Raw genomic sequence first — 57671 nt, 5'->3', positions numbered from 1 at the left:
TCTGAATATGGGGGGACCATCCTCCAAGGCTAAATACTCCTGACTGACCGATAGTGAACCAGTACCGTGAGGGAAAGGCGAAAAGAACCCCGGCGAGGGGAGTGAAACAGAACCTGAAACCGTGTACGTACAAGCAGTGGGAGCCTACCTGTTAGGTGACTGCGTACCTTTTGTATAATGGGTCAGCGACTTATATTCTGTAGCAAGGTTAACCGCATAGGGGAGCCGAAGGGAAACCGAGTCTTAACGGGGCGTTAAGTTGCAGGGTATAGACCCGAAACCCGGTGATCTAGCCATGGGCAGGTTGAAGGTTGGGTAACACTAACTGGAGGACCGAACCGACTAATGTTGAAAAATTAGCGGATGACTTGTGGCTGGGGGTGAAAGGCCAATCAAACCGGGAGATAGCTGGTTCTCCCCGAAAGCTATTTAGGTAGCGCCTCGTGAACTCATCTCCGGGGGTAGAGCACTGTTTCGGCTAGGGGGCCATCCCGGCTTACCAACCCGATGCAAACTGCGAATACCGGAGAATGTTATCACGGGAGACACACGGCGGGTGCTAACGTCCGTCGTGAAGAGGGAAACAACCCAGACCGCCAGCTAAGGTCCCAAAGTCATGGTTAAGTGGGAAACGATGTGGGAAGGCACAGACAGCCAGGATGTTGGCTTAGAAGCAGCCATCATTTAAAGAAAGCGTAATAGCTCACTGGTCGAGTCGGCCTGCGCGGAAGATGTAACGGGGCTAAACCATGCACCGAAGCTGCGGCAGCGACACTATGTGTTGTTGGGTAGGGGAGCGTTCTGTAAGCCGCTGAAGGTGTGCTGTGAGGCATGCTGGAGGTATCAGAAGTGCGAATGCTGACATAAGTAACGATAAAGCGGGTGAAAAGCCCGCTCGCCGGAAGACCAAGGGTTCCTGTCCAACGTTAATCGGGGCAGGGTGAGTCGACCCCTAAGGCGAGGCTGAAAAGCGTAGTCGATGGGAAACAGGTTAATATTCCTGTACTTGGTGTTACTGCGAAGGGGGGACGGAGAAGGCTAGGTTATCCGGGCGACGGTTGTCCCGGTTTAAGCGTGCAGGTGTGAAGACCAGGCAAATCCGGTCTTCTTTAACACTGAGGCGTGATGACGAGCCGCCACGGCGGTGAAGTAACTGATGCCCTGCTTCCAGGAAAAGCCTCTAAGCTCCAGGTAACACGAAATCGTACCCCAAACCGACACAGGTGGTCAGGTAGAGAATACCAAGGCGCTTGAGAGAACTCGGGTGAAGGAACTAGGCAAAATGGTGCCGTAACTTCGGGAGAAGGCACGCTGGCGCGTAGGTGAGGGGACTTGCTCCCGGAGCCGAGGCCAGTCGAAGATACCAGCTGGCTGCAACTGTTTATTAAAAACACAGCACTGTGCAAACACGAAAGTGGACGTATACGGTGTGACGCCTGCCCGGTGCCGGAAGGTTAATTGATGGGGTTATCCGCAAGGAGAAGCTCTTGATCGAAGCCCCGGTAAACGGCGGCCGTAACTATAACGGTCCTAAGGTAGCGAAATTCCTTGTCGGGTAAGTTCCGACCTGCACGAATGGCGTAATGATGGCCAGGCTGTCTCCACCCGAGACTCAGTGAAATTGAAATCGCTGTGAAGATGCAGTGTACCCGCGGCAAGACGGAAAGACCCCGTGAACCTTTACTATAGCTTGACACTGAACATTGAGCCTTGATGTGTAGGATAGGTGGGAGGCTTTGAAGCGCGGACGCCAGTCTGCGTGGAGCCATCCTTGAAATACCACCCTTTAATGTTTGATGTTCTAACGTAGGCCCGTGATCCGGGCTGCGGACAGTGTCTGGTGGGTAGTTTGACTGGGGCGGTCTCCTCCCAAAGCGTAACGGAGGAGCACGAAGGTTGGCTAATCCTGGTCGGACATCAGGAGGTTAGTGCAATGGCATAAGCCAGCTTGACTGCGAGAGTGACGGCTCGAGCAGGTGCGAAAGCAGGTCATAGTGATCCGGTGGTTCTGAATGGAAGGGCCATCGCTCAACGGATAAAAGGTACTCCGGGGATAACAGGCTGATACCGCCCAAGAGTTCATATCGACGGCGGTGTTTGGCACCTCGATGTCGGCTCATCACATCCTGGGGCTGAAGTAGGTCCCAAGGGTACGGCTGTTCGCCGTTTAAAGTGGTACGCGAGCTGGGTTTAGAACGTCGTGAGACAGTTCGGTCCCTATCTGCCGTGGGCGCTGGAGAATTGAGGGGGGTTGCTCCTAGTACGAGAGGACCGGAGTGAACGCACCGCTGGTGTTCGGGTTGTCATGCCAATGGCACTGCCCGGTAGCTAAGTGCGGAAGAGATAAGTGCTGAAAGCATCTAAGCACGAAACTTGCCCCGAGATGAGTTCTCCCTGACCCTTTAAGGGTCCTGAAGGGACGTTGAAGACGACGACGTTGATAGGCCGGGTGTGTAAGCGCAGCGATGCGTTGAGCTAACCGGTACTAATGACCCGTGAGGCTTAACCTTACAACGCCAGAGGCGTTTTGGTCTGAGAGACCGAAAGAATTTTCAGCTTGTGACGGAAAAATTAGCGGAAACGAAAGATTTTGCGCTGAGGCGAGGCGGCAAGCGAAGGAAAGGAAGGAGCATACAGAAGTATGTGACTGACTTTGCGAGGGCGGCCAACGCGGCATCAGTGAAAAAGATTCGTTTCGTGCACCAGAATTTGCCTGGCGGCAACAGCGCGGTGGTCCCACCTGACCCCATGCCGAACTCAGAAGTGAAACGCCGTAGCGCCGATGGTAGTGTGGGGCCTCCCCATGCGAGAGTAGGGAACTGCCAGGCATCAAATAAGTAAAAAAGCCCCGGACGAGAGTCCGGGGCTTTTTTACGTCCGTACTTCGGCAAATTTCCCGCCGAACACCGTGTGATTAACGGTTTTTTAGCCATTGAACAATATACTCTGCAACCTGCTCAGGCTGATTGATATCCAGCACCGGTACCTGAAGCGCTAACGCTTCATCCGTCGCTACGGCAATCACCCAGTCGTCCAGCAATTCATCAATTTCCCCCTTAACGCCGCGCCGCCATAGCACCATCCTGGGTACGGGTTCCTGTTTAAACCCCTCGACCAGCACCAGATCCAGCGATGTAGCGTCCATACGGCCTGCCAGCTCCGCTAAACTAAGCGGCTGCTGCGGCGTTTCGCACATTAACGCCCAGCGTTGTTCGCTGGCGACGATCACCTGATCGGCTCCCGCTTTGCGCAGCAGATAACTGTCTTTTCCCGGCGTATCGATGTCCATCTGATGATGGGTATGCTTGATCAGCCCGGGGCGAATGCCCTGCGCTCTCAGTAGCGGAATCACCTGTTGTAACAGGGTGGTTTTGCCGGTGCCACTCCAGCCCACCACCGCCAGTAACGGCACACTCATCACGCACTTTCCTCATTAACCAAATCGTCAGGCGTATTGATATTGCGGAAGGCGGCTTCATCATCATCAAACAGTACGCCGTGTCCGCCATGTTCTCGCATGAACTGCATCAGACGACGTTCTCCGCGCAGCAGCCACGCTTCCAGATCATCGGCCAGCGCACGATGCACCAGGGCCAGCGCCGGATGATCACGCTGACCCGATGTCACCCACACGGCGGCGGCTGCACCACGCTGCTGCCACAGCCGTGCAACAAAATCCTGCGGTAGCCACGGCGTATCGCAGGCGCAAAACGCCACCCATTCGGTCTGGCTGTGCCGCAGGCCGCTGAGCATGCCTGCCAGCGGACCGGGATAATCAGGCAGCGAATCACGAATCACCTGACAGCCACTTGCCTGATAACGATCAATGTTACGGTTGGCGCTAATCAACACAATATTGACCTGCGGCTGTAAACGCTGCAGAACGTGCTGATAAAGCGGTTTGCCCTGTAATGGCAGCAAGCCCTTATCCTGACCTCCCATACGGCTGCCTTGCCCGCCTGCGAGGATCACACCGGTAAATGCGGTCATCTTCGTCTCCCTGTTTATTCTGGACGATACTTAACTCGCGGTAGCGAACCACCTGCGCAAAGGAATCAATGATGAAATATCACCGACTCAATGAACTGCTCGAACTGCTGCAGCCTGCCTGGCAGCAAGAACCCGATCTCAACCTGCTGGCATTTTTACAAAAACTGGCGCAGGAATCAGGTTTCAGTGGCCCATTAAGTGAATTAAGCGATGACGTATTGATTTACCATCTCAAAATGCGTGATGCCGGTAGTCAGGCTGTGATTCCGGGTCTGAAGAAAGATTATGAAGTGGACTTCAAAAGCGCGCTATTACGTGCGCGCGGTGTGATCAAGGATGATGAGTAGTGTTATCCTTGCGCGTTCAACGCACAGGTAACACACAGGCACAATGATGAGCGAAGCCGCTTTTAATTTTCAGACGCTGAATCCCGACGTCATCCTCGATGCGCTCTGGGATGCCGGTCTGCGGGTCGAGTCCGGCTTAACCGCCCTGAACAGCTACGAAAACCGCGTCTATCAGTTCAGCGATGAGGATAAGCGACGCTATGTCGCTAAGTTCTATCGTCCGCAACGCTGGAGCGCCGCGCAGATCGCTGAAGAGCATCGCTTTGCTCAGGATCTGCTGGACGATGAAGTGCCGGTTGCCGCGCCGCTGGCGCTGCAGGGCAATACGCTCAATCAGCACGCTGGCTTTATGTTCGCGGTGTTTCCCAGCCTCGGTGGCCGGCAGTATGAAACTGACAATGAAGAGCAGATGGAATGGGTGGGACGTTTCCTTGGCCGTATCCATCAAACCGGACGCCACAGCCCGTTCCGCCAGCGGCCCACTCTGGGCCTGCAGGAGTATGTGGTTGAGCCACGTCTGCAGCTGGAACAGAGCGCGCTGGTGCCCGCCTCGCTGAAGGATGCGCTACTGAATGCGTTAGATAAACTCAGCGCCACGCTGCAGCAGAGCTGGCACAGCCAGTGGCAACCGCTCCGGCTGCACGGTGACTGCCATCCCGGCAATATTCTGTGGTGCGATGGGCCGATGTTTGTCGATCTCGATGACGCGCGCACCGGTCCGGCTGTGCAGGATTTGTGGATGCTGGTGAACGGCAGCCGTCAGGAGCAATTGATCCAGTGGGATATTTTGCTGGAAGCGTATAACGAATTCGGTGATTTCGATTTACACGAATTGACACTGATTGAGTCTTTACGCGCCATGCGCATGGTTTATTATCTGGCCTGGGTGGTACGCCGCTGGCAGGATCCCGCTTTTCCGCGCGCCTTCCCCTGGATGACCGATGAGGACTTCTGGCGCCGGCAGATTGCACTATTTATCGAGCAGGAAAGGCTGTTACACGAACCGCCGTTACAGCTTAGCCCGCAATTTTAATGAAGTACTCAGGAGATGTTCTCACGATGAAAAAGATTTGGTTTGCGCTGGTAGGTTTGATGCTGGCATTTAGCGCCTCAGCGGCACAGTTCAACGACGGCAAACAGTACGTTACGCTGCCAAAACCGGTCGCCGGTGAGCCGCAGGTTATGGAATTCTTCTCCTTCTTCTGCCCGCACTGCTACCAGTTTGAACGCATTTACCACGTCAGCGATGCGGTGAGAAAGAATCTGCCAGCGGATACCAAAGTGACCAAATATCACGTTGATTTCCTCGGCGGCGACTTCGGTCCGGTGGTCACGCATGCGTGGGCAGTGGCAATGGCGCTGGGTGTGGAAGATAAAGTGACCGCACCGATTTTCGATGGCATCCAGAAGACCCAGACCATTACCGACGCAGCCAGCCTGAAAGAAACCTTTATTAAAGCAGCGGGTATTACCTCTGAAGATTACGATGCAGCGTGGAACAGCTTCGCCGTGAAGGCGCTGGTTGCACAGCAGCAGAAAGCGGCTTCGGATGTTAATCTGCAGGGCGTACCGGCGATTTTCGTTGACGGCAAATACATGGTTAACAACGGCGGCCTGGACACCAGCTCAATGGATAACTTCGTGGCGGATTATGCCAACGTCGTGAAATTCCTGGTTGAGAAAAAGTAATTAAGCGCTGAAAACGCGATGGCTTATGCTGTAGCGGCGCGGTTATCACCCGCCGCTACAGTGAAACCAACCCACACCACATCCTTAATTCACGAAGCCATACATCCCTTACCGCCAGCGTTTTTTGATTACCCTTTCGCTTAATATCCACATAGACGATCGCCTTTTTAAAAAGGTGTTTCGTATCACGGCAAGATTATAACTGACTGATTGTAAAAACATTTTAATCGTAAAATGATTGCAATTAACGTAAATAACAATACGTTATGAATTTTACGCACAAAGTTATCCACAAGATGATCCTTGCGATCCGCGCCGCGTAACCGCGAAAAAGATCCTCACTTTCTGCTGTTACTTCAACATTGTTCGCTGGTTGTGGCATCCTTATAACCCTGATTATCGCAACGAAGAAAATACAAACCTATGGCGCAAATTGCAGAAAATCCCCTGATTCTGGTAGATGGCTCTTCCTACCTCTACCGTGCATATCATGCCTTTCCGCCGCTGACCAACAGTGCGGGTGAGCCAACCGGCGCCATGTATGGTGTGCTCAACATGCTGAAAAGCCTGCTGATGCAGTATCAACCCAGCCATGTGGCTGTGGTCTTCGATGCCAAAGGCAAAACGTTCCGCGATGAGCTGTTTGAAAATTACAAATCGCATCGTCCACCGATGCCGGACGATTTACGCGCGCAAATCGCGCCGCTGCATGAGATGGTAAAAGCCATGGGGCTGCCGCTGCTGGCGGTGTCCGGCGTGGAAGCCGATGACGTGATTGGCACGCTGGCGCTGGAAGCGGAAAAGCAGGGGCGTGCGGTGCTGATCAGCACCGGCGATAAAGATATGGCGCAGCTGGTGACGCCGGGCATTACCCTGATTAACACCATGACTAACACCGTGCTCGGTCCGGAAGAAGTCGAGCAGAAATACGGTGTGCCGCCTTCGCTGATTATCGATTTCCTCGCCATGATGGGCGACAGCTCGGACAACATCCCGGGCGTTCCGGGCGTGGGCGAGAAAACCGCACAGGCGCTGCTGCAGGGGCTGGGCGGCATGCAATCCATCTACGACAACCTTGATAAAGTGGCCGGGCTCTCCTTCCGTGGAGCAAAAACCATGGCGGCGAAGCTGGAGCAGAATCGCGATGTGGCGTTTCTCTCCTACCAGCTGGCGACCATCAAAACCGATGTGGAACTGGAGCTGGCCTGCGAGCAACTGACGGTTAACGAGCCTGATGTTGAAGCATTGCAGACGCTGTTCAGCCGCTATGAGTTCAAACGCTGGCTAGCCGATCTGCAGGAAGGAAAATGGCTGCAGGGTAAAAAGAGTAATAGCCAGGCGCAGAAATCGCTGCCGGATGAACCCGTCGTGGCCGCAGCGGAAACGGTCAGCGTGCTGTCATCCGACGGCTATGTCACCATCCTCGACGAGGCGACCTTTGCCGACTGGCTGAAAAAACTGCAAAGCGCCGACGTGTTTGCTTTTGACCTGGAAACCGATTCGCTGGATACCCTGAGCGCCAATATTGTCGGCATTGCCTTCGCCGTGGCACCGGGCGAGGCCGCTTACCTGCCGGTGGCGCATGACTATCTTGACGCGCCACCGCAGCTGGATCGCGCCGCGGTGCTGAAGCAGCTGAAACCGCTGCTGGAGGACAGTAAAGCAGCGAAGGTCGGGCAGAACCTGAAGTACGATCGTGGCGTACTGAAAAATTACGATATTGAGCTGAACGGCATCAAATTCGACACCATGCTGGAGTCTTACTGCCTGAACAGCGTCGGCGGCAAGCATGACATGGACAGCCTGGCGGCCCGCTGGCTTAACCACAAAACCGTCACTTTCGAAGAAATCGCCGGTAAAGGTAAAAATCAGCTCACCTTCAATCAGATCGCGCTTGAGCAGGCGGCGCACTATGCGGCAGAAGACGCTGACGTCACGCTGCAGCTGCACCTGCAAATGTGGCCGAAGCTGGAGCAGGAAGCTGGTCCAAAGCAGGTATTCGAGGCGATTGAGATGCCGCTGGTGACGGTCATTTCCCGCGTAGAGCGCAACGGTGTGCTGATCGATCAGAACATCCTCGCGAAACATTCGCAGGAGCTGACCACGCGTCTGGCCGAGCTGGAGCAGAAGGCGCATGAGCTGGCCGGCGAGCCTTTCAACCTCTCTTCCACCAAACAGCTGCAAACCATTCTGTTTGAGAAGCAGGGGATTAAGCCGACGAAGAAAACGCCGGGCGGCGCGCCATCGACCAGTGAAGAAGTGCTGGCTGAGCTGGCGCTCGACTATCCGCTGCCGAAAGTGATTCTTGAGCATCGCGGCCTGTCGAAGCTGAAATCCACTTACACCGATAAGCTGCCGCAGATGATCAATCCGATCACCGGCCGGGTACACACCTCTTATCACCAGGCGGTGACGGCCACCGGACGACTCTCCTCGACCGACCCGAACCTGCAAAACATTCCGGTGCGCAACGAAGAAGGACGGCGCATCCGTCAGGCGTTTATTGCGGGCGCGGATAAGCGCATCGTGGCTGCCGACTATTCGCAGATTGAGCTGCGAATTATGGCGCACCTGTCGCAGGACAAAGGCCTGCTGGATGCGTTTGCGCAGGGTGAGGATATCCACCGCGCCACGGCGTCCGAAGTGTTTGGTGTGGCGCTGAGCAAGGTTTCCGGTGAGCAGCGCCGCAGTGCGAAAGCGATTAACTTCGGACTGATTTATGGCATGAGCGCATTTGGTTTGTCGCGTCAGCTGAACATTGGTGCCGGCGAAGCGAAGAAGTACATGGATCTCTACTTTGAGCGCTATCCGGGCGTGCTGCGTTATATGGAAGCGACGCGCGCGCAAGCCGCGGATAAGGGATACGTCGAGACGCTGGATGGTCGTCGTCTGTGGCTGCCGGACATCAACTCCAGCAATGCTATTCGCCGTAAAGCCGCCGAACGAGCAGCGATCAACGCACCGATGCAGGGCACCGCGGCGGACATCATCAAACGTGCCATGATCGCCGTTGACGGCTGGCTGCTGCAGCAGAACAGTGACGAGGTGAAAATGATCATGCAGGTACACGATGAACTGGTATTTGAGATCCACAAAGATGCCGTCGCAGGTGCCAGCCAGACGATCCGCGAACTGATGGAGAACAGCATGAAGCTGGATGTACCGCTGCAGGTTGAAGTGGGAACGGGTGATAACTGGGATCAGGCGCACTAAGGGCCCGCTGCCCGCCGCAGATGCAGGCGGCGGGTAACGTCATAAGAAAAAAGTTTACTTAATCGGTTCAGCCGGTCATCAAAACTGCCGGTAAAATACAGGTTAAGTAACTGCTTATCGGCTAAGCATTTTTTTGGTAATTAAACTACATGCCCTGCGCGAAAATGTGACGAAGCTGGTAAAAAAGATGTCGAATTCTGAAACTTAACAACAAAAAACCCTTTGTTGGTCAGAAAAAATCGGGTAAAGTTCATCGCGTAGGGTACAGAGGTAAGATGTTCTATCTTTCAGACCTTTTACTTCACGTAATCGGATTTGGCTGAATATTAGCCGCCCCAGTCATTTATGACTGGGGCGTTTTTTATTGGGCTTTTTCTGAAAAAAAGCGGACGCAAAGGTCCGCTCAGGCGCTACTCTGACAGCGCTTCACCGTCGCCTTCCTGCGCCGGAGTCAGCTCGCTAAACCAGGTATCAAGTTTCTGACGCAGCTTATCGACGCCCAGTTTTTTCAGCGATGAGAACATCTCGACCTGGACATCGCCCATAAATGCCAGCGATGCCTCACGCACCATGTTCAGCTGCGCTTTACGGGCACCGGAAGCCAGCTTGTCGGCTTTAGTCAGCAGAATCATAACCGGGATACCGCTCTGCACCGCCCACTCAACCATTTGCTGATCGAGATCTTTAAGCGGATGGCGGATATCCATCAGTACCACCAGTCCTTTCAGGGCCTGACGTTTCTGCAAATATTCACCCAGCGCGCGCTGCCATTTACGCTTCATCTCTTCCGGGACTTCCGCATAACCGTAACCCGGTAAATCCACCAGGCGTTTGCCTTCCACCACTTCAAACAGGTTAATCAGCTGCGTGCGGCCTGGTGTTTTACTGGTACGCGCCAGGCTTTTCTGGTTGGTCAGGGTATTCAGCGCGCTGGATTTGCCTGCATTTGAGCGCCCGGCAAAGGCAACTTCAATGCCCGTATCCGCCGGTAGATGACGAATATCCGGCGCGCTGAGCATGAAATGGGTGACGTGATAGTTCAAAGCAGACAATGTAAAACTCCAGCAGAATGATCGGGCAATGGCGCTGATTATACCTGTTATGGCGCAAAAGTGCCCGACAGGCGTCTTAACGCGCCATTTTGTAAGAGATCGCCGCTAACTGCTACCAGTGATGACGGATTCATGCAACATTCATTCTTTATAATATTGTTTATTTTCAATGTATTATGTTAAGCATGAAAAAGACCGCTCTAAATTAGAGACAAGTCTCACTTGTTCAATTTACTGTTTGGTCTACATTTGTTGTCAGTGCACGGCAGCACCCATCAGGATGATGAGCTCAGGAGCGTCGGGGATGACCGCGAGCATGGCAGGAGAGCGATTCAGGCAGGAATCGGACAGGGACAGGGATTACTCGCAGGAGCGATGTGGCGATGGAGCAACCGGGACGTTGTGAGCCGTAAAGGATTTGACGCGTGTTTCCTTCGTATGAAGGTGCGAAATAAGGCGATAGCACAGGCTATCGCCTTTTTTCTTTGTCATCTTTCTGCTAGATTTCGCCGCAATTCTATACTGAACTCACCAGGCATCGCCGAGACCGAATACATGAAGCAACCTGCACCAGCCCAGCGTGGCAAACCTGCTGCTAAAGCGAAACGCAAATCGCGTGAAGAACTGAACCAGGAAGCCCGCGATCGCAAGCGCGATAAAAAGCACAGCGGCCACAAATCCGGCAGCCGCGCCAACCCGGAAACGCAAAGCGCCGGTAAAGGGCACAGCAAAAAGAGCGCCGATCCGCGCGTGGGCAGCAAAAAGCCAGTCGCGCTGGTGGCGGACGGCAAAACCCTGCCCGAAAAGAAAGTGGCGAAGCCAAAACCCAAAGCCGAAAAAGTGCGCCTGACGCCGCAGGAAGAGCTGGCCAAGCTGGAGAACGATGAGCGTCTCGACACGCTGCTCGATCGCCTTGAGAGCGGCGAAACCCTGAGCGCAGAAGATCAGGCGTGGCTGGATGAGACGCTGGATCGCATTGACGAGCTGATGGAAACGCTGGGCATTGCGCTGGACGACGACGCAGAAGACGAGCAGGCAGAAGAGGATATGATGCGCCTGCTTAAGGGCCACTAACCGCCATTTTTGATCGGCATGCGGCTTTGCGCATGCCGCGCTAAACAGGTATTCACCTATGTTTTGGCCTGGATCAATTTTAGCGCTGCTGCTGACATGTTATCTGCTGTGGTTATTGTTTAAACTACGCCGCCTGTCGCGGCTGAAATCGCGCTTACGGCGGCGTTCCGCCCAGCGCTTCGTCTCCTCTTCTGCCACGCGACCCGCCTTCAGACGACGTCACCGTAAGGAGTGAGCATGTCATCGCAGCAGATTGAGTGGGATCAGCGGCTCATCGAAAAATACAATTACGCCGGTCCGCGTTACACTTCCTATCCCACCGCGCTGGAATTCAGTGAAAGCTTTGGCGCGAGCGATTTTCAGCGCGCGGTTGAGCGCTATCCCGAGCGCGCGCTGTCGCTGTATGTGCATATCCCGTTCTGCCATCGTCTGTGTTACTTCTGCGGCTGCAATAAAATCGTGACGCGCCAGCTGCACAAGGCCGATCGCTATCTGGAGGTACTGGCGCAGGAAATTCGTCAACGCGCTCCGCTGTTTGCCGGCCGTCGCGTTACGCAGCTGCACTGGGGCGGCGGCACGCCCACCTTCCTTAATCAGCAGCAGGTCAGCCGGCTGGTGGCGCTGCTGCGCAGCCATTTCGACATCGCTGACGATGTGGAGATGTCGATCGAAGTCGATCCGCGTGAAATTGAGCTGGAGATGATCGATCATCTGCGCGCAGAGGGCTTCAATCGCCTGAGTATGGGCGTGCAGGATTTCAACAAGGCGGTGCAGGAGCGGGTCAACCGCGTTCAGGATGAAGAGACCATTTTCGCCCTGGTGCAGCGTGCCCGCGCGCAGGGGTTCCGCTCAGTCAGTCTGGATTTAATCTACGGCCTGCCGCTGCAGACGCCAGAGAGCTTTGCCTTTACGCTGCAGCGGGTGATTGCGCTCAATCCGGATCGCCTCAGCGTCTTCAACTATGCGCACATGCCTGCGCTGTTTGCCGCTCAGCGCAAAATCAAAGATGAGGAGCTGCCGACGGCGGCGCAGAAGCTGCAAATCCTGCAGCAAACCATCGCGACGCTGACCGATGCGGGATACCAGTTTATTGGCATGGACCATTTTGCCAAACCGGATGATGAACTGGCGGTGGCGCAGCGCGCCGGCGTACTGCATCGCAATTTCCAGGGTTATACCACGCAGGGCGAAACCGAACTGCTCGGACTGGGGGTTTCGGCCATCAGCATGCTGGGCGACAGCTATGCGCAGAATCAGAAAGAGTTAAAAGCCTGGTATGCCAGCGTTGAGCCGCAGGGCCATGCGCTGTGGCGCGGTTTAACCCTGAGCGAGGATGATTGTCTGCGGCGGGATGTGATTAAAGCGCTGATCTGTAACTTTGCGCTGGATTTTGCCGACATCGAAGCCCGGTGGCCAGTGGTGTTTGAACGCTATTTTGCTGAGGATTTAGCGCTGCTGGCGCCGCTGGTGGCCGACGGCTTGCTTGAGATCGGTGAGCGCCGGCTGCAGGTCACCGGCATTGGCCGTCTGCTGATTCGCAACATCTGCATGTGCTTTGACCGCTATCTGCGGCAGAAAGCGCGCATGCAGCAATTTTCGCGGGTAATTTAAGCATAAAGGGAGCCAGCGCTCCCTTTATGTTAACTGAACAGACTGACGCTGATGGCGCAGACCACGGCGGCCAGCGCGGTTTGCGGTGAGTGAGTCACAGCATTACCGATTGCCGCCACGTTATGCGCGATCAGCTGGATGACAGATTGCAACATGTTAGCCTCTCCCGATTGCCGCCCGTATGATACTGAACGGCACCGGTCTGTACAGATGTTACGCGCAGAAAGTGTGCAATAAATAACCCTTTTACACTTTTCCGCGTTATTCCATGCCCAGTTCTTTCAGTTTACGCGTGAGCGTATTGCGGCCCCAGCCCAGTAAACGTGCCGCTTCCTGCTTGTGGCCCTGCGTATGACGCAGCGCAGTGGTCAGCAGCGTACGCTCCATCTCCGGCTGTGCTTCTGACAGCAGGTTTTGATGACCGGAACGCAGCGCGCGGTCTGCCCACTGCGCCAGCAGCGTTGCCCAGCTGTCCGGCAGCGACTGCACCGGATTTTCCGGCGTACTCGACTCAAACAGCTCCGGCGGCAGATCCTGAATCAGCACTTCCTGGCCCGCGGCCATCACCGTCAGCCAGCGGCAGGTGTTCTCCAGCTGGCGCACGTTACCCGACCAGTGCAGTCGCGTCAGCGCGGCTTCAGTCTCCGGATGCAGAATTTTCGCTTCTACGCCCAGCTCACGCGCTGCGACCTGCAGGAAGTACCGCGCCAGACGCGGAATATCCTCGCGACGTTCACGCAGCGGCGGCAGATGCACGCGAATCACGTTGAGGCGATGGAACAGGTCCTCACGGAACTTGCCCTCCTGCACGCGCAGCTCCAGATTCTGGTGGGTAGCGGCGATGATGCGCACATCCACTTTGACCGGCGCATAGCCACCAACACGATAGAACTGGCCATCAGCCAGCACGCGCAGCAGGCGCGTCTGTACATCAAGCGGCATATCGCCGATTTCGTCGAGAAACAGCGTGCCGCCGTCGGCCTGCTCAAAGCGGCCCTGACGAATCTGGTTCGCGCCGGTAAACGCGCCTTTCTCGTGGCCAAACAGCTCCGATTCGATCAAATCCTTCGGGATCGCCGCCATATTCAGCGCGATAAACGGGGATTTGGCGCGCGGGCTGTGGCGATGCAGCGCATGCGCGACCAGCTCTTTACCGGTACCGGACTCGCCGTTGATCAGCACGCTGATCGACGAACGCGACAGGCGCCCGATGATGCGGAAGACATCCTGCATCGCCGGCGCTTCGCCGATGATGTCGGTGGTCGGGCCGCTTACCGGCTGATTGCGCGGCTGCTGCTGCTCCTGATAGTGACTGATGGCACGCTCTACCAGCGCGACCGCTTCATCAATATCAAACGGCTTAGGCAGGTAATCAAACGCGCCCTGCTGATAAGCGCTGACCGCCGCGTCGAGGTCCGAATGCGCGGTCATAATGATGACCGGCAGCATCGGATGACGCTGTTTGATCTGCTTCAGCAGCGCCAGACCATCCATGCCTGGCATACGAATATCCGACAATAATACGTCCGGGGTTTTGGTCGAGAGCGCATCCAGCACCTCGTTGCCGCTGTCAAAGGTGGCGCAGCTTAAACCGGCTCCAGTGAGCGCACGTTCAAGCACCCAGCGGATGGAGCTATCGTCATCGACGATCCAGACTATCCCTCGTTGCATAGAAACCTCACTGGCGAATAGGCAGGTAAACCGAGAATTCGGTGTGGCCTGGCCAACTGTTAAATTCAATTTTTCCCGAATGCTGATCGATCAGGCTGCGGGCGATAGAGAGACCTAAACCGGTGCCGCCTTCGCGTCCGCTGACCATCGGATAGAACAGCGTATCCTGCAGCTGGGCCGGAATGCCCGGGCCATCATCTTCAATGTCGATACGCGCCACCAGCCGGTAACGCGTGCCGTGTAACGTCAGCTGAAACGCGGTACGGGTACGGATGACAATGGTGCCGCCCGCTTCGCCCAGCGCCTGCAGCGCGTTACGCACCACGTTGAGCAGCACCTGCTCAATCTGGTCCGGGTCGTGCGGCAGCTCCGGCAGGCTGGGGTCATAATCACGCACCAGCGAGACGTTTTCCGGCAGCTCCATCGACACCAGGTTAACCACACGTTCAGCCACCTGATGGATGCTCTGGGTCACGTGCAGTCCGGGCTGCTGCGGACCCAGCAGGCGGTCGACCAGGTTACGCAGCCGGTCGGCCTGCTCAATAATCACTTTGGTATATTCATTCAGCGCCGGATCGGGCAGGGCGCGCGATAACAGCTGTGCCGCGCCGCGCAATCCGCCGAGCGGGTTTTTAATTTCGTGCGCCAGGCCGCGTACCAGATCGCGCGCGGCAACCTGCTGGGCGTGCTGAATTTGCTCCTGGCTGAGACGACGCTGATTATCCATCGGCGCCATTTCCAGCAGAATAAATCCGTCGGGTAGACGCTGTGCCGTGAGCGACATAATGTGCGCGCGGCCATCCACCACTAACGTGACTTCGCTATCGGTAAAGCCCTGGCCTGCCCCTAAACTCTCGCTCATTACCTCAATGTTCAGCGAAAAATAGCCGGTAAGTTCCGGTAAGGGCGTGCCGAACAATTTTCGTGAGCTTTGCGCCAGTAATTGCTGGGCCGCCGGGTTGGCGTAGTGGATAACCAGATCGTTATCGACCAGCAAAATACTGTTGATCAGGGAGTTGAGAATCTGCCCCGCGTCGGGCAGCGTGCCAGTTGCCATACAGCGTTCCTCTGCACTAAATTAGTGCATTATAGCCTTTGGGGACGCAAATCTATTCGTCGAACGATGAATTCGCGGTGAAAAAAGCCCATCCGGAGATGGGCTAAAGTTTCCACGGCAACAAAAAATCTTCAGCGCCAGGATTAGCACCGTCGCGGCGTTGGCGGCTACGGTGCATCTGCGCGAATCTTTTAAGGATTAAACGCTGTAGTACAGTTCGAACTCAACCGGGTGCGGCGTCATGCGAACGCGGTCGTTGTCGGCTTTACGCAGTTCGATGTAAGCATCGATAGCGTCGTCGGTGAACACGCCGCCACGGGTCAGGAACTCGCGGTCTTCATTCAGTGCATTCAGCGCTTCTTCCAGCGAACCGGCCACTTTTGGAATCTCAGCTTCTTCTTCCGGCGGCAGGTCGTACAGGTTTTTGTCCATCGCATCGCCAGGGTGGATCTTGTTGATCACGCCGTCGAGGCCGGCCATCAGCAGTGCGGTGAACGCCAGGTATGGGTTAGCCGCTGGATCCGGGAAGCGCGCTTCGATACGACGTGCTTTCGGGCTGGCCACTACCGGAATACGGATAGACGCAGAACGGTTACGCGCTGAGTAAGCCAGCATTACCGGTGCTTCGTAGCCTGGGACCAGACGCTTGTATGAGTTGGTGGTCGGGTTAGCCAGGGCGTTGATGGCTTTTGCGTGCTTGATGATACCGCCGATGTAGAACAGGGCAGTTTCAGACAGGCCGCCGTATTTGTCGCCAGAGAACAGGTTTACGCCGCCTTTAGACAGTGACATGTGGCAGTGCATACCGGAACCGTTGTCGCCAAACATTGGCTTCGGCATAAAGGTAGCCGTTTTGCCGTAGGCGTGCGCGACGTTGTGCACGACATATTTGTAGATCTGAATTTCGTCAGCTTTCTTGGTCATGGTGTTGAAGCGGGTAGCCACTTCGTTCTGACCAGCAGTAGCCACTTCGTGGTGATGCGCTTCTACCACCAGACCCATCTGCTCCATGGTCAGACACATGGCAGAACGGATGTCCTGTGATGAGTCAACCGGTGGCACCGGGAAGTAGCCGCCTTTCAGACCTGGACGGTGACCTTTGTTACCGCCTTCGTACTCTTTACCGGTGTTCCAGGCTGCTTCGATGTCGTCGATAGCCACGTGTGAGCCGGAAGTTGAAGAGCCGAAACGGATGTCGTCAAACAGGAAGAACTCTGGCTCAGGTCCGAACAGTACGGTGTCGGCGATGCCGGAAGAACGCAGGAACTCTTCTGCGCGCTTGGCAATGGAGCGCGGGTCGCGATCGTAGCCCTGCAGCGTGCCTGGCTCGAGAATGTCACAGCGGATGATGAGCGTCGGATCTTCGAAGAACGGATCCATTACGGCAGTTGTTGCATCCGGCATCAGCACCATGTCTGATTCGTTAATGCCTTTCCAGCCGCCGATGGAAGAGCCATCGAACATTTTGCCTTCTTCGAAGAAGTCAGCGTTAACCTGGTGAGCAGGGATAGTAACGTGCTGTTCTTTACCTTTGGTATCGGTAAAACGCAGGTCAACAAACTTAACTTCGTGCTCGTTCATCATCGAGAGAACGTGTTCAGCGGACATACTCAACTCTCCTGGAAATGGTCATTTTGTCGTCGTGGTGAGAGAACTTCTGTTGCCGGGAATGTGTCACGACTACTGACCACCCCTGACCAAGATCTCGGCAAGCTCTTCAACCGTTGTGCAACTGTCGTTTTCGCTTAAAAGATATAAAGCGAATTCTGTGCCAACTTTATTACAATGGTGAAAATGGCGCTGTAATGCGCCCTGCGGTGAGACGACGGCTGCACCAGCGTGGATGGAATGCACCAAAATAGTGCCGTCAGTTTAGGGGTAAGCACTTAAATGGTGCAAAGCGCCATCAAAGTGCAGCTTAATGCACCGTAATTGGTGCTAAAAACGCGCACTGCGAGAATCTTTCGGCGAAAACTGTGATCATGTTCAGTCTTTCGCTTAATCCGTGTACAATACCGCGTTATTTCTATAATGCCTGAGGCAAAGCTGTGATCGAAAATTTGCGTAACATCGCCATCATCGCGCACGTTGACCATGGTAAGACCACCCTGGTTGACAAACTGCTGCAACAGTCCGGTACTTTTGATGCCCGTACCGAAGCGACTGAGCGCGTGATGGACTCCAACGATTTGGAGAAAGAGCGTGGGATTACCATCCTCGCGAAAAACACCGCCATCAAATGGAACGACTACCGTATCAACATCGTTGATACCCCGGGACACGCCGACTTCGGTGGTGAAGTTGAGCGCGTCATGTCCATGGTGGATTCGGTGCTGCTGGTTGTAGACGCGATGGATGGCCCTATGCCGCAAACCCGCTTCGTAACCAAGAAAGCCTTTGCCCACGGTTTGAAGCCGATTGTAGTCATCAACAAAGTTGACCGTCCTGGTGCGCGTCCGGACTGGGTTGTGGACCAGGTATTTGACCTGTTCGTTAACCTCGACGCGACTGACGAGCAGCTCGATTTCCCGATCATTTATGCGTCTGCGCTGAATGGTATCGCCGGTCTGGATCACACCGACATGGCTGACGACATGACCCCGCTGTATCAGGCCATCGTCGACCACGTTTCTCCACCGCAGGTTGAAGTTGAAGCCCCACTGCAGATGCAGATCTCGCAGCTGGACTACAACAACTACCTCGGCGTAATCGGTATCGGCCGCATCAAGCGCGGTAAAGTGAAGCCAAACCAGCAGGTTACTGTAATCGACAGCGAAGGGAAAACCCGTAACGCGAAAGTCGGTAAAGTGCTGGGCCATCTGGGTCTGGAGCGTATTGAATCCGATCTGGCTGAAGCGGGCGACATCATCGCTATTACTGGTCTGGGCGAGCTGAACATCTCCGACACCATCTGCGACACGCAGAATGTGGAAGCGCTGCCAGCGCTGAGCGTGGATGAGCCAACCGTAACCATGTTCTTCAACGTCAACACCTCACCGTTCTGTGGTAAAGAAGGTAAGTTTGTGACGTCGCGTCAGATCCTTGAGCGTCTGAACAAAGAGCTGGTGCACAACGTAGCGCTGCGCGTAGAAGAAACCGAAGATGCTGATGCATTCCGCGTATCCGGTCGTGGTGAGCTGCACCTGTCAGTTCTGATCGAGAACATGCGTCGTGAAGGCTACGAGCTGGCGGTATCCCGTCCGAAAGTTATCTACCGTGAATTCGAAGGCCGCAAGCAGGAGCCATTCGAAAACGTTACCCTCGACATCGAAGAGACCCACCAGGGTTCAGTGATGCAGGCGATGGGTGAGCGTAAAGGCGACCTGAAAAACATGGATCCGGATGGTAAAGGCCGCGTACGTCTCGACTACGTGATCCCAAGCCGTGGTCTGATCGGCTTCCGTAACGAATTCATGACTATGACTTCCGGTACCGGTCTGCTGTACTCCACCTTCAGCCACTACGACGACGTGCGTCCGGGCGAAGTGGGCCAGCGTCAGAACGGCGTGCTGATCTCCAACGGTCAGGGTAAAGCGGTTGCCTTCGCCCTGTTCGGCCTGCAGGATCGCGGTAAGCTGTTCCTCGGTCACGGTGCGGAAGTGTATGAAGGCCAGATCATCGGTATTCACAGCCGTTCTAACGACCTGACCGTAAACTGCCTGACCGGTAAGAAACTGACCAACATGCGTGCGTCAGGTACTGACGAAGCGACCACCCTGGTACCACCGCAGAAAATGACGCTGGAGCAGGCTATCGAGTTCATCGATGATGACGAACTGGTAGAAGTGACGCCGCAGTCAGTACGTATTCGTAAACGCCACCTGACCGAGAACGATCGCAAACGCGCGTCTCGCGGCAGCAAAGAGTAAGCGAAATCGTCTGATAATAAGCCTCGCACCCGCGGGGCTTTTTTTTGCCTGCCGTCTGAGGCAGCGCGACCCGCACGAAATCAGACCCCGCTTGCGGAATGCGGATTTCCCCTAAGCGTACCTGTTCAGGCTTGCCTTTTACCGCTAGAGTGAATGATCCAGGGAACGTAGAGGAGAGGTGTCATGCTGTACATCTTTGATTTAGGCAATGTGATTGTTGATATCGATTTCAATCGGGTACTCGGCGTCTGGAGCGATCTGGGACGCGTGCCGCTTGCCACGCTGCAGAGCCGTTTTCGCATGGACGAGACCTTCGAGCAGCACGAGCGGGGCGAAATCAGCGACCCCGAGTTTGCCGCGCGGCTGTGTGACCAGCTCGATATTGCCCTGAGCTATCCGCAGTTCACCGCTGGCTGGCAGGCGGTGTTTGTCGGCGTGCGTCCGGAAACGCTGGCGATCATGAACCAGCTGCGCGCCAGCGGCGAGCGCGTGGTGATTCTGTCTAACACCAACCAGCTGCATTTCGAGTTCTGGCCAACGCAGTATCCGGAAGTGCAGCAGGCTGCCGACCACATCTATATGTCGCAGGATATCGGCATGCGCAAACCGGAAGCGCGCATCTGGCACTACGTACTGGAGCATGAAGGCTTCACCGCCGATCAGGCGGTATTCTTTGATGACAACCAGGCCAATGTTGATGCGGCGCGCGCGCTGGGCATTGAGAGCGTGCTGGTCGAAGATGCGAAAACCGTGCCTGACTGGTTTGCGAGCCGTCGCTGAGTGACCATGCGAACTCATCTGCGCCACTCGGCGCATGCGTTTTTCCTGTGGATTAAACTGCTGTGGCGCCGCATCGATGAAGACAACATGACTACGCAGGCCGGTAACCTCGCCTACGTGTCACTGCTGGCGCTGGTGCCGCTGATTGCCGTGGTATTCGCGCTGTTTGCCGCCTTCCCGGTGTTCTCGGACATCAGCGTGCAGCTGAAGAACTTCATCTTCACTAACTTCATGCCGGCCGCCGGGGATGTGATTCAGCGCTATCTCGATCAGTTTGTCGCCAACGTTAACAAAATGACGGCAGTGGGGGCGGTCGGGCTGATAGTCACTGCGCTGCTGCTGATGCACTCGGTCGACAGCGCGCTCAACGCCATCTGGCGCAGCGACAAGCCGCGCCCGATGGTCTACTCCTTTGCGGTCTACTGGATGATCCTGACGCTGGGACCGCTGCTGGCCGGTGCCAGTCTGGCTATCAGCTCTTATCTGCTGTCGCTGCGCTGGGTGAACGTGACCGGCGTCACCAGCCTGATCGATCAGGCGCTGCGCATCTTCCCGCTGGTTTTGTCGATTCTCGCCTTCTGGCTGCTGTACAGCATTGTGCCGACGCGGCGCGTGCCGGGACGCGATGCGTTGATAGGTGCGGTGGTCGCGGGTCTGCTGTTCGAGCTGGGCAAAAAAGGCTTCGCGCTCTATGTTACGATGTTTCCTTCGTATCAGTTAATTTACGGCGTGCTGGCGGTGATCCCCATCCTGTTTCTGTGGGTTTACTGGACCTGGTGTATTGTGTTGTTAGGCGCGGAAGTGACCGTCACGCTGGATGACTATCGCCAGTTAAAACAGCAGGAACGCGATAAAGAACGAGAGGAAACATGATTGCTTTGATTCAGCGTGTGACGCGCGCCAGCGTCAGCGTGGATAACGCCACGGTGGGCGAAATTGGTGCCGGTCTGCTGGTGCTGCTGGGGGTAGAAAAGGGCGATGACGAGCAGAAATCACAGCGCCTGGCGGAGAAAGTGCTGGGCTACCGCATTTTTGGCGATGAGAACGACAAAATGAATCTCAGCGTACAGCAGACAGGCGGTAGCGTGCTGGTGGTTTCGCAATTCACCCTGGCGGCCGACACGCAAAAAGGCATGCGTCCCTCTTTCTCTGGCGGCGCGCATCCGGCGGAAGCCGAGCGTCTCTATCACGACTTCAGCGATCGCTGCCGGGCGCTGGGCGTCACCACCGCCAACGGGCGCTTCGCCGCCAATATGCAGGTTTCGCTGATTAACGATGGTCCGGTGACCTTCTGGTTACAGGTGTGAGATTTTTAGCCGAGCGGCAAGGGATCAGCCACGCAAGCTCCGAACGAGAGAATCACTTTATGTATCATCTTCGCGTACCGCAAACGGCGGAAGAGCTGGATATGTATTACCAGTTCCGCTGGGAAATGTTACGGAAGCCGCTGCGCCAGCCGCAGGGCTCAGAACGTGATGCCTGGGATGCGCTGGCGCATCACCAGATGGTGGTGGATGAGCACGGCAAACCGGTAGCGGTAGGCCGGCTGTATATCAATGCGGAAAATGAAGCGGCGATCCGCTTTCTGGCGGTGCACCCGTCGGTGCAGGGCAAAGGGCTGGGTACGCTGGTGGCGATGACGCTGGAGTCGGTGGCGCGCCAGGAAGGGGCCAAACGCGTCACCTGTAGCGCGCGCGAGGATGCGGTGGAGTTCTTTGCCAAGCTGGGCTTTGTTAATCAGGGCGAAATTACCGCACCGCAAACCACGCCGGTGCGTCACTTCCTGATGATTAAACCGGTGGTGACGCTGGATGATATTCTGCATCGCGCCGACTGGTGTGGACAGCTGCAGCAGGCGTGGTACGAACACATCCCGCTGAGCGAAAAGATGGGCGTGCGCATTCTGCAGTATACCGGGCAGAAGTTTGTTACCACCATGCCGGAAGCCGGCAACCAGAACCCGCACCACACGCTGTTTGCCGGCAGCCTGTTTTCACTCGCCACGCTTACCGGCTGGGGATTGATCTGGCTGCTGCTGCGCGAACGCCATCTCGGCGGCACCATCATTCTGGCCGATGCACATATTCGCTATAGCAAACCCATCAGCGGACGGCCCGGCGCCATCGCCGATCTCGGCTCGCTGAGCGGCGATCTCGACCGGCTGGCGCGCGGACGAAAAGCACGCGTACAGATGGAGGTGGAGCTGTTTGGGGATGATGAGCTGGGCGCGGTGTTTGAAGGTGTTTACATCGTGTTACCCGCCGATCCCGACGGACCGCTGGAAGAGGGCGGTTCAGGCGCGCGTATTAATTAACCACGCAGCGCGCAGCCACAAAATTAATCCGATCACCCCGGTGCGCATGAATGCGCACCCTGGAAAAACGGTGCATTGATTTTGTAGGGTCGCCATTAATGGCGACCAAAAAAGCGCAACTGACCCGCATCGCGCTTTTCAGCGCGATCGGTCATGCAATCATCACTGCACCTGTCCGCCACGCATCGTCTGCTGCAGCGACTGCGTATCCGTCGTCACCGACAAACTGCCTTCTGCGCTGGTACGCAACGGGGCGCCCGCGCTAAGCGAGCCCTTCAGCTGCAGCTGCAAATTACTGCTGCCGCTCAGCGGCAGCGCAGGCCAGCCCCAGTTTTGCAGCACGTTTGCCGGTACCGCCTGGCCTTTCAGGTTCAGTGTAAACGGACGCTGTGCTTCCTGTCCTGCGGTTGCCGTGCCTTCCAGTAATCCGCTACCGTTGAAGGCGCTCATCTCGCTGACCTCAATCTGCCGATCGCTGGCGTTCAGGCTAATCGACGGATGGCGCAAATCGGTGCGGTTAAAGGTGGCTTCCGCCGCGTTAAAGCTGGCTTTGCCCGCCCAGATGCCCCATTGATGCTGGCGCGCCAGCAGCAGATTCTCTGCATTACCGTCGAGCGCGGTCATCTGGAACGGGAAGGCCGGATTGATATCAATCACCAGGTTACGGTTAGCGGTCGCACGCTTCACCAGCACGCTATCCAGCCAGCCCGGCAGCGTCTGCTGCCAGCGATCGCGCCAGTTTTGCGGCAGCGTGTATTCCAGGCCGGCAATGGCTAAATCGTCAAGCGTCAGGCGCTTATCGCTGCGCGTCCAGCTGCCGCTGGCGCGAATCACGCCGTTGACCCAGCGGGAGCTGAACTGCGTCAGCTGAATGCCCTGCGGTGAGAATTCGGCGTTGACGATCGGATCGTTGAGTTCAAAGCTGCCGTTAATAAAGTTGCCGGCGTTCATGGCCAGCGAACCGTCGTCGCTCTGCCAGTCATCGCCGCGCAGCGTAATGTTCTTCAGGGTCAGATCGAGATCGGTCACCGCCCAGTCCGGGCCCTGCAGGCGCGCATCGGTCATATCCAGCCGGTTGATGCTCACCGAAGGCACGTCACGCAGCGGACTGAGGAACTCGCTCAGGCTCTGTTGGGTTTGCAGACGAATATCGTTAAGACGCAGCTGGTTGATTTGCCAGTTACCCTGCGCGTCGCGCTCGGCCCGTCCGGTCATTGAGCCGCGCGCCAGATCGGCGCCGATATTGCTCAGCACCAGCCGGCGTTTGGCGATATTGCCCTGCAGCAGCACGTTGTTACCGGCGACGCCGTCCAGCGTCATGGCACCTGCGCTCATCTGGAACTGCGCATCGCTGCCCAGCATATCGTCAGGCGTGGGCTTCCACGGCACAATGCCGCCGTTGACCCGCTGCGCCGCCAGCGGCAGGGCGCTGTGCGGGCTTTCGATCTGCACGTTATTGAGCTGCAGCCGGTTGGCCTGAATCGGCAGCGTGGTTTGTGGTGACTGGTTAGCGAGGTTGATGTCGCCGTCGCGCACTTCAATGCTGTCGAAATGCAGCGGATCGCTGAACTGCACCAGTGCCAGTCCGAGATCGACGCGCTTCGCCACCAGTACCGCCGGCTGGCCGTCGTGGCCGAAGCTGAAGTCATCCAGGATGATGTGGGAAGGCGAGGAGAAGTTGTGCTCAATCTTACTCAGCGACAAATGCCAGGCGGTTTTATCGCTTACCCAACGGCTAAACCAGCCTGCGCCCCACTGGGTTTGCAGCAGCACATAGAGAACCACCAGCGCCAGCAGAATCAGCAGTAACAAGGTAAGGAAAAACTTGCCTAAAAATTTCATCGCATCCATCCATCCCGATATTTATCCGGTGAGTGGTTGTTATGCCTGAATTACCGTTACAGCTCAACAGCCTGGATGAAAAAGCGGATAAATAACAGGCAGGCCGTAGCCTGCCAGCAGCATTACTTTTCCTGCGGAAAGACGAGGTTAAGCACGATAGCGGTGATACCCCCGGCGGCGATGCCGGATGACAGCAGGGTTTTCAGCCAGTCCGGGGCAAATTGCAGAATCAGCGGCTGTTGCGATACGCCAAGGCCCACCGCCAGCGACAGCGCGATGATCATAATGGCGCGGCGATTGAGTGGTTCGCGCGACACGATGCGCACGCCAGAAGCGGCAATGGTACCAAACATCACGATGGTGGCACCGCCCAGTACCGGTTCCGGAATATGCTGCACAAAGCCGCTCACCGCCGGGAACAGGCCGAGTACGATCAGCATCAGCGCCACCACAAAGCCCACGTAGCGGCTGGCCACGCCGGTCAGCTGAATCACCCCGTTGTTCTGACCAAAGCAGGAGTTAGGGAAGGTGTTGAACAGCGCCGACACAAACGAGTTGAGACCATTGGCCAGCACGCCGCCTTTCAGGCGCTTCATATACAGCGGACCGCTGACCGGCTGTTCGGAGACATCGGAGGTGGCGGTAATATCGCCGATGGTTTCCAGCGAGGTCACCATAAACACCAGCATCAGCGGGATCAGCAGATTCCAGTCAAAACCCAGGCCGTAATAGAGCGGCGACGGCACGGCCAGCAGCCCCTGGTTGGTTGGTGCTGAGGTAGCGGGCAGCATATCCAGCGCCCAGGCCAGCGCATAACCCACTGCCATGGCGATCACCAGCGACGCGACGCGCAGATAAGGGTTGCGCTGGCGGTTGAGCAGGATGATGACCAGCAGCACGGCACCGGCCAGCAGCAGATTTTTCGGCGCCCCAAAGCTGTGATCGTTCATGGCGGCGAAGCCACCGCCAATCGAGGTCAGGCCGACCTGAATCAGCGACAGACCGATAATCATCACCACAATGCCGGACACCAGCGGCGTGATGATGCGCCGTGCGAGGTGCAGCACGCGTGACAGCAACATCTCGGTACAGGAGGCCACCATCAGGGTACCAAACAGCGCTGCCATCATGGTCGGCACATCGGCGCCGCCGTTTTTCAGCGCCATACCGCCCATGATCAGCGGCGTGACAAAGTTAAAGCTGGTGCCCTGAATCGACAGCAGGCCAGAACCCACCGGTCCCCAGGTTTTAATTTGCAGAATGGACGCCACGCCCGAAGCAAACAGCGACATGCTAATGATGTGCTGCGTGTCCTGCGCCGGTAAGCCGAGCGCCTGGCAGATCAGCAGTGCCGGGGTAATCACCGCCACAAACATCGCCAGCAGATGCTGGCAGGCAGCAAACAGCGTTTGCGGCAGCGGCGGACGATCTTCAAGACGGTAAATCAGTTCACTTTTGCTCTCGCCTGGCGCAGTGGCAGGCTGGCGGGATTCAGCAGTATTGACGGACATGGTGGCTTCTCAATAACAACAAAGGGGCGATTTTAAACGGTTGCGTTGTGAAAGCAATCGTTTGCAATGCCCCTTTTAGTTGCGATTGATCTAGAGCGTAAACACCGTGCGGCAGCGGCTGTCATCCTGCTGCCACGCCTGCTCTACCTCACTCAGCGGACGCTGCTGAAAAGCAATGGAGAAGTCACTTTCAGCGGCGGCGTTCAGCATCTCACCAATACAGGCGATCAGTTCGCTGTCAGAGACGCTGCCCAGTCCGCTGCCCATCAGCGTCAGCCCGGATGAGCGCAGCAGTTTACTGTGCAGTGCGATCTCCTGCCCGCTGAGCGACCCAATCTGCACGAAGCGCACCGTTTTCTCACCGCCGGCCACGGCCGCATGCATGATGTCGAGCGCACTCTGGCCCCACAGATAATCCAGCACCACATCAATGCCCTGCTGCATCAGCGCTGGCAGCGCGCCGGGCAGTTCATCCAGCGTCAGGATGATATCCGCGCCCTGCGTGCGCAGCTGCTCCAGCACCGCGCGGTTACGGCCGGTGGCGATGATTTTCCCGGCACCGAGGTGACGCGCAATGCGCACCGCCAGCCCGCCGGAGGTGCCGGTTGCGCCGTTGATCAGCACGGTTTCACCTGCCTGAAACTGCGCGCGACGCGTCAGTGCGGCCCACGAGGACATGCCGGGATTGGCGATTGCCGCAGCCAGCAGCGGATCAAGCGTCGGCGGCAGCGCAACCACCGCTGCAGCCGGCACCCGGGTCTGCTGCGCCATACTGCCCCACGGTGCGCTAAAGGCGAGAAAATAGACCGGATCGCCGTTGCTCAGCGTGCCGGTGCCATCAATACCGGCGATAAACGGATAGTGGCTACCGGCGCTGTAATGGGCGCCGGCGGCCCGCGCTTTCGCCAGCTGGCTGATGGCGGCGGCCTTCACCGTCACCACCACATGCTGTTCATCGGCCTGCGGTGGCGGGAAATCGCCCCATACCGGTTTCTCACCTGCGGCACTGACAATAGCTGCTTTCATGTTTCACCTTCAGTTCATCGGATAATATGTGTAATATGCACACATTAGGCCTGCTCTGGGATGACGTCAATGAAAAGCGTGCAAAATACACATAATAATACCGGCTTCGATGATTTGCACAACGCGCTGCTGATGATCGTCGGCACCTTTAATCGTCCGCAACGTGATGAATTACTGATAAAAGAGTCCGGTATCCAGCTGGATCGCGCCCTGTTTCCGCTGCTGATCCAGATTGGCCGCTTTGGTCCCCTCGGCGTGGTCGAGCTGGCCGATCGCGCCGGGCGCGATTACACCACCGTCAGCCGTCAGGTGGCGAAGCTGGAAGAGCTGGGGCTGGCGCAGCGGCAGAAAAATGCCAGAGACAAGCGGATCAATGAGGCGGTGATCACGGCGGCGGGAAAAGCGATGACGGATAAAATCGACGCGGCGCGCACCCAGATCTATCAGCAACTTTTCGCTGGCTGGCCAGCTGAAGAGCGTGCTGAGTTAACGCGCCTGTTACAGCGCTTTGTCGGGGATTTTATGGCAGTGGATCGACAGTCGCAGCTGGATTAAGCGTGGCTGTAGCGCTCGGTTTCCGGCAGCCAGCGCTCGATCAGCGCCTGAGCCTGTTCGGGATAATGCTGGTGGATATGGCGCGCCACGCGCTGAACTTCCGGAATCATGCTTTGATCGCGCAGTAAATCGGCAACTTTAAACTCGGCGTTGCCGGTCTGGCGCGTGCCGAGCAATTCACCCGGACCGCGAATCTCCAGATCGTGCTGGGCGATGACAAACCCGTCGTTGCTGTCGCGCAGCACCTGCAGGCGTTTCTGCGCGGTTTTACTCAGCGGCGCTTTATACAGCAGCACGCAGTGTGAGGCGACGGCACCGCGGCCAACGCGTCCGCGCAGCTGATGCAGCTGCGCCAGACCAAGCCGTTCCGGGTTTTCGATGATCATCAGGCTGGCGTTGGGCACATCCACGCCAACCTCAATCACCGTGGTGGCCACCAGCAGCTGGATTTCGTTGGCCTTGAACGCCGCCATCACCGCCTGCTTCTCCGCGGGCTTCATGCGCCCGTGTACCAGACCAACCTGCAGGTCCGGCAGCGCCACTTTCAGCTCCTGCCAGGTGGCTTCCGCCGCCTGCGCTTCCAGCACGTCGGATTCATCGATCAGCGTACACACCCAATAGGCCTGACGGCCCTCGTGGCAGGCGCTTTGCACCCGGCTGATGATGTCGCTGCGGCGGGTATCGGGAATTGCCACCGTGGTCACCGGCGTACGGCCCGGCGGCAGCTCGTCAATGGTTGAGGTATCGAGATCGGCGTAGGCCGTCATCGCCAGGGTGCGCGGAATCGGGGTGGCGGTCATGATCAGCTGATGCGGATGGAAACCCTGCTCTTCGCCTTTTTCCCACAGCGCCAGCCGCTGATGCACGCCGAAACGGTGCTGCTCATCAATGATCACCAGCGCCATGCCGTTGAACTTCACCTGTTCCTGGAACAGCGCATGCGTGCCCACCACCATCGCCACCTGACCGCTGGCAATCGCCTCCTGCTGCGCTTCGCGCGCTTTGCCTTTCTGCTTTCCGGCCAGCCAGCCAACCTCTACGCCAAGCGGCGCAAACCACTGGCGGAAATTACTGGCGTGCTGTTCAGCCAGCAGTTCGGTCGGCGCCATCAGCGCCACCTGTTTGCCGTGGGCGATCACATTCAGCGCCGCCAGCGCAGCCACCAGCGTTTTACCGGAGCCGACATCCCCCTGCACCAGGCGCATCATCGGGAAGTCGTGCGCCAGATCGCGCTCAATCTCTGCGACCACGCGCCGCTGCGCCGCGGTGGGCGAGAATGGCAGCGCGGCCAGCAGTTTATCCACCAGTTGGTGGCGTGCCGGCATGGGCAGGGCGTGATGGCGCTGCGCGCCGGCGCGTACCGCCAGCATGCTGAGATTGTGCGCCAGCAGCTCTTCGAGAATCAGACGCTTCTGCGCCGGATGACGGCCGGTTTCCAGCTCGCTCAGGCGCAGGTCCGGCGGCGGCCGGTGCAGGGTGCGCAGCGCCTCCGGCAGGCTGATCAAACCGCCGCTCAATTCCGGCGGCAGCAGCTCGGCAATCGGGCAGCTCTCCAGCAGCGTCAGCGCCTGATCGGTGAGATTGCGCAGCGTGGCCTGGCGAATCCCTTCGGTGGTGGGATAGACCGGCGTCAGGGTTTCCTGCAGCTCAACGCCACCCAGCTCGCCCTGGACGCGATACTCCGGATGAATGATTTCAGCGCCGCGCTGGCCGCGTTTGATCTCGCCATAAGCGGTAACGCGACGGCCCGGTGCCAGGCTGTTTTTCATGCCGGCGTTGAAGTTGAAGAAGCGCATCGTCAGCACGCCGCTGCCGTCGGTGATCTGGCATACCAGCATGCGACGGCGGCCAAAGGTGATTTCGCTGTGCAGCACTTCACCTTCCACCGTCGCCCAGATGCCGGGCAGCAGATCGTTAATTTTGTACAGCTGGGTGCGGTCTTCGTAGCGCAGCGGCAGGTGCAGCAGCAGATCCTGAATAGTAAACAGGCCGAGTTTCGCCAGTTTACCCGCCTGGCTGGCGCCGACGCCGGTCAGGGTACTGAGCGGAATGGCATCCAGCAGACGGCCTTTCATTTTTTACCCGTCGCTTGCATGGTGGACCACCAGGCGGCATCGGCTTCGACTTCGCCCTGCGCGTTGATGTGCGGATAGGGCAGGCATTTCTGCTTCGCTACGCGCGCCAGCACCGGATACCCGCCCTCAAACAGCAGGCGCTGCTGCTCATCCTCGTCCAGCAGGCTGTGCTGGCGGCGATACATGCCGGCGTTTTGCCGCTGGCGCTGGGCTTCATACAGAATCAGCGCGGAGGCCACGGAGACATTCAGCGACTGCACCATACCGACCATCGGAATGATGATATCGCGGTCGGCCAGCGCCAGCGCTTCAGCAGTGATGCCGGTTTTCTCCTGGCCCATCAAAATACAGGTCGGTTTGGTGTAATCGATCTCGCGGAAATCGACCGCTTTGTCAGACAGATGGGTCGCCAGCACCTGCATGCCGCGATCTTTCAGATGGCGCACCGCATCAGCAATGTGGCGATGGGTTTTCACCTTCACCCAACTGTTACTGCCCGCCGACGCGGACACCATGGTGCGCATACGCACGCTGGGCCATACCGCGTGCACTTCGTGGATGCCGACGGCGTCGGCGGTGCGGATCACCGCAGAGACATTGTGCGGCTTATGCACCTGCTCCATGCAGACGGTGAGATCGTGCTGGCGCATGGCCAGCATCTCCTGGATACGAGCAAAACGTTGAGCGTTCATGCACTAATTACGGTTACGGTGAACTTTAATCACGTCCGGCATCACGCGGATTTTACGCATGATATTGGCCAGATGGACGCGATCGTTCGCGGTGAGGCGGATGAAGGCGCTGTAAACGCGGCCGTCACGCTCTTCGGTATTAAGGCTTTGAATATTCGAACCTGCGGTATTGATTGCCGCGGTCAGGTTGGCCAGCGCGCCCTGGTGGTTAAACATATCCACCTTAATCTCGGCGACAAACTCCTGATCGGTCACTTTATCCCATTCAACCGGCATGAATTTTTCCGGTTCTTTCTGGTAGCCGCGAATATTGCGACAGGATTCGTGATGCACCACCAGACCTTTACCGGGGCTGACGTGCGCGACAATCGGGTCGCCAGGGATTGGACGGCAGCACTTGGCGAAGGTAATCAGTACGCCATCAGCGCCCTTGATTGGCAGCTTTTTACTGCGCTTGCTGCTGCCAGATGACGGTTCGCTACCGGATTGCAGCAGGTTCTTCGCCACCACCACGCTCATGGCATTGCCGAGGCCAATCTCCGCCAGCAGATCGTCGATGCTGGAGAGCTTCATACGCTCCAGCTCCTGCTGAATATTCTCCGCCGGAATCTCGGCCAGTTTTTTGCTGCCGCCGAGCGCGTGGCTCAACAGACGACGACCGAGGTTAACGGAATCTTCGCGCTTGAGGTTTTTCAGCAGCTGGCGAATTTTGGCACGCGCTTTTGAGCTCACCACAAAGTTGAGCCACGCGGCATTTGGCCGGGCGCCAGGTGCGGTAATGATTTCAATCGTCTGGCCGCTGGTCAGCGCTTGCGACAGCGGATACGGCTGGCGATCGACGCGCGCACCGACGCAGGCGTGACCGATATCGGTGTGCACCGCATAGGCGAAATCCACCGGCGTGGCGCCCGCGGGCAGTTCGACGATACGGCCTTCCGGCGTAAACACGTAGATCTCATCCGGGAACAGATCGGATTTTACGCTCTCGATGAATTCAAACGAGCTGCCGGCGCTCTGCTGCAGCTCCAGCAGGCTTTGCAGCCAGCGCTGGGCGCGAATTTGCGCGGTGGTACCGCTTTCGCCAGCTTCTTTATAAGCCCAGTGGGCCGCCACCCCCATTTCCGCCATCTGATCCATATCTTCGGTACGGATTTGCACCTCAACCGGTACGCCGTGCGGGCCGATCATCGAGGTGTGCAATGACTGATAGCCGTTGGCTTTGGGAATGGCGATGTAATCTTTCACGCGTCCGGGACGCGGTTTGTACAGGCTGTGCATCTGACCGAGCACGCGATAGCAGGTATCGAGGTCTTTCACGATGACGCGAAAGGCATAAATATCCATGATCGAGTGAAATCGCTGCTCTTTCAGGTGCATTTTGCGGTAGATCGAATAGAGATGCTTTTCACGTCCGCTGACGCGGCACGGAATGCCGGCTTCCTGCAGACGCCCGTCGATTTCCGACAGGATCTTCTGAATCATCTCTTTACGGTTACCGCGCGCCGCTTTCACTACCTCTTTAATCACGCGGAAACGGTTTGGATAGAGCGCTTCAAAGCCGAGCTCTTCCAGTTCCGTTTTCAGGTGATGAATACCGAGGCGGTGCGCCAGAGGACTGTAAATCTCCAGCGTTTCCAGCGCGATGCGCCGTTTTTTATCCGGACGCAGCGCGCCCAGCGTGCGCATGTTGTGCGTGCGGTCAGCCAGTTTGATCAGGATGACGCGAATGTCCTGCACCATCGCCATGATCATTTTGCGGAAGTTTTCAGCCTGCGCTTCTTTCTTGTCGCGGAATTTCAGCTTATCGAGCTTGGAAACGCCTTCCACCAGCTCGGCCACGCTTTTTCCGAACAGCTGTTCCATGTCCTGATAGGTGGCGGGCGTATCCTCAATCACATCATGCAGCAGCGCCGCCATCAGCGTTTCGTGGTCGAGCTTCATCTCGGCCAGAATGCAGGCAACCGCAACGGGATGGGTGATATAGGGTTCGCCGCTGGAGCGTGTCTGGCCCTCGTGGGCATCACGTGCGACAAGGTAAGCTTGCTTGAGGCGCTTGATTTGCTCCTCAGGCAAGTATTTTTCAATCAGCTGATTGAGGCTTTCAAACAGATACAAGGTTGACCTGCAGAGTGCTGTTAACGACGACCTTCAGCGATAGCGGTAACGGCTTGTAACTCAGCGGCTTCCTGCTCTTGCTGTTCCTGACGATCACGGACATCCAGAATCTGGTTGGTGATCAGGCCTTCTTCGATTTCGCGCAGGGCGATAACGGTGGCTTTATCGTTCTCTTCCGGAACCAGCGGATCTTTGCCGCCTACCTGCATCTGACGTGCACGACGTGCAGCGACCAACACCAGGTCAAAACGGTTACCAACTTTCTCTACTGCGTCCTGAACGGTTACGCGTGCCATAGGTGTGCTACTCCACAGATGATGAAGAAATGACTGGGCATAATACTGAAAGTGACTTCAGACTGCCAATAGTTTGCTGATTAAAGCATCATGTCGCGCTTTCTGGCGACCCATACGCAGACGTTCTGCGCGAATAATGGTTTTCAGATCCGACAGCGCCAGATCGAAATCATCATTAACAATCAAATAATCGTATTCGGCATAGTGGCTCATTTCTGCCACTGCCTGCGCCATGCGGCGGGCGATCACCTCTTCGCTGTCCTGACCGCGGCCGCGCAGGCGGCGATCCAGCTCTTCGGTGGACGGCGGCAGAACAAAGATACTGCGGGCGGCCGGCATTCTCTGGCGAATCTGCTGCGCGCCCTGCCAGTCAATGTCGAGAAACACGTCAACGCCGGTCGCCAGCACCTGCTCAATCGCGGCGCGGGAAGTGCCGTAATAGTTGCCAAACACTTCTGCGTGCTCAAGGAAAGCATCTTCGGCGATCATGCGCTCGAATTCAGGCTTTGAGACGAAAAAGTAGTGTTCACCATGCGCTTCGCCGGGGCGCACGCCGCGGGTAGTATGAGAAACAGACACCTGCGTATCGTACAGCGGTTGTGTCTTTAACAGCGCCTGAATCAGGCTGGATTTACCTGCGCCGCTGGGGGCGGAAACAATATAGAGCGTGCCTTGAGCCATGGTTATCTTGAATTGAGTAAAGAGCGGAGTCGATTTCCTGCACAGTATACACGGCTTAAGCGCAGCACGCAGCGTTTGCCGCCCGCAGGCGGCAATTCTTTTTCTGTGCGCGCCCTCCAGCGGTAGCGCAACTTTCTGCAATTCGCACAAAAACCCGTCAGCCTCGCTCCACAATCGGCTTTTTAACGCTGGTGTCACTCACCGCGGCACGCTGCAATCAGCAAAAAAGGAGGCGACGATGAAAGGATGGAGATGGCTGGGTGCGATGTTGCTGGCGGGATGTGCGAATGGGATGGCGGTCTGTCCCAACTGGTCACCGGTGCGCGCTGAACAGGAGATGGGCGTGCTGCACAACCAGCTGCGCCACTGGGATGATGCCTACTACCGTCAGGGGCAAAGCCCGGTAAGCGATGCCGACTACGACAGCCTGCAGCAGCGCTTACAGCAGTGGCAGCGCTGCTTCACGCCGGCGTTGCCCGGCTATGCGGCACAGCTCAGCACCGACGGCAGCACGCTGCACCCGGTGGCGCATACCGGCGTGCGCAAGCTGCGTGACAAGCTGGCGGTGGCCTACTGGATGCAGGATAAACCGGCACTGTGGGTGCAGCCGAAAGTCGATGGCGTGGCGGTGACGCTGGTGTATCGCCACGGCGAACTGGCTGGCCTGATCAGCCGGGGCGACGGACTGCGCGGTGAACAGTGGCTGGCGAAAGCACCGCACATTGCGGCGATCCCGCGGCATATCGCGACCGACCGTGCGGAAGTGGTGTTACAGGGCGAACTGTTTCTGACGATGACCGATCACCAGCAGGCGCGCGACGGCGGTCAGAATGCGCGCGCCCAGGTGGCGGGCGCCATGATGCGGCGCGAAGCCAGTCCGCTGCTGTCGCGCATTGGTGTGTTTATCTGGGCATGGCCGGATGGGCCGCCGATGATGCAGGCGCGGCTGGCGCAGCTTACGCAGTGGGGCTTTGCCCTGACGCAGCAGTGGAGCCGCCAGGTCAGCAATGAGGAGGAGGTCGCGGCCTTGCGTGAGCGCTGGTATCGCCAGCCGCTGCCTTTTGTCACTGATGGTGTGGTGATTCACCAGTCACCGCAGCGCGTCGGGCGCGACTGGCAGCCCGGGCAGGGCAGCTGGTCGGCCGCGTGGAAATATCAGCCTGCCGAAGTCAGCAGCGAAGTGCTGTCGGTGGATTTCAACGTCGGACGCACCGGCAAAATTGCCGTGGTGCTGAACCTGCAGCCGGTGCAGCTGGAGGATAAAACAGTCCGGCGGGTCAATCTGGGCTCGCTGCGTCGCTGGAAGCAGTGGGATGTGATCGCCGGCGATCAGGTCACGCTGTCGCTGGCCGGGCTGGGTATTCCGCGGCTGGAACGGGTGATCTGGCGCGTGGCGCAGCGCGACTATCCGCTGCCGCCACAGGACGACGCATTCAATCCGCTGAGCTGCCTGCACTTCAGCGCAGGGTGTCGCGCGCAGTTTCTGGCGCGCCTCAGCTGGCTGAGTCACAAGTCAGTGCTGGATATTGCTGGCATGCAGCGCAGTAGCTGGCAGCGTCTGCTGGACGGCGGCAGCATCAGCCACCTGTTCTCCTGGCTGACGCTCACGCCAGAGCAGATTGCGCAGGCGCAGGGCATCTCCACCGTACGCGCCCGGCAGATCTGGCATCGCTTTAACCTGACGCGCCAGCAGCCGCTGCGCCGCTGGATCAGCGCGCTGGGCTTACCGCTGCCGCGCACGGCACTCCAGGCGTTGCCCGATACGCAGTGGTCGCAGCTGCTGGCGCGTTCAGCCGACAGCTGGCAGCAGCTGCCGGGTATCGGCAACGTCCTGGCACAGCGGCTGGTGACGATGCTGCAGGATGCGCGCCTGCAGTCGCTGATTCACTTTCTGCAGCAGCAGAATATCCCGGCGCAGCCGTCAGTGCTCGGGGTGGGGGTAGTTGAAAATCGGCAGACCGAGGCGGAAGCGCAGCGCCAGCAGGCGGGCGAAGAAGCCGAACAGTAGCGTGATGATCACCACCACTTCATGCGCCAGCGGTGTTTTCAGCAGCAGGATATACATCCAGCCGGAGGCAAAAGCGATACCGGCATACAACTCTTTCTGGAATACCAGCGGAATGCGGTTGCAGAACATATCGCGCAGCACGCCGCCAAAAACGCCGGTGATGACTGCGGCGATGGCGGCGATGATCGCTGCATGGCCGGAATCCAGCGCAACCTGTGCGCCGATAATCGAGAACACCACCAGACCCAGCGCATCCAGCACCAGAAACACTTTACGCAGATGATTCATCAGCGGCGCGACAAAGGTGGTGACCACGGCCGCCGCCGCGACGATCATGATGTATTCCGGGTGTTTCACCCAGCCGAGCGGATAGTGGCCCAGCAGAATATCGCGCACCGAGCCGCCGCCAATCGCCGTGACTGACGCAATAATAATGACGCCGAACAGGTCCATTTTGCGTCGGCCTGCCGCCAGCGCACCGGTCATTGCTTCGGCGGTAATACCAATGATGTACAGGACGGTTAATAACATAGAGCACTCCAGTAAACTGGCGGCAAGGCTAAAGATTTCCCAGAGTGTAGACCACTGAGATTTTCTAAAAAAATGTTTTCGGATTAGCCATCCTGATGGTGAGCCTGCTGATGGGCTTGTTACAGAGGAACTGCGGTTATCAGCCGGTGTTTTCGCATCAATAAAAATGATGCGAGACGGCGGAACGACCCTGATTTAAGTTTCGCCGATGATGTGTCGTACCTGATTAATGCCTGCTCATTCAGGCTCATCATTTACGGGCGCGACGTGCAGCAACTCTGGACAGGCATGAAAAAACACAGCGAAGACATCCTCTACTACTCCTCCGATAAGCTGGCGGCACTCGGGCTGGAAAGCCTGCTATCAGCGTTACCGGTGGGCTGCCGGGTGCATGAACTCTGGTCGCTCAGTACCGTCATCTCGCAGTGTGAAAGAGTGCGGCCGCGGTTACTGGTGTTTATTTTTCACGAGAATATGCCGCTGGCTGGCACCTTCAAAGTGCTGTATGCGCTGCAGCAGCAGTTTCCGGCCATGCAGATGCTGGTGCTGACCCGACGTCTGTTGCCGATGATGCACGCCCTCAGTCGTTATCTGCCCGGACTCAGCGTCCTCGATTTAAAGTCCTCACACACCGCGCTGCGTCGTTGCCTGCTGGCCTGTATCGCCGGCGGGATACCGCAGTTGCAGAAGGGGGCTGACATTCTGCTACCGGACCGGCAGCTACGGGTGCTGCTGATGATGGCGTGGGGCTACAACACGGAGCAGATTGGTAACCGGCTCGGTATCAGCCATAAAACGGTGAATGCACACAAGCTAAATGCGCTTACCCGCCTGCAGGTGAAAAGCAAAAACGACATGGCCGATCTGTTTATGGTGATTGACGAGCTGCGCATGCTGGTGGGATGGCTGCGCCTGCACCGCAATGGCAAGCTGAGCGAGCTGGCTTATCATTCGCTGGAAGAGTTACTGGAAGCATAAAAAGAAAAAAGCGTGCTGGTAACCAGCACGCGAACGCATCTTGCAGATGCCCAGAGCCCACCATACAGACTTGTTGTTATTATCCGTTTCTTGCTCGCACTGCGGCGAAAGCTTTCAGGCTAAAACGGTACTCCGGCTGGAACCAGGGACGTCCGTAGTAGCAGTAGATCAGCATTCTGATGGAAACCATCGCCAGGTAACCCCAGATGGCGCACAGCACTGACGGCGTCAGCCACACGGTAAACAGCGTGACCGCCAGCCCTGCCAGCACGGAAGACGTTTCCGTAAAGGCAATGCGCGTAAATTGTTTTTCCCGTTGCAGGATGGCGCGATAGTGCTGCCCCTGCGGAATAATAATAAAGATGACGGAAATCATCTCCAGCATAATTGCCAGTTCCGGCTGTCCCATTACTCGGCTGTAAATGTCACTACCGATAAATAGCGCGGCAAAAATAAATAAACCGCTTAATACATTACCCCAGTAAAGCGTCGAGAGTTCGCTGTTATTTAAACTTTGATAGCGAATAAGTGCGTTACCAAAGCCGCGATCGGCTAGTGTATCAATCACTAATAATATCACTACGGCAATCGCGAGCAAATTGAGCTCATTTGCCTGCAGGATTTGCGCCAGTAGTGAAAGCTGTAATACCCCAATGCCAACGATTTTTATGGATGACAACACTGACCATTTGGCGCTGGCCAGATTTCTTTCGCGTATCGCCATACTCTGCTCATTATGGTACATGTACCAGTGCAATTAAGGGTTCACCCGGGCGGGGGCCCAGAGTACAGATCACATCAATGCAGCGCTTCCTGTCGCAGTCCTGAGATACCTTTCAGTGCCGGCCACGTCGCGATGCTGTTAATTAAGTGATGCTCTGATAATAAAATGATGCCCCTGGCGCGTAATTGTTGTGGCGTCTGCGCGGTATCTCCTCCGGTCAGGAGGAAATCCGCGAGATCGTTATAAAATCCTTTTGCATTATTATATTTCCCGGCCAGTATCCGTCTGGCAACCTCAACGAATTCTTTTTCAGATAACAAAGGATAGGTTGAGCGATCCATGTTATGTCCCTGCTGTTTTTATTATTAAGTACTGCTGTGTGTGAAGGAGTTATACCGTGTTTTATTTAAATTAACACCATAAGAAAACTCCTATAAATCGACTGCAGGAATAAATGGTTTCAGAATATGGATGTGAATATATAAGTTCTGGTCTTTACAATTTATTAGTCCTTTTCCACCTTTTATGGTGCTGCAAAGTTGAACAAGTCAGCGCACAGGAAAAAACAGAGATAAATCAAAAGCACTCAGCTCTCGCCAGTCCGGCACGACCAGGAATTTTCCCGGTTACGACGCTTTAGCCAGACTGGTGAATGGTGCGAAAATGCGCTTTGCGCGCGGTGAAACAGTTAAACACCGCTGCGCGAAAAAAATGCTGCTTTTTAACGATTACGTCCAGCGGAGGATAAAGGGTGGCTGGTGGGATAATGCATTGATTCTAATGGGTTAACAGATGAAGGAGGCGCTCAAGATCGCGTTTTACCCAGGCAACATCCCCGGCGAACTTCTCGTCAGACATCAGCGGCTGGCGATAAACCACCATGACGACTTCGGCACCCTGCTCGTTGGCAATGACCCGCATCGGCATATAAATCTCTTTACCGCTGCCGGTGTCGATCCAGTGATCCATCACGCCAAACGGGTTATAGGGAGTGAAACGAATCTTCACTGTGCCTTCCGGGCCTTTCGCTTTCCAGTACTGGCCTTCCTGCGTCAGCGTGCTGCTGCTCAGGCCGCTGGCCCACTTCGCAAAACATTCGGGTTTCCAGATGGTTTCGTACAGATCTAACCAGTTACGGGGAATGGTGAGCGTCACTGTCTGAGATGGCAGGATGGAGCCTCCGCGGGGCAGGTAAACGACAAATTAAACCTGAAGCATCGCCTGTCACCTTAACTGAAGGGCACCGGACTGCAAACGGCCCGGTGACGGAAGTGTGCTGCAACAGCGTTTTTTGTCAGATAAAACGGCCGCGCCCCTGAATGTCATGCAGTCCGGCGCTGCCGTCGGCCTGACGCAGCACGAAGCGATCGGATTGCGCCAGCACCGCGCAGCTGTGATTAGGAAAGATGCGCAACAGGGCGCCAACTGCAGGCGCATGTTCGCCGTAGGTTAAAAAGCCGTGCTCTTCCGACAACTTCTGCACTTCATACTGATGGCCATGCTCGTCCACCGCGATGCCGAAACCGCTGGCATTGGTGCCGTGCGGGCCTTTGTCCGAGCTCAGCATTTTGGATCCGGCATCAATGATGGCGTAATAAGGATTAACGGCCACCACGCGCGTCACGACTGTTAACGCCAGCGCATCCGCCTCACACAAGCCCAGACGCCAGGCGGTGAGATCCAGCAGGGCATAATTACCGGGGCGAATTTCATCGCTGCCGGCGGCTACCGGTGCCGCCAGCGCCGTGGGCGTGGAGCCAACCGAGACGGGACAAGGGGCAAAACCGGCATCCAGCAGCCGCCGTTGCAGGTCACGCATCAGCGCGATCTCCTGCTGCGCCACCTCAGCTATCGCCGTGGCATGACCCGCAGCGTACGCATGACCCGCATGCGAGATCAGCCCGGCGAAGGGCAATCCGCTGGCGACAATCTGCTGCGCCAGCGTCAGCGCGCTATCGCTATGCGGATCGACGCCAACGCGATGCAGACCCACATCCACTTTAATGGCGATCGCCAGCGCGCAGTCCGGCTGCTGTTGATGGGCGGCGACAATGGCGCTCACGCCCGACGCGCAATCTGCGATGCAGGTAATGCGCGCCTGATGCTGTGCCGCCAGCTGCAGCAGTTCGGTCAGCGCGGCGGCGTGCACCACGGGATAAGCCAGCAGTACATCGCGTGCCCCGCCGTGCACAAAAGCCACGCCTTCGCTCGGTTTCGACACGGTAATGCCGCGCGCACCCAGCTGGCGCTGCTGTTCAGCGATCCAGACGCTTTTATGGGTTTTAATATGGGGACGCAGCGCGACGCCGGCGGCATCGGCTTTCTGTTGCATCCGTTGCAGGTTACGCTGCAGGCGCGCAGCATCAACTTCCAGGTAGGGCGTAAGCCGGTCGGCGTGCAGCGGTCGCAGCCAGCCTGCTGTCTCAGAATGTTCCATTATAATAGTCCGCAGGTTATGTCTTGGTGCGGACTATCATTCACGAGCGCCGGTTAGACGTAAAGTGAAGCTTCGCCTGGCGGACGGGTTTTAAAGCGGCGATGCAGCCACAGATATTGCTCAGGCGCGCGCAGAATTTCTTTCTCAATCACCCGATTCATGTACGCTGCGGCGGCCGCTTCATCATCATGCGGGTAGTTTTCCAGCTGCGGCTGAATGATCAGCTGATAGCCGTCTTTGCGCGCATTGCGAATCAGCACGATGGTCAGCATCGCCGGTTTCGCCAGCCGCGACAGCACAAAGGTGCCATTGGTGGTGGCCGCTTTCTCGACCGCGAACAGCGGAGCAAACACGCTGCCTTTCGGGCCGTAGTCCTGATCCGGCGCGAACCAGACGGCTTCGCCCTGTTTCAGCGCCTGAACCATGCCGCGCAGATCGCGTCGATCAATCATTGCTTTATTGGATCGCATGCGCCCTTTGGTTTGCGCCCACTCCATCGCCTGATTATTGTGCGGGCGATACATCGCCATCATCGGCTGGCACAGTCCGGTGATACGACCGCCCAGCTCCAGCGACATAAAGTGCACGCCAATCACCATCACGCCGCGCTGCTGGCTCTGCGCATGCTGAAGATTGGCGATGCCGTGCACCTGAAACAGCTGCCGCACGCGCGCATCGGACCAGAACCAGGCGATGCCGGTTTCCGCCAGTGCCATGCCCAGCGACTCAAAATTGCCGGCAATCATCATCTCTTTCTCGTCTTCATTAATGTGCGGGAAGCAGAGTTCGATGTTACGCCGCGTGATGCGTTCGCGCCGCTTCAGGAAGTGGCGTGATAGCCGGCCCGCTGTCGCACCCAGCCGGATCAACATTGGATAGGGGAGCTGCACCAGCAGCCAGAGCACTGCCAGCCCGAACCAGGTAAACCAGTAGCGGGGATGCAAAAGTTTGGAACAGAACTGCCCGGTTTTCTTCATAGCGCCTTCATGTCAGGAGTGAATGTAACGCGCGAAGAAGTCGGTCCATGGTTCCCGGTGCGGTACAACTGTAGTTATTACGACCGGCACTTTAGCAAATAGTGCCGTATAAGATATGTAAACTCTGCAATCTTCAGGATTCAGATGATTGATGGATCGTGCACTAACTGGCGTGAGAGTGAAATCGGATTGGGTTTAAACTGCTTAAAAACAATAGGTTGTTGGATTGGCTGACTAAATTTATATGTCATTTTCGGTCAGTAACAGACACAGTTGTTCATCATTCAGGCAATAATCCTTACATTGCGTAAATTAAATATTGGTCTACTGCATCGGCTGGCAGCTTCTGCAAGCCAGTTTCAGACACAGTAATGTCCTTTTTGCCCTAAAAAAGCCATGATCAGACACTATTGTGTCTATGTGGAAGCGCTATAGCTCAACCAGGCTTACCCTATGGCTACGGTGTGCAGCAAAATCTCACCGCATACCTGCGGCAGGCTGTAAAACCATGCGATCCAGCCACCAGGCGCTATACAAACCGGCGTAATGGCTGCTATTAGCAAGGAAAGATAAAGCCCTGAGCAGGGCTTTATAGAGACAAGCGTTATTCGATGTTCTGAATCTGCTCGCGCATCTGTTCGATCAGCACCTTGAGCTCAATTGCCGAGGCGGTGATGTCCGCATTGATCGATTTCGACGCCAGCGTGTTCGACTCGCGGTTGAACTCCTGCATCATAAAGTCGAGGCGACGGCCGACGGCTTCTTTCTTCTTCAGAATGTTGTAAGTCTCTTTCACGTGCGCATCGAGGCGATCCAGCTCTTCGGCTACATCAATACGCTGGGCCATCATCACCAGTTCCTGCTCAAGGCGATTGTTCTCCAGCTGTACCTCAGCTTCTTCCAGCTTGCTCACCAGACGCTCGCGCTGCCATTTCAGCACTTCCGGCATCTGTGCACGCACTTTGCTGACCTGCTCGGTCACGCCCTGCAGCCGCTGTTCGATGAGCGCTTTCAGCGCGTTGCCTTCACTTTCACGCGCAATGATGAAATCGTCCAGCGCGCCATCCAGCGCCGCCAGCAGTTCCGCGTTGATGGCGTCCAGATCCTGCTCCTGCGCGGTCATCACGCCCGGCCAGCGCAGAATATCCAGCGGGTTAATTGCGCCTTCATCACTCTGCATCTTCACCCAGTTCGCCGCCTGCACCAGCTGTTTCGCCAGCGACTCATTCAGCTGCAGCTCACCCTGGGCGCTGGCATCGGCGTCGAAGCGCAGGTTGCACTCGATTTTGCCGCGCGTCAGGCGGTTGCGGATGCGTTCGCGAATCACCGGCTCCAGGCTGCGAAACTGCTCCGGCAGGCGGATGTAGGTTTCGAGGTAACGCTGGTTGACGGAACGCAGTTCCCAGGCGGCGCTGCCCCAGCTGCCTTTGGCTTCACGGCGGGCGTATGCGGTCATACTGCGGATCATAAGCTTCTACTCATTCAGGAAATGTTCTTCGAATTATAGCGAGGGTGCTCCCGGCATGATAGGCGTAAACGCACAGCAGGGTGCCAGGCCTTTGACAACCGCGTTTATTGTTATTTACCGATGTTTTCAGGCGATAAAAATATCAAGGTTGTGAATGCAGAGATAAATAACATTTTAATCTGGCGAAAAAATAGCTACTGCGTGAATTGACCTGCGGTAATTATCGCCAGCTTGTGAACGGGCAGGGTTTTTACCTTGATTAAAATCATTAAAACACTGATGTAAAGCTGTGAATTGTGTCAATCCATTGATTTTAATGGCTTTAATAACCGTTAAAACATAATGGATTTGTGAGTGTTGTTTTTGATCATATATAACGAAAATACCGTTGCGCAGGGCAAAATTGATCTCTATCGTTGGCACCACTTGAGGACGACAACCACAAAAATGATGTGGACGGCCATCAGGAAAAATATAAGTAATTAAATTTTTCTATACACAGCAAATTGAATAAGACCGACGCAGAACGCGCTCCTTGTTTTATTCACCTAAATGGAAATCAGCAAATGAACATGAACAAAATCGTTGTGGCTTTAGGTCTGTCTATGTCTCTGGTGGCGGGTTCTGCGATGGCAGCAGGTGAAGGTAACGGTACTGTGACGTTTAAAGGTGCGATTGTTGATGCGCCATGCTCCATCGAACCAGGTTCAGTCGATCAGACGGTTGAGCTGGGTCAGATTTCCAACCTGGCGCTGAAAGACGGTGGCCGTTCTACACCGCGTCCATTCCAGATCAAACTGGAAAACTGCGACACCGCAACCAAAAAAGAAGTGACCGTGACCTTTGCCGGTACTGGCTCTCAGGTTATCCCGGGCAAACTGGCTATCACCGGTACTGCATCAGGCGCGGCGATCGGCATCAACTTCGGCGATACCGAAATTGAACTGGGTACCGCAACACCAGCGCAAAAACTGATGGACGGCAACAACCAGCTCTCCTTCGCAGCCTTCCTGCAGGGTGGCGGCGCTTCTGAGACTATCGTCCCGGGCGAATTCCAGAGCGTGGCTGACTTCGCACTGAACTATCAGTAATGGTCAGAGACTGGCGGGCTTCCTTGCCCGCCACTCTATCTTTTCGCTTAAGGAACTGCGGCGATGAGTCGTTTTATGCCTGCGGCGATAGTTTCGGCATCGGTGCTTTTCATCAATGACTGCCGCGCCGAACAGTTGATCGACCGCGGCCGCGTTGCGTTACGCGGCGCCATTCATCAGGGTGCCTGCGCCATTAAGGTCGATGATGCTGAACAAACCATCGCGATGGGGGTGCTGCCGCTGGCGCGCCTGCAGCGTGACGGTAAAGGGCCGGGTTTTCCCTTCTCTATCCAGCTGGTCAATTGTCCGGTGGAGTACAGCGCGTCGGGAGGCGTGGCACGCACCTTTTCTATCACCTTTGACCACGATGGCCCGCCGGGTCAGCAGCGTTTTGCTGTGTATGGCGATGCCAAAGGGGTAGAGCTGATGATTACGGATACGCAGGGCAACACCATTGCTCCCGGTGAGGCGCAGCCGATCGATCAGCATCTGACGCAGCAGCACGACCTGCGTTATCGGCTCACGCTGGTCAGCAACCAGCAGCAACTGCACAGCGGGAGTTACGCCGCCGCGATTCGTTTTCACATTAATTACAACTGATCTTTCACGGTTTACGGACACCGCTTGCCATGAAAAAGGCTTCATTAACTGCGCCAGCCTCATGCGTGCGCAGGCAGCGTATCAGGCTGACGCCGCTCAGCGTGGCGTTAATGTTAGCCCTCGGCTACAGTGCTCCGCTCTTCGCTGCCGGTGCGGTCTCATTCAACACCGATATTCTTGATCTCAACGATCGGCAAAACATCGATCTGTCGCAGTTTGCTCAGGCTGGCTACATCATGCCGGGCGAATACATGATGGAGCTGCGCGTCAACCAGACACAGATTCCGGAAATGCTGGTGCGCTACTACGCGCCCGAAAACGCGCCAAATGAAAGTCTGCCCTGCCTGACACCCGAAATGGTGGATAAACTGGCGCTGAAACCGGAAGTGCTGAAAAACGCGTCGTGGCTGCAGGATGGCCAGTGTCTGGCGGTGGATTCCATCTCCGGCATGCAGGTGCGCGGCAATCTGGGTGAATCTCGCCTCAACATCACCATTCCACAGGCATGGCTGGAGTACAGCGCCGCCAACTGGGAACCGCCGTCGCGCTGGGATAACGGCGTCCCTGGCCTGTTAATGGATTACAACCTGTTTGCCTCCACTACGCGTGCGCAATACGGCGCTAAAAGCCAGAGTGTGAGCGGCAACGGCACCGGTGGCGTTAACGCCGGTGCCTGGCGCCTGCGTGCGGACTGGCAGATGCAGCAAAATCGTGGCACGGGCAGCCATCGCCAGGAATTCACCTGGACACGCTTTTACGCCTATCGGCCGCTGCCTTCTCTCCAGGCGAAAGCCACGCTGGGCGAGAACTATCTCGATTCCGGCATGTTTGACAGCTTTCGCTATCTTGGTGCGGCGATCACCAGCGATGACAACATGCTGCCGCCTAACCTGCGTGGCTATGCGCCGGAAGTAACCGGTATCGCCAAAACCAACGCCAAAGTCACCATTAGCCAGCAGGAACGGGTGATTTATGAATCGCAGGTGGCTGCCGGTCCATTTCGTATTCAGGATCTCAATGATGCCGTCTCCGGCCAGCTTGACGTGCGCGTCGAGGAGCAGGACGGCAGCGTGCAGACCTTTAGCGTCGATACCGCCACCATCCCGTATCTGACCCGTCCGGGCCGCGTGCGTTACAAATTCGCCAGCGGCAAACCAGGCAGCGAAGAGCATAAAACGCAGGGCCCCACATTTGCCACCGGCGAATTCTCCTGGGGGATCAGTAACGGCTGGTCGATGTACGGCGGCGGGCTGGCCGCAGGCAATTACAAAGCGTTATCGATGGGTCTGGGACGCGATCTGCTGTTGCTGGGCGCCATTTCGTTTGATGCCACCCAGTCTAAGGCTGGCTTGCCGCAGCAGGGCAACAAAAGCGGCGGCTCTTATCGCCTGAGCTATTCCAAACGCTTCGAGGAACTTGATGGTCAGGTGACGTTTGCCGGCTACCGCTTTTCGCAGCGCAACTTTATGAGTCTGCCGCAGTATCTCGACGCGCGTTATCGCAACCAGCAGGTTTCTAACAGCAAAGAGCTCTACACCATTACGCTCAACAAGCACTTTCGCAGCCTGAACCTGAGTAGTTACCTCAGCTACAGCCATCAGACCTATTGGGATCGTGCCCCGCTGGATCGCTGGAGCTTTTCCACTTCGCGCTACTTTGATGTCGGCCGGTTTAAGAATCTGAGTTTAAGTCTGTCGCTCAACCGGACGCAATATAACGGCAAAAACGATGACAGCGTTTACCTCAACTTCAGTATGCCGATTGGCGGTGACAGTAGCCTGAGCTACAGCCAGCAAACCAGCGGTAAGCAAACCACCCACTCGGCCAGTTTTTATGACCGGCTGGACAGTAACAACAGCTACAGCCTGAGCGCCGGCCTTAATAGCGATCGCCGTCAGTCGTTCAGCGGGTTTTACAGTCATCAGGGCAGTCTGACCAGCATGACGGCCAGCGCCAGCGCGCAGCAGGGACAGTACCGCAGCGCCAGCCTGTCACTGCAGGGCGGTTTAACGCTCACGCCGCAGGGCGCGGCGCTGCACCGGCTGGGCATGCCCGGCAGCACGCGTCTGATGGTCGATACCGATGGCGTGTCCGGCGTACCGGTCAACGGTGGTGGCAGTAACACGTATACCAATTTCTTTGGCAAAGCGGTGATTTCGGATGTGAACAGCTACTACCGCAACACCGCCAGTATCGATGTCACCGGACTGGCCGACAACGTGGAAGCGTCGCGCCCGGTAACCCAGATCACCCTGACCGAAGGTGCCATCGGTTACCGGCGTTTTGGTGTGATTAAAGGTATCAAAGCCATGGCCGCCATCCGGCTGGAAGATGGTAGCTGGCCGCCCTTTGGTGCCAGCGTCCAGAGTAACGGACGCGAAGTGGGCATTCTGGATGATGACGGCCTGGTATGGCTGAGTGGCATTGAGGCCGGTGCCAGCATGGATGTGCGCTGGAACGGCGAAACCCAGTGTCAGCTGGCATTACCCGATCCTCTGCCGCAGCAGTTGCTCGACGAAGGACAGAACTTGTTATTACTTTGCACGCGCCGCGCAGCGCCTGCTTCTTCAACGTAAGGAAAGAGTTAATCATGCTGGTAAAAACGCTGAGCGGCGCCTTGCTGCTCTCCACGCTGACGCTATCGCTGCAGGCTCACGCGGCGATTGCGCTTGATCGCACCCGGGTCATTTTTAACGGTAACGAAAAAAACGTCTCACTGAATATCAGCAATGAAAACAAGCAGCTGCCTTATCTGGCGCAGGGCTGGATAGAAGACAGCAGTGGTAAAAAAATTACGTCACCGCTGGTGCTGCTGCCGCCGGTGCAGCGCGTCGAACCGGGCGAACGCAGCGTGGTGAAAGTGCAGGCGCTGCCAGCCATCAAGGCGCTGCCACAGGATCGTGAATCGGTGTTCTATTTCAGCATGCGTGAAATCCCGCCGCGCAGCGAGAAGAGCAACGTGCTGCAAATCGCGTTGCAGACGCGTATCAAGCTGTTCTATCGCCCGGAAGCGATCGTGGTGAGCAATCCGTCAGTGGTGACGCCATGGCAGGAAAAACTGACGCTGACGCGCAAGGGTGCACGCTACCAGCTGAATAATCCCACGCCTTACTTCATTACGCTGGTGGATGCACAGCCAGCGAAAGGCCAGTCGCTGAAGAAGAGCTTTGAACCGGTCATGGTCGCGCCAAAAACCAGTATCGATCTGGGCGTGAACGCAGCAGAACTGGGCAGCGCGCCGCTATTAACCTACATCAACGACTACGGCGGCCGTCCAACGCTGGCGCTGAAGTGTGCCGGCGACAGCTGCAGCGTCGTCAGTAACAAGGTGGAGCAGTAAGCGATGCGTGTGCTGTTGCTGGTGCTGACGCTGTTGAGCCTGACTTTGCAGGCAGCAACCAACGGCGTGGTGCATGTGTATGGCGCGCTGCAGGAGAGTCCATGCTGGCTTGACGTCGGTAACAATGATCAGGCGGCTGGCCTCGATACCACGCCGACCGCCGCGCTGCAACAGGTCGGCGAGCAGGTGATGAAGCAGGCGTTAACGCTGCATTTGCAGGACTGTCCGTACAGTATCCGCAATGTCGCCGATCCGCTATGGCTGCAACATGTGCCGTCCATCAGCATCGACTTTTTTGCCCCGCAAAGTCTGGCCGACCCGCAGCTGATTCGCGTACAGGGCTCTGACGGCGTGGGCCTGCAATTGTTTGATGAGAACCATCAGCCGCTGCCGCCCACCTTCCGCAATCTGCGCGTGCCGCTCAGCGCTGGCAGCAATGTGCTGAGCTGGCTGACGGTTGAGGAACGCACCGCGCTGCCGCTGCAGCCGGGTGCCTGGTCAGCCAGCGGTCAGTTACAGGTGAACTATGACTAAGCATCGACTTGTTCCGTTGATGAAGTATTACAGCAGGCTGCTGATCGGTAGCCTGCTGCTGTGCATCTGCTGGCCGCTGCATGCGGTGGAGCTGCGCCTGCACGGTACGCTGATTGAGAATCCGCCCTGCACGCTGAATGACAACCAAAGCCTGATGATTGAGTTTGGCGATGCGCTGAGCGTGAAAAAGATCGATGGCGTCAACTATCTGCAGCGTAAGGCGATACCGGTCAAGTGCACCGAGGATCCGGGGGCGGCATTGCAGGTGCGTCTGACCGGTACCGCTTCCGGTTTCGACAGCAGCGCGCTGCTCAGCAGTGTGAGTGCGCTGGGTATTCGCTTTTATCTGGCCAGCAAGCCGCTGGCGGTCAACAGCACGTTGCCGATTGTTTTCCCCGGCACACTCGATCTCGGCGCGGTGCCGGTACAGCAGCCGGGCGTGACGCTGGAGGGTGGGGAGTTCACCGCCAGCGCGGCGCTGCTGCTGGAATATCAGTAAGGAGAGGCGATGAGAGCGGGCGTAATGCTGGTACTGGGATGGCTGCTGGTGTCACAGGCACAGGCGATAGAGATGCAGCTGCACGGCACGCTGGTGGCGGAACCCTGTTCGCTGGAGCCGGATCAGCAGCAGCTGGAACTCAACTTTGGCGATATCGTCGCGAAATCGCTGTATCAGAATCCGCGCACGCCGGCGCGTCCGCTGGTGATGCGTCTGAGCGGTTGTGATACCGAACTGGGTAAAGACGTCGAGCTGGTGTTCAACGGCATTGCCGATGCCGAGCAGCCCGATCTGCTGGCGCTGGCCGGTGATGCCGGTGCCAAAGGCGTGGCCATTGGCCTGAGTGATGCGGACGGAAAGCTGGTGCCCATTAACCGCGGCGTGATGCATTTTCCGCTGCAGCAGGGCGACAACCAGCTGCAGTTCAGTGCCTGGCTGCAGGCTTCGGCGAGCGCGATTGCCGAGCGCACCATTGAGCCTGGCAACGTATCGGCGATTGCTACTTTTTATCTGAACTATCCCTGAGTGCCTGTTATGTGGTTGATAAATCAACATATCACGTTTGACCCGGATCGGCGCCTGTTGCGCGATCGGCATGATAACGAGCTGCTGCTCAACCAGAGCAGCGCACGCTGCCTGGCGCTGTTTCTGCAAAAGCCGGGTGAGGTCATTAGCCACGAAACGCTGCTGGATGAGGGCTGGCGTAGCCAGGGGGTGCACGTGACGGAAAACTCGCTGCGCCAGATGCTATCGATGCTGCGCAAACAGTTTCTGCAACTGCGGGTTGAAGGAGAAACCTTTGTCACCGTTCATCGTCAGGGCTACCGGCTGCATGAGTCGGTGCGGGTGGAAGCCTGTTTACCGCTGGCTGAAGCCGTAGAAGAAGCGCGCATTGCGTCGGAAGCACGTATTCAGCCTCTGGTGACCACCCATGTGCACACGGCGCCGCTGCCGGTGATAGCGCCGCCGATCACCGCCACTGTGGCGGAGGAAATACCCGCTGCGGCGCCACGCAGCCGTTCCGGGCTGGTGTTAATCGGCATGTTGATCAGCGCGGTGTTGTTACTGGTGCTGGCCTTACTCGGTATTAAGGTGCTGGAGATTCGCGACGTGGTCACCGTGACCTATGCACCCTATCGCCACGTGCAGGGCCGGCAGTGGTATATCCAGGACGACTTCAGCGCCACCGAGCGTGAAGAGATCGATCAAAATCTGCAGCTGGTGAGTGACAGCATGGCGCGCTTTATCCAGCTGGCCGAAGAGGAACGCCATATCTATATCAACCGCACCAAGCTGGCTGACCGTTACAGCTGGTTTATCTGTCAAAACCCTATCGAGCAGAAGGATGCGTTATGTCGGTCAGCCATATATTTCGTCGCCGAGTAACCTGGGTGTTGCAGGGGGGATTACTGATGCTGGCGCTGGTACTGGCGGCCATCCTGATTTATCAGCTGTCACGTCGCATTCCCCATTGTGAAGCGGATTCGATTCTGATTTCCAGAGAGGCGGGACAGCTGGTGGTGTCGCACGGGCAGTGGAAAGTGCAAAACAGCCTGTTTCAGGCCACTGGCAATTACAGCGGCATGATCAGTTATTACTCGCCACAACAGCAACTGCAGCGCCGCGAACCGGTTGATGTCTCTTTTGAACTGCGCCACAGCTTCTCCGGCGCCGCGCTGCGCAGCGAAACCACTGCTATCTCCTACAATCTCGCCAATCGCGCCTCACCACAGAATATTGAGCGCTATATCTCCGCCGGACTGGCGCCCGGCCATGTCAATTACGGCTGGATTTATCGTCTGCAGAATGTGCGTTATGTGATTGGCAATAATGCGAATCCGTCGGTGATTTGTAAAAAATAACTTATGGTTATACAAATGAGTAAAATTATATTTTTCGGTTTCTTATGTTTTATTTTGATAAGAATGAATAGTGCTATAGCAGGGTTAGAAGAATCTTGCTGGACTGAACCGACTCAATTAATGGTTCTTGATACTAAGGCGTTAAAATTCAATAGTTATAAGAAAGGTGCAGAAAGCTCCCTGGGCAATAGGACTTTATTACCCCGCATATTCCCTGTTATTTGTAATAAGAGCAAAATCACGCGACCTCCGGGTAATCTTTCAGATGTTCTTTGGTTGGAAGGTGACATGGGTCCATTGCTAACTCCTTCTGATCAGAACAATAGGTATTATAAATTAACTGATGATATTGATGTGGCTGTCTTGATTTTAACAAATGCGGGCACTCGTCGTAAATATCTTCCCGTAACTTTTAATGACGATATAATGCGAGTTATAGATGCATTCGTTCCTGTTGGCAGAAATGTCTCATCACAAAGTCCAGACTTTTCGAGCGAAACTATATATTTTAAATTGCGACGTGATGTTATCGGTGGGGCAGTAGTGATACCAGGTAATATAGTTGTAGCAACTTTATATTCCGTTGACAGATTTTTTGTGCCGCTTCCTCCGCGGCCAGACAAGCCTTTGGCTCATATTATTACCGATCCTCTTGGGGTTGTTATTCCTGTGCCGATAGTTTGTAATATTAATGAAGGTAATGCTTTAAATGTTGAGTTTGGTCGTATGGTGGTTAGTGAAATTCCTGATGCACCAGTAAATGACAAATATAGCCAGGACGTACCCCTGCACATAAAGTGCAACTCTCTCCTTAATCAGGACGCAGCAATCCAGTTAGCGACTGGGGTAACCGATTTCTCCAGCGACCTGATTGCTACCAGTAATAAGGATTTAGGTGTGGCAGTGTTTCACCGTGGGCAGCTAATGAAACCTTACCAACCTTCACCTGTAAAGCTGGTTAATGGCGAAGCCCTGGAAACTATTACACTCTCGCCGGTTAAAAGGAAAGGTGCGAAACTTTCCGGTGGTGAGTTTACTGCTTCAGCCACGGTAATTGTCACAGTAATGTAATAAATTAAAAAGAAGATGGGCCGAATTTATGAAGACTAGTACGGCTGGATGTGTCCTGAGTAAATTCAAAGCCAATTGTTAATTGCTAAGTGTCTTTATTATTTTAACTGGATATGCGTATTTATGTTATGAAAACCAAATTGTCGCGAAGAAAATGCGTGTTATTTATTATAAAATTTATTTTTATGAGCACCTTCTCCGGTCAGGCTCATGCTGGTCTTGATTATGCCTGCTGGACCGACCCCTTAGCGGTAATGGTGTTGACATCTGGCCGTTTGGCTAGCCACAGCATATCTCCTGTAAAAGGAGTACACGGCAGGTTATTCTTTGATGAATCATTAGGGGGGTTTTCTGGCATATGTAATAATCCCGGTAAATATGAATGGTATAACTTACTTATTGAGGCTGATCTGGGTGCACATTTTATCCCTTCATCTACAAATATCGGTTATTATAAACTCACTGATGATGTTGATGTGAAGGTGCAAGGCTATGCTCCAAGCTGGTATCCTTATCCAATGACTTTCGAGGACCGTAGATATAAAAATCCTGGTCGTGGGACAATAAAGCCTGGGCTGGGAATGATTCATGATGTTTTTTCGGCTTCTTCATTTCTTTTAACTGATTTTATTATAACAAAAGATATTATCGGTGGAGCGATTTTTGTCCCGCCTGATGTAGAGATGGTGACCATTTATACGATTGGTTATATGAGCCCGCCTTATCCTCCGAGACCCGAAAAACCCTTGCTAAAAATCGTTATCGGACCTCACGGCATTATCATTCCGGTACCCATTGTCTGCGATATTAATAACGGCACGGATATTAACGTTGAATTTGACCGCATCGCGGTAAGCTCCGTTTCTGAATCAGTGTCCAATCCCGCCAACTACAAAGATGTGCCATTAGAAGTCAAATGCAGTTCTGCATTAAATCAGGAAGTTAATTTACGCTTAGTTGCCGGAACCACCTCTTTCTCGGATGAACTCATCGCCACCAACTATCCTGATCTGGGTATTGCGGTTAAGCACAAAGGGCAACTGCTTAAACCGATGGGCACTTCTGCTGTCCGGTTAATCAACGGCATGGCGTCAGAAGTTATCACCGTGTTCCCGGTGAAAAAGAAAGGACAACCGCTGAGCGGTGGTGAATTCAATGCTTCAGCAACATTGCTGATCAGCCTGCCATGATGATGCTTTAAACCGCGTTATTGATATTAATGTTAATTAATCTTTTTATGATGGTTAAAGTTAAACACTTATCAGAGGGAGATCGGCTTAACCTGAAGCGGCACCGGTTAACGGTGTTTGAAAATATTTTTCATCATCACAGCTGTGTGAATCACCATGATTCACGGGGGTTTTCACACCATTCACAGCTTTTTGGCCGTACATTTTCTGTAGCCAAAGTCTATCAACCATTATTCAACGAGACAGTTTTTGGCCTGTTTCGGCAATTGGGTTTGCTATGCTCTTTCTCTGTTTTATGTCGTGGTATCTGTCCGGACGAGACCCGCGCGTCACGCCGCCTTTGCTGATGCAGCAATTTCTGCAGCGGCGGCGTCGGGGACAGTGCGGTGAGAAAGTCGCTTCTTTCCCTTTCGCTTCGCTGGCCTGCCTTATCTGTTTTCTCCCCACGCTGATTTATCTGCCCAACAGTGGTGGCAATGGCTTTGATCTGCCGCTGAATTTGCTCACTGCAGGCTGCCTCGCGCTGCTGGCAGCCACGCTGCTGTTGAAGAACTGGCGCCAGCCGCGCGATTTAATTGATGACAACGTCATGACGCATGCGCTGTTGCTGATGCTGTTTTGCTTTGCGCTGGCGGTGATCCTGCAGGAGAACGATAACGGACTGCTGACCGGCGTTATCCGACTACTGGGGCTCAGTGCCATACTCATTCTGTGGCTGCTGCTGGGCCTGATGCCGCAGCTCTGGCAGCAGCGTCAGCAAATCATTGCCGGCATCGTATTGCTCAGCACCTTGCAGGCGCTGCTGGCGATTGCGCAAACCTGTTTTCCGGCCCAGCTGCAAACGCTGATGGAGTTTCGTTATCACGCCGGCCAGATTCGCCCTTACGGTATTTTTCAGCAGTTCAATTTGCTGGCCAGCTTTCTGGCGACCGGTCTGGCGGCTACGGTCTGGCTCTGTCTGCAATCTGACATCAGGCACCGCCTCTTGCTGTTGCCGGCAGTGCTGATCAACAGCCTGGCACTGCTTCTGACGCAGTCGCGTACCGGTGCGTTTGGTTTTGCGCTGGCGCTGCTGGTGATGCTGCTGGTGTGCGATCGTCGCCAGCGCGCGGTAATCATCAGGATCGTCATGGTGATGGCGCTGGCCGTGCTGTGCGCCCTGCTGCTGCGCAATGAATTAGCGCCTGGCATGCGTGAATTTGCGGCGTCCGACCTGGCGCGCCAGCAGCTGCTGGAATACACGCTGCGGATGATCATGGAAAAACCGTTCAGCGGCTGGGGCTTTGGTCAGTTTGAGTATCATTTTTCGCGGATACGCATGGTGGACGCGATCCACCTGAAAGATTTCAACGCCACCCATCCCCATAACGAGTGGCTGTATAGCTGGGTGGAAGGCGGTGTTTTGCCGATGGTAGGCTTCACCGCCGTGTTGCTGGCATGGCTGACGCCGCTGTGGCGCTGGCGCAGTCAGCCGCAGCGCCTGATGCTGTGGAGTCTGACGCTGCCCGTCATGCTGCACACCATGGTCGAGTTTCCGCTCTATCAATCGCTGCCGCATCTGTGGCTGCTGATGCTGCTTACCCATCTGGCGTTACGTCAGCCCGAAGATCGATCAATGATTGAACCTGCGACGCCGGGGCTGCCGTCGCGCATGCTGCGCCTGAACATGGCCGGCGGCGCGATTGCGCTGATGCTGTTTTTCTTCAGCGGCCTGCAGACCAACGCGCTGCTCACCCAGGCGGAGCGCGGTCAGTTTCTCTCGTATCCTTCACGCGATCAGCTGTGGAATCCGTGGATTCAGGGCGAGCGCTATGAGTTTGGCGAAATGGTGCATTGCCTGATGCGCTACAACCAGACGCGGGATGAGCGCCTGCTGGCGCGCTTTGTGCAGCAGTCATCGCTGTGGCTGGAGCGCCATAACGATCTCAACGTGTTCCGGAATGCGGTGATGATTGAGTGGCATCTGCGTCACTATCAGCGCTCGCGCAGGCTGCTGCGTCAGGCGCTGACTCTCTATCCGACAGATGAAAGCCTGCTGCAGCTGAAAGCAAAAATGATGACGGAATGGTCATCGGCGGCCTATGCTGTGACAGATGAGACAGGCAACTTCTGAGGCTAAGATGTTGAATAAGTGGATGAGGCCGCTGGGCTTCGCCATGATGTTAAGCGGATGTCAGACTTCTCCGCCCACCCCGCAGGTTATTCCGCCGCACACCGCGCCCGTGGCCGTGTGCGGGGCTGGCGAGATGATGATGCAAACCACGCTGTGGTTTGACCTGCCGTCCTCCGCTGGCGCAGCGGCCTGGTCGCAGTTTGCTGAACGCGACATCACGCCGCACTTTCCCTCGCCGCTGACGATTTACGATGCCCGCGGCCCGCAGGGCAATCGCAAGGTACTGGTACTGCTTCATCCGGCGGATCGGGCCAGCTCCGAAAGCATTAACGCGCTGCGCGACAAGTTTAAACATCGTTTTGCGACACAACCGGTGACGCGTATCGACTCGCTGGTGTGCGCGGCGCTGTAATACGCGCTGGCTGCACGCGGGCAGGACAGCCGCCTGTGAAGTCCGTATAATGCGCAGCCAAACCCAAGCAAGCCGGAGAGAAACCATGCGTCCAGCAGGCCGTAGCACTTCTGAAGTGCGTCCCGTAACCCTCACTCGTCACTTTACCAAACATGCGGAAGGCTCGGTTCTTGTCGAGTTCGGCGAAACCAAAGTCCTGTGCACCGCGACCGTTGAAGAGGGCGTGCCGCGTTTTCTCAAAGGCAAAGGTCAGGGCTGGGTAACCGCAGAATACGGTATGCTGCCGCGTTCGACGCACAGCCGTATGGCGCGTGAAGCCGCCAAAGGCAAGCAGGGCGGACGTACGCTGGAAATCCAGCGCCTTATCGCCCGCTCGCTGCGTGCGGCGGTTGATCTGCAGGCGCTGGGTGAATTCACCATCACGCTGGACTGCGACGTGATTCAGGCCGACGGCGGCACGCGCACCGCGGCAATCACCGGTGCCTGCGTGGCGCTGGCGGATGCGCTGAACGCGCTGGTGGCAGCCGGTAAACTGAAAGCCAGCCCGCTGAAAGGTATGGTAGCGGCGATCTCGGTCGGCATCGTAGCCGGTGAAGCGGTGTGTGATTTAGAGTATGTCGAAGACTCTGCCGCAGAAACGGATATGAATGTGGTGATGACCGAAGATGGCCGCATGATTGAGGTGCAGGGCACCGCAGAAGGCGAGCCGTTCAGCCATGACGAATTGTTGCAGCTGCTGGCGCTGGCGCGCGGCGGCATTGAGCAGCTGATTCAGGCGCAGAAAGCGGCGTTAATTGATTGATGTAACAGGCGACCACAGAGTCGCCTTTTCTTTATTTGAGGAGTGAGAAATGAAAGCCTGGCAGCGTCAGTTTATTGAGTTCGCCCTGAACAAAGGGGTATTGAAGTTTGGTGAGTTCACCCTGAAGTCTGGCCGCAAAAGTCCCTATTTCTTTAATGCCGGTCTGTTCAACACCGGGCGCGATTTAGCGCTGCTGGGCCGTTTCTATGCGCAGGCGCTGGTGGATGGCGGCGTCGATTTCGACCTGCTGTTTGGCCCGGCCTACAAAGGCATTCCGATTGCGACCACTACCGCCGTGGCGCTGGCCGATCATCATGACCGCGATGTGCCGTACTGTTTTAACCGTAAAGAGGCCAAAGATCACGGCGAAGGCGGTTTACTGGTGGGCAGCCCGCTGCAGGGCAAAGTGATGCTGGTCGATGATGTGATCACCGCCGGCACGGCAATTCGTGAATCGATGGACATCATCAACGCCCACAACGCCACGCTGGCCGGCGTGCTGATTTCACTCGACCGCCAGGAGCGTGGCCGTGGCGAGATTTCCGCGATTCAGGAAGTGGAGCGCGATTATCAGTGCAAGGTCACCGCGATCATTACGCTGAGCGAGCTGATTGATTACCTGGCGGAGAAGCCAGAGATGGCCGACCATCTGGCGAAGGTGAAGGCGTATCGCAAAGAGTACGGCATCTAAGGTTTGCCGCGGTCGCCATGAATGGCGACCCTACAGTAGCAGGATGTTTGAGCGTAGGGTGCGCATTGATGCGCACCTGGTGGCGAAGGTCGGGGCGTATCGCAAAGAGTACGGTATTTAAGGTTTGCTGCGGTCGCCATGAATGGCGCCCCTACAGTCGCAGGATGCCAGGTCACAGGGTGCGCATTGATGAGCACCTGGTGGCGAAGGTCGGGGCGTATCGCAAAGTGTATGGTATTTAAGGTTTGCCGCGGTCGCCATGAATGGCGCCCCTAAAGTCGCAGGATGCCAGGGGGTAGGGTGCGCATTGATGCGCACCTGGTGGCGGAGGTCGGGGCGATCGCAAAGAGTACGGTATTTAAGGTTTGCGGCGGTCGCCAGCGCCGCACGATAGCGTAGCGGCGCAATTTATTGCGTGCTGGAGCGCGCCGCTACAAATCCGCTGTGCGTATTAAACCAGCTGTGCGGCAATCAGCGGCCAGCGGCTGTCGAAATCGGCGGTCGGACGATAACGGAACTCCGAGCGCACATAGCGTGACAGCAAACCTTCGCAGAATGCCAGCAGCTGGCTGGCGAGCAGCGTCTCATCGGTCTGGAAACCTTCGCCGTCGCGCATCTTCTTCTCTTTCATCACCTGGCGCAGCTGAACTTCAATACGCTCAAACAGCTGATTAATGCGCCCCTGCAGGCGATCCTGTTCAAACATCAGCGCGTGGCCGGTCAGGATGCGCGTCAGCCCTGGATTACGCTCACCAAATCCCAGCAGCAATTGCACGATCAGGCGCAGACGCGCCATCGTCTCTTTTTCATCTTTCAGGATCAGATTGATGCGGGTAATCAGACTGTCTTCAATAAACTCAATCAGGCTATCAAACATGCGCGT

The 57671-nt window shown here is 56.3% G+C and carries 53 protein-coding genes and 2 rRNA genes (2 of these 55 only partly in view); 32 read left to right on the top strand and 23 right to left on the bottom strand.

All coding sequences use genetic code 11. The features are described from left to right. Nucleotides 1–2510: ribosomal RNA gene (locus AC6I8F_RS19340) — 23S ribosomal RNA — on the top strand; it begins 394 nt to the left of the window's first position. A gap of 202 nt (nt 2511–2712) precedes the next feature. Next, a 5S ribosomal RNA gene (gene rrf / locus AC6I8F_RS19335) occupies nt 2713–2828 on the top strand. 86 nt (nt 2829–2914) lie between these two features. Here rrf and mobB read toward each other — a convergent pair. Further along, nucleotides 2915–3418 carry a molybdopterin-guanine dinucleotide biosynthesis protein MobB gene (gene mobB / locus AC6I8F_RS19330; RefSeq protein WP_498028367.1) on the bottom strand — a complete coding sequence of 168 codons (504 nt, stop codon included), beginning with the start codon at nt 3416–3418 and terminating at the stop codon, nt 2915–2917. Next, nucleotides 3418–3990 (bottom strand): molybdenum cofactor guanylyltransferase MobA, encoded by a 573-nt coding sequence (gene mobA / locus AC6I8F_RS19325; protein ID WP_021507127.1) that lies wholly within the window; start codon nt 3988–3990, stop codon nt 3418–3420. The genes mobB and mobA overlap by 1 nt, the downstream gene beginning before the upstream one ends. A gap of 71 nt (nt 3991–4061) precedes the next feature. On the opposite strand from mobA, the gene AC6I8F_RS19320 reads away from it, so the two are divergent. From AC6I8F_RS19320 to spfP, 5 genes are all read left to right on the top strand, one after another. After that, entirely contained in the window at nt 4062–4337 is a 276-nt protein-coding gene (locus tag AC6I8F_RS19320; RefSeq protein ID WP_021313943.1) for a YihD family protein, read from the top strand. 46 nt (nt 4338–4383) lie between these two features. Further along, the gene (locus AC6I8F_RS19315; protein WP_241798956.1) at nt 4384–5370 is read left to right on the top strand and encodes a serine/threonine protein kinase; all 987 of its coding nucleotides are present in this window, start codon (nt 4384–4386) and stop codon (nt 5368–5370) included. 26 nt (nt 5371–5396) lie between these two features. Continuing rightward, nucleotides 5397–6026: a thiol:disulfide interchange protein DsbA gene (gene dsbA / locus AC6I8F_RS19310; protein ID WP_498028366.1), complete on the top strand. Its 630-nt coding sequence runs from the start codon at nt 5397–5399 to the stop codon at nt 6024–6026. Nucleotides 6027–6449: 423 nt separating this feature from the next. Next, a complete protein-coding gene (polA, locus tag AC6I8F_RS19305; protein ID WP_059011683.1) occupies nt 6450–9239 on the top strand; it encodes a DNA polymerase I in 2790 nt (929 codons plus the stop codon). A 275-nt stretch (nt 9240–9514) separates the two neighbouring features. Next, the gene (spfP, locus tag AC6I8F_RS19300; RefSeq protein WP_071892919.1) at nt 9515–9562 is read left to right on the top strand and encodes a small protein SpfP; all 48 of its coding nucleotides are present in this window, start codon (nt 9515–9517) and stop codon (nt 9560–9562) included. Nucleotides 9563–9649: 87 nt separating this feature from the next. Here the strand turns inward: spfP and yihA are convergent, their stop codons facing one another. Continuing rightward, nucleotides 9650–10291, bottom strand: coding sequence for a ribosome biogenesis GTP-binding protein YihA/YsxC (yihA, locus tag AC6I8F_RS19295; RefSeq protein ID WP_031279643.1), 642 nt, complete (start codon nt 10289–10291; stop codon nt 9650–9652). A 555-nt stretch (nt 10292–10846) separates the two neighbouring features. Between yihA and yihI the strand changes: the two genes are divergently transcribed. Together yihI and hemN are read left to right on the top strand one after the other, a co-directional pair. Beyond that, nucleotides 10847–11365: a Der GTPase-activating protein YihI gene (gene yihI, locus AC6I8F_RS19290; protein ID WP_058770999.1), complete on the top strand. Its 519-nt coding sequence runs from the start codon at nt 10847–10849 to the stop codon at nt 11363–11365. A gap of 237 nt (nt 11366–11602) precedes the next feature. After that, nucleotides 11603–12976: an oxygen-independent coproporphyrinogen III oxidase gene (hemN, locus tag AC6I8F_RS19285; protein WP_498028365.1), complete on the top strand. Its 1374-nt coding sequence runs from the start codon at nt 11603–11605 to the stop codon at nt 12974–12976. A 29-nt stretch (nt 12977–13005) separates the two neighbouring features. Here the strand turns inward: hemN and AC6I8F_RS19280 are convergent, their stop codons facing one another. The 4 genes from AC6I8F_RS19280 to glnA form a co-directional block, all read right to left on the bottom strand. Next, the gene (locus AC6I8F_RS19280; protein ID WP_021507120.1) at nt 13006–13131 is read right to left on the bottom strand and encodes a YshB family small membrane protein; all 126 of its coding nucleotides are present in this window, start codon (nt 13129–13131) and stop codon (nt 13006–13008) included. Between the two features lie 106 nt (nt 13132–13237). Then, nucleotides 13238–14647, bottom strand: coding sequence for a nitrogen regulation protein NR(I) (gene glnG / locus AC6I8F_RS19275; RefSeq protein WP_031279642.1), 1410 nt, complete (start codon nt 14645–14647; stop codon nt 13238–13240). A 7-nt stretch (nt 14648–14654) separates the two neighbouring features. Then, nucleotides 14655–15704 (bottom strand): nitrogen regulation protein NR(II), encoded by a 1050-nt coding sequence (gene glnL, locus AC6I8F_RS19270; protein ID WP_021507118.1) that lies wholly within the window; start codon nt 15702–15704, stop codon nt 14655–14657. A gap of 198 nt (nt 15705–15902) precedes the next feature. Then, nucleotides 15903–17312: a glutamate--ammonia ligase gene (gene glnA / locus AC6I8F_RS19265; protein WP_031279641.1), complete on the bottom strand. Its 1410-nt coding sequence runs from the start codon at nt 17310–17312 to the stop codon at nt 15903–15905. A gap of 440 nt (nt 17313–17752) precedes the next feature. Between glnA and typA the strand changes: the two genes are divergently transcribed. From typA to fabY, 5 genes are all read left to right on the top strand, one after another. Next, complete coding sequence (gene typA / locus AC6I8F_RS19260) at nt 17753–19573, top strand: ribosome-dependent GTPase TypA (RefSeq protein ID WP_058771001.1); 1821 nt, start codon at nt 17753–17755, stop codon at nt 19571–19573. A gap of 183 nt (nt 19574–19756) precedes the next feature. Beyond that, nucleotides 19757–20353 carry a glucose-1-phosphatase gene (gene yihX / locus AC6I8F_RS19255; RefSeq protein WP_021507115.1) on the top strand — a complete coding sequence of 199 codons (597 nt, stop codon included), beginning with the start codon at nt 19757–19759 and terminating at the stop codon, nt 20351–20353. 6 nt (nt 20354–20359) lie between these two features. Continuing rightward, nucleotides 20360–21226 (top strand): virulence factor BrkB family protein, encoded by an 867-nt coding sequence (locus AC6I8F_RS19250; protein WP_021507114.1) that lies wholly within the window; start codon nt 20360–20362, stop codon nt 21224–21226. Continuing rightward, nucleotides 21223–21660, top strand: a complete 438-nt coding sequence (gene dtd, locus AC6I8F_RS19245; RefSeq protein WP_021507113.1) for a D-aminoacyl-tRNA deacylase — start codon at nt 21223–21225, stop codon at nt 21658–21660. The genes AC6I8F_RS19250 and dtd overlap by 4 nt, the downstream gene beginning before the upstream one ends. A gap of 59 nt (nt 21661–21719) precedes the next feature. Continuing rightward, nucleotides 21720–22667 carry a fatty acid biosynthesis protein FabY gene (gene fabY, locus AC6I8F_RS19240; protein ID WP_021507112.1) on the top strand — a complete coding sequence of 316 codons (948 nt, stop codon included), beginning with the start codon at nt 21720–21722 and terminating at the stop codon, nt 22665–22667. A 162-nt stretch (nt 22668–22829) separates the two neighbouring features. On the opposite strand, the gene AC6I8F_RS19235 is transcribed toward fabY, so the two are convergent. From AC6I8F_RS19235 to AC6I8F_RS19225, 3 genes are all read right to left on the bottom strand, one after another. Further along, entirely contained in the window at nt 22830–24509 is a 1680-nt protein-coding gene (locus AC6I8F_RS19235) for an AsmA family protein (RefSeq protein WP_058759453.1), read from the bottom strand. Nucleotides 24510–24631: 122 nt separating this feature from the next. Continuing rightward, complete coding sequence (locus AC6I8F_RS19230) at nt 24632–26020, bottom strand: nucleobase:cation symporter-2 family protein (RefSeq protein WP_104189288.1); 1389 nt, start codon at nt 26018–26020, stop codon at nt 24632–24634. A 90-nt stretch (nt 26021–26110) separates the two neighbouring features. Next, on the bottom strand, nt 26111–27046 hold the full coding sequence (locus tag AC6I8F_RS19225) for a quinone oxidoreductase family protein (protein WP_215800506.1): 936 nt from the start codon (nt 27044–27046) through the stop codon (nt 26111–26113). A 69-nt stretch (nt 27047–27115) separates the two neighbouring features. Between AC6I8F_RS19225 and AC6I8F_RS19220 the strand changes: the two genes are divergently transcribed. After that, a complete protein-coding gene (locus AC6I8F_RS19220; RefSeq protein WP_498028364.1) occupies nt 27116–27601 on the top strand; it encodes a MarR family winged helix-turn-helix transcriptional regulator in 486 nt (161 codons plus the stop codon). Here the strand turns inward: AC6I8F_RS19220 and recG are convergent. The 5 genes from recG to gmk are packed head-to-tail and all read right to left on the bottom strand — an operon-like array spanning nt 27598 to nt 33460. Continuing rightward, the gene (gene recG / locus AC6I8F_RS19215; RefSeq protein WP_498028363.1) at nt 27598–29676 is read right to left on the bottom strand and encodes an ATP-dependent DNA helicase RecG; all 2079 of its coding nucleotides are present in this window, start codon (nt 29674–29676) and stop codon (nt 27598–27600) included. The two genes, AC6I8F_RS19220 and recG, sit on opposite strands and share 4 nt — an antisense overlap. Beyond that, nucleotides 29673–30368 carry a tRNA (guanosine(18)-2'-O)-methyltransferase TrmH gene (trmH, locus tag AC6I8F_RS19210; RefSeq protein ID WP_498028362.1) on the bottom strand — a complete coding sequence of 232 codons (696 nt, stop codon included), beginning with the start codon at nt 30366–30368 and terminating at the stop codon, nt 29673–29675. The genes recG and trmH overlap by 4 nt, the downstream gene beginning before the upstream one ends. Before the next feature lie 3 nt (nt 30369–30371). Further along, nucleotides 30372–32483, bottom strand: a complete 2112-nt coding sequence (gene spoT / locus AC6I8F_RS19205; protein ID WP_021507105.1) for a bifunctional GTP diphosphokinase/guanosine-3',5'-bis pyrophosphate 3'-pyrophosphohydrolase — start codon at nt 32481–32483, stop codon at nt 30372–30374. A gap of 20 nt (nt 32484–32503) precedes the next feature. Further along, entirely contained in the window at nt 32504–32779 is a 276-nt protein-coding gene (gene rpoZ, locus AC6I8F_RS19200; protein WP_021314198.1) for a DNA-directed RNA polymerase subunit omega, read from the bottom strand. 57 nt (nt 32780–32836) lie between these two features. Then, on the bottom strand, nt 32837–33460 hold the full coding sequence (gene gmk / locus AC6I8F_RS19195) for a guanylate kinase (protein ID WP_021507104.1): 624 nt from the start codon (nt 33458–33460) through the stop codon (nt 32837–32839). 238 nt (nt 33461–33698) lie between these two features. Here gmk and ligB point away from each other — a divergent pair, with 238 nt between their 5' ends. Beyond that, nucleotides 33699–35468 (top strand): NAD-dependent DNA ligase LigB, encoded by a 1770-nt coding sequence (gene ligB / locus AC6I8F_RS19190; protein ID WP_498028361.1) that lies wholly within the window; start codon nt 33699–33701, stop codon nt 35466–35468. Here the strand turns inward: ligB and AC6I8F_RS19185 are convergent. After that, nucleotides 35382–35999, bottom strand: a complete 618-nt coding sequence (locus AC6I8F_RS19185; protein WP_031279636.1) for a trimeric intracellular cation channel family protein — start codon at nt 35997–35999, stop codon at nt 35382–35384. The genes ligB and AC6I8F_RS19185 overlap by 87 nt on opposite strands. Nucleotides 36000–36287: 288 nt before the next feature. Between AC6I8F_RS19185 and AC6I8F_RS19180 the strand changes: the two genes are divergently transcribed. Then, nucleotides 36288–36977: a response regulator transcription factor gene (locus AC6I8F_RS19180; protein ID WP_498028360.1), complete on the top strand. Its 690-nt coding sequence runs from the start codon at nt 36288–36290 to the stop codon at nt 36975–36977. A 79-nt stretch (nt 36978–37056) separates the two neighbouring features. Here AC6I8F_RS19180 and AC6I8F_RS19175 read toward each other — a convergent pair whose 3' ends face one another. From AC6I8F_RS19175 to AC6I8F_RS19150, 6 genes are all read right to left on the bottom strand, one after another. Continuing rightward, entirely contained in the window at nt 37057–37701 is a 645-nt protein-coding gene (locus AC6I8F_RS19175) for an oligosaccharide flippase family protein (protein WP_021507100.1), read from the bottom strand. Nucleotides 37702–37775: 74 nt separating this feature from the next. Continuing rightward, nucleotides 37776–38042 carry a hypothetical protein gene (locus tag AC6I8F_RS19170; protein ID WP_264240994.1) on the bottom strand — a complete coding sequence of 89 codons (267 nt, stop codon included), beginning with the start codon at nt 38040–38042 and terminating at the stop codon, nt 37776–37778. A gap of 436 nt (nt 38043–38478) precedes the next feature. Further along, nucleotides 38479–38874: a hypothetical protein gene (locus AC6I8F_RS19165; RefSeq protein ID WP_021507099.1), complete on the bottom strand. Its 396-nt coding sequence runs from the start codon at nt 38872–38874 to the stop codon at nt 38479–38481. A gap of 121 nt (nt 38875–38995) precedes the next feature. Then, the gene (locus tag AC6I8F_RS19160; protein WP_498028359.1) at nt 38996–40138 is read right to left on the bottom strand and encodes an alanine racemase; all 1143 of its coding nucleotides are present in this window, start codon (nt 40136–40138) and stop codon (nt 38996–38998) included. A 53-nt stretch (nt 40139–40191) separates the two neighbouring features. Then, nucleotides 40192–41115, bottom strand: coding sequence for a kdo(2)-lipid IV(A) palmitoleoyltransferase (gene lpxP / locus AC6I8F_RS19155; RefSeq protein ID WP_498028358.1), 924 nt, complete (start codon nt 41113–41115; stop codon nt 40192–40194). Nucleotides 41116–41719: 604 nt separating this feature from the next. Further along, nucleotides 41720–42583, bottom strand: a complete 864-nt coding sequence (locus AC6I8F_RS19150) for a YicC/YloC family endoribonuclease (protein ID WP_021507096.1) — start codon at nt 42581–42583, stop codon at nt 41720–41722. 566 nt (nt 42584–43149) lie between these two features. Here AC6I8F_RS19150 and AC6I8F_RS19145 point away from each other — a divergent pair. From AC6I8F_RS19145 to pyrE, 15 genes are all read left to right on the top strand, one after another. Further along, nucleotides 43150–43674, top strand: coding sequence for a fimbrial protein (locus tag AC6I8F_RS19145; protein ID WP_021507095.1), 525 nt, complete (start codon nt 43150–43152; stop codon nt 43672–43674). A gap of 63 nt (nt 43675–43737) precedes the next feature. After that, on the top strand, nt 43738–44274 hold the full coding sequence (locus tag AC6I8F_RS19140) for a fimbrial protein (protein WP_021507094.1): 537 nt from the start codon (nt 43738–43740) through the stop codon (nt 44272–44274). 29 nt (nt 44275–44303) lie between these two features. After that, nucleotides 44304–46850 carry an outer membrane usher protein gene (locus AC6I8F_RS19135; RefSeq protein ID WP_498028357.1) on the top strand — a complete coding sequence of 849 codons (2547 nt, stop codon included), beginning with the start codon at nt 44304–44306 and terminating at the stop codon, nt 46848–46850. Nucleotides 46851–46864: 14 nt separating this feature from the next. Next, nucleotides 46865–47614, top strand: a complete 750-nt coding sequence (locus AC6I8F_RS19130; protein WP_104094259.1) for a fimbria/pilus periplasmic chaperone — start codon at nt 46865–46867, stop codon at nt 47612–47614. A gap of 3 nt (nt 47615–47617) precedes the next feature. Then, nucleotides 47618–48148, top strand: coding sequence for a fimbrial protein (locus tag AC6I8F_RS19125; RefSeq protein WP_132466155.1), 531 nt, complete (start codon nt 47618–47620; stop codon nt 48146–48148). Beyond that, the gene (locus AC6I8F_RS19120) at nt 48141–48647 is read left to right on the top strand and encodes a fimbrial protein (protein WP_081035969.1); all 507 of its coding nucleotides are present in this window, start codon (nt 48141–48143) and stop codon (nt 48645–48647) included. The genes AC6I8F_RS19125 and AC6I8F_RS19120 overlap by 8 nt, the downstream gene beginning before the upstream one ends. Nucleotides 48648–48656: 9 nt before the next feature. Continuing rightward, complete coding sequence (locus tag AC6I8F_RS19115; protein WP_132466149.1) at nt 48657–49172, top strand: fimbrial protein; 516 nt, start codon at nt 48657–48659, stop codon at nt 49170–49172. Nucleotides 49173–49181: 9 nt separating this feature from the next. Continuing rightward, nucleotides 49182–50033 (top strand): winged helix-turn-helix domain-containing protein, encoded by an 852-nt coding sequence (locus AC6I8F_RS19110; protein ID WP_241798854.1) that lies wholly within the window; start codon nt 49182–49184, stop codon nt 50031–50033. Beyond that, entirely contained in the window at nt 50000–50509 is a 510-nt protein-coding gene (locus AC6I8F_RS19105; protein WP_127833493.1) for a hypothetical protein, read from the top strand. Before AC6I8F_RS19110 ends, AC6I8F_RS19105 begins: the two co-directional genes overlap by 34 nt. Before the next feature lie 15 nt (nt 50510–50524). Continuing rightward, nucleotides 50525–51580, top strand: a complete 1056-nt coding sequence (locus AC6I8F_RS19100) for a fimbrial protein (protein WP_158251412.1) — start codon at nt 50525–50527, stop codon at nt 51578–51580. Nucleotides 51581–51708: 128 nt separating this feature from the next. Next, nucleotides 51709–52770 carry a fimbrial protein gene (locus AC6I8F_RS19095; protein ID WP_498028356.1) on the top strand — a complete coding sequence of 354 codons (1062 nt, stop codon included), beginning with the start codon at nt 51709–51711 and terminating at the stop codon, nt 52768–52770. A gap of 277 nt (nt 52771–53047) precedes the next feature. Then, on the top strand, nt 53048–54883 hold the full coding sequence (locus AC6I8F_RS19090) for a PglL family O-oligosaccharyltransferase (protein WP_132466134.1): 1836 nt from the start codon (nt 53048–53050) through the stop codon (nt 54881–54883). 133 nt (nt 54884–55016) lie between these two features. Continuing rightward, complete coding sequence (locus tag AC6I8F_RS19085; RefSeq protein WP_282954996.1) at nt 55017–55295, top strand: DUF3574 domain-containing protein; 279 nt, start codon at nt 55017–55019, stop codon at nt 55293–55295. Nucleotides 55296–55380: 85 nt separating this feature from the next. Next, nucleotides 55381–56097: a ribonuclease PH gene (gene rph, locus AC6I8F_RS19080; RefSeq protein ID WP_021507082.1), complete on the top strand. Its 717-nt coding sequence runs from the start codon at nt 55381–55383 to the stop codon at nt 56095–56097. A 49-nt stretch (nt 56098–56146) separates the two neighbouring features. Further along, complete coding sequence (gene pyrE, locus AC6I8F_RS19075; RefSeq protein WP_021507081.1) at nt 56147–56788, top strand: orotate phosphoribosyltransferase; 642 nt, start codon at nt 56147–56149, stop codon at nt 56786–56788. 451 nt (nt 56789–57239) lie between these two features. Here the strand turns inward: pyrE and slmA are convergent, their stop codons facing one another. Further along, nucleotides 57240–57671, bottom strand: partial view of a nucleoid occlusion factor SlmA gene (gene slmA, locus AC6I8F_RS19070; RefSeq protein WP_021507079.1) — the 3' portion only. The gene runs 165 nt beyond the window's last position; the window shows 432 of its 597 coding nt (coding positions 166–597); its start codon lies off the right edge, out of view — the gene reads right to left on this strand; the stop codon is at nt 57240–57242.

The sequence above is a fragment of the gamma proteobacterium symbiont of Axiagastus rosmarus genome (genome assembly GCF_059730925.1).
This window is presented reverse-complemented; position numbering and strand designations above follow the sequence as displayed.

Bases quoted from the DNA above. Each gene is read 5' to 3' on its own strand.
- AC6I8F_RS19220 (WP_498028364.1), top strand. From the start codon at position 27,116: ATGAAAAGCGTGCAAAATACACATAATAATACCGGCTTCGATGATTTG.
- recG (WP_498028363.1), bottom strand. From the start codon at position 29,676: ATGAAAGGCCGTCTGCTGGATGCCATTCCGCTCAGTACCCTGACCGGC.
- yihX (WP_021507115.1), top strand. From the start codon at position 19,757: ATGCTGTACATCTTTGATTTAGGCAATGTGATTGTTGATATCGATTTC.
- AC6I8F_RS19225 (WP_215800506.1), bottom strand. From the start codon at position 27,046: ATGAAAGCAGCTATTGTCAGTGCCGCAGGTGAGAAACCGGTATGGGGC.
- AC6I8F_RS19130 (WP_104094259.1), top strand. From the start codon at position 46,865: ATGCTGGTAAAAACGCTGAGCGGCGCCTTGCTGCTCTCCACGCTGACG.
- polA (WP_059011683.1), top strand. From the start codon at position 6,450: ATGGCGCAAATTGCAGAAAATCCCCTGATTCTGGTAGATGGCTCTTCC.
- AC6I8F_RS19230 (WP_104189288.1), bottom strand. From the start codon at position 26,020: ATGTCCGTCAATACTGCTGAATCCCGCCAGCCTGCCACTGCGCCAGGC.
- glnG (WP_031279642.1), bottom strand. From the start codon at position 14,647: ATGCAACGAGGGATAGTCTGGATCGTCGATGACGATAGCTCCATCCGC.
- AC6I8F_RS19125 (WP_132466155.1), top strand. From the start codon at position 47,618: ATGCGTGTGCTGTTGCTGGTGCTGACGCTGTTGAGCCTGACTTTGCAG.
- trmH (WP_498028362.1), bottom strand. From the start codon at position 30,368: ATGAACGCTCAACGTTTTGCTCGTATCCAGGAGATGCTGGCCATGCGC.
- yihI (WP_058770999.1), top strand. From the start codon at position 10,847: ATGAAGCAACCTGCACCAGCCCAGCGTGGCAAACCTGCTGCTAAAGCG.
- AC6I8F_RS19180 (WP_498028360.1), top strand. From the start codon at position 36,288: ATGAAAAAACACAGCGAAGACATCCTCTACTACTCCTCCGATAAGCTG.
- AC6I8F_RS19090 (WP_132466134.1), top strand. From the start codon at position 53,048: ATGCTCTTTCTCTGTTTTATGTCGTGGTATCTGTCCGGACGAGACCCG.
- AC6I8F_RS19175 (WP_021507100.1), bottom strand. From the start codon at position 37,701: ATGGCGATACGCGAAAGAAATCTGGCCAGCGCCAAATGGTCAGTGTTG.
- pyrE (WP_021507081.1), top strand. From the start codon at position 56,147: ATGAAAGCCTGGCAGCGTCAGTTTATTGAGTTCGCCCTGAACAAAGGG.
- dtd (WP_021507113.1), top strand. From the start codon at position 21,223: ATGATTGCTTTGATTCAGCGTGTGACGCGCGCCAGCGTCAGCGTGGAT.
- AC6I8F_RS19105 (WP_127833493.1), top strand. From the start codon at position 50,000: ATGTCGGTCAGCCATATATTTCGTCGCCGAGTAACCTGGGTGTTGCAG.
- AC6I8F_RS19185 (WP_031279636.1), bottom strand. From the start codon at position 35,999: ATGTTATTAACCGTCCTGTACATCATTGGTATTACCGCCGAAGCAATG.
- rpoZ (WP_021314198.1), bottom strand. From the start codon at position 32,779: ATGGCACGCGTAACCGTTCAGGACGCAGTAGAGAAAGTTGGTAACCGT.
- glnL (WP_021507118.1), bottom strand. From the start codon at position 15,704: ATGGCAACTGGCACGCTGCCCGACGCGGGGCAGATTCTCAACTCCCTG.
- AC6I8F_RS19250 (WP_021507114.1), top strand. From the start codon at position 20,360: ATGCGAACTCATCTGCGCCACTCGGCGCATGCGTTTTTCCTGTGGATT.
- dsbA (WP_498028366.1), top strand. From the start codon at position 5,397: ATGAAAAAGATTTGGTTTGCGCTGGTAGGTTTGATGCTGGCATTTAGC.
- AC6I8F_RS19140 (WP_021507094.1), top strand. From the start codon at position 43,738: ATGAGTCGTTTTATGCCTGCGGCGATAGTTTCGGCATCGGTGCTTTTC.
- mobA (WP_021507127.1), bottom strand. From the start codon at position 3,990: ATGACCGCATTTACCGGTGTGATCCTCGCAGGCGGGCAAGGCAGCCGT.
- AC6I8F_RS19150 (WP_021507096.1), bottom strand. From the start codon at position 42,583: ATGATCCGCAGTATGACCGCATACGCCCGCCGTGAAGCCAAAGGCAGC.
- AC6I8F_RS19280 (WP_021507120.1), bottom strand. From the start codon at position 13,131: ATGTTGCAATCTGTCATCCAGCTGATCGCGCATAACGTGGCGGCAATC.
- AC6I8F_RS19095 (WP_498028356.1), top strand. From the start codon at position 51,709: ATGAAAACCAAATTGTCGCGAAGAAAATGCGTGTTATTTATTATAAAA.
- hemN (WP_498028365.1), top strand. From the start codon at position 11,603: ATGTCATCGCAGCAGATTGAGTGGGATCAGCGGCTCATCGAAAAATAC.
- AC6I8F_RS19145 (WP_021507095.1), top strand. From the start codon at position 43,150: ATGAACATGAACAAAATCGTTGTGGCTTTAGGTCTGTCTATGTCTCTG.
- gmk (WP_021507104.1), bottom strand. From the start codon at position 33,460: ATGGCTCAAGGCACGCTCTATATTGTTTCCGCCCCCAGCGGCGCAGGT.
- fabY (WP_021507112.1), top strand. From the start codon at position 21,720: ATGTATCATCTTCGCGTACCGCAAACGGCGGAAGAGCTGGATATGTAT.
- lpxP (WP_498028358.1), bottom strand. From the start codon at position 41,115: ATGAAGAAAACCGGGCAGTTCTGTTCCAAACTTTTGCATCCCCGCTAC.
- AC6I8F_RS19170 (WP_264240994.1), bottom strand. From the start codon at position 38,042: ATGGATCGCTCAACCTATCCTTTGTTATCTGAAAAAGAATTCGTTGAG.
- mobB (WP_498028367.1), bottom strand. From the start codon at position 3,418: ATGAGTGTGCCGTTACTGGCGGTGGTGGGCTGGAGTGGCACCGGCAAA.
- AC6I8F_RS19120 (WP_081035969.1), top strand. From the start codon at position 48,141: ATGACTAAGCATCGACTTGTTCCGTTGATGAAGTATTACAGCAGGCTG.
- glnA (WP_031279641.1), bottom strand. From the start codon at position 17,312: ATGTCCGCTGAACACGTTCTCTCGATGATGAACGAGCACGAAGTTAAG.
- AC6I8F_RS19315 (WP_241798956.1), top strand. From the start codon at position 4,384: ATGAGCGAAGCCGCTTTTAATTTTCAGACGCTGAATCCCGACGTCATC.
- AC6I8F_RS19115 (WP_132466149.1), top strand. From the start codon at position 48,657: ATGAGAGCGGGCGTAATGCTGGTACTGGGATGGCTGCTGGTGTCACAG.
- AC6I8F_RS19135 (WP_498028357.1), top strand. From the start codon at position 44,304: ATGAAAAAGGCTTCATTAACTGCGCCAGCCTCATGCGTGCGCAGGCAG.
- AC6I8F_RS19160 (WP_498028359.1), bottom strand. From the start codon at position 40,138: ATGGAACATTCTGAGACAGCAGGCTGGCTGCGACCGCTGCACGCCGAC.
- AC6I8F_RS19085 (WP_282954996.1), top strand. From the start codon at position 55,017: ATGATGATGCAAACCACGCTGTGGTTTGACCTGCCGTCCTCCGCTGGC.
- AC6I8F_RS19100 (WP_158251412.1), top strand. From the start codon at position 50,525: ATGAGTAAAATTATATTTTTCGGTTTCTTATGTTTTATTTTGATAAGA.
- AC6I8F_RS19235 (WP_058759453.1), bottom strand. From the start codon at position 24,509: ATGAAATTTTTAGGCAAGTTTTTCCTTACCTTGTTACTGCTGATTCTG.
- rph (WP_021507082.1), top strand. From the start codon at position 55,381: ATGCGTCCAGCAGGCCGTAGCACTTCTGAAGTGCGTCCCGTAACCCTC.
- AC6I8F_RS19110 (WP_241798854.1), top strand. From the start codon at position 49,182: ATGTGGTTGATAAATCAACATATCACGTTTGACCCGGATCGGCGCCTG.
- AC6I8F_RS19320 (WP_021313943.1), top strand. From the start codon at position 4,062: ATGAAATATCACCGACTCAATGAACTGCTCGAACTGCTGCAGCCTGCC.
- ligB (WP_498028361.1), top strand. From the start codon at position 33,699: ATGAAAGGATGGAGATGGCTGGGTGCGATGTTGCTGGCGGGATGTGCG.